Source organism: Burkholderia sp. AU16482, from assembly GCF_002223285.1.
Taxonomy (GTDB): Bacteria; Pseudomonadota; Gammaproteobacteria; order Burkholderiales; family Burkholderiaceae; genus Burkholderia; species Burkholderia semiarida.
This window is the reverse complement of sequence record NZ_NKEY01000003.1, coordinates 113,173-169,408: the sequence shown is the minus strand read 5'-3', so window position 1 is coordinate 169,408 and position 56,236 is coordinate 113,173. Positions and strand designations below refer to the sequence as shown.

Sequence of the window (56,236 nt, the reverse complement as noted above, 5' to 3'; positions counted from 1 at the left end):
CCGGCGCAATGCAAGGCTGGTTTCCGTCCAGAACAACCCGAACAACAAGGAGCTCGTCATGACGTCCGCAACTGCAACCGCAACTCTGGAACGCGCGATCGCGTGGTTCGACATTCCGTCCCTCGATTTCGACCGTGCGATCCGCTTCTACGAAACCGTGCTGCAAACCACGTTGCAGCGCGAGGTCATCGGCGGCGTGCCGATGGCGATGTTCGATCACGAAGCGTCGAGCACGGGCGGCAGCATCGTGTTCGATCCGCAGCAGATGAAGCCGAGCGCGAACGGCGTGCTCGTCTACCTGAACGCCGGCGAATCGGTCGTCGCCGCGCTCGAACGCGCGAAGCGCGCGGGCGGCGTCGTGCAGGGCTCGGTCGTCGAGCTGCCGAACAACTACGGCTACGTCGGCTACCTGATCGACACGGAAGGCAACCGCGTCGGCCTGCACGCGCCGAAATGCCACTGAGCGCAGCGGTCAGCGGGCCGGCGCGGCGCTATCATCGCGAAGTCCCCGTAGCCAGAGGAATCGAGGTGCCGTCATGACCCGCCGTGCCGACCGTCTGTTCCAGATCGCCGAGCTGTTGCGCGGGCGTCGTCTCACGACCGCGCAGCAACTGGCCGACTGGCTGTCGGTGTCGCCGCGCACGGTCTATCGCGACGTGCGCGACCTGCAACTGTCAGGGGTGCCGATCGAAGGCGAAGCCGGCATCGGTTACCGGCTGAACCGCAACGCGAGCCTGCCGCCGCTCACGTTCACGGCCGAGGAGCTGGCGGCGCTCGCCACGGGCGCGCGGATGCTCGAAACCTGGGGCGGTGCGCGCTTCGCGAGCGGCGCGCGCTCGGCGCTCGCGAAGATCGCGTCGGCGATGCCGGCCGACAAGCGCACGGCGCTCGACCGCCTGCCCGTGTTCGCGCCGTCGTTCCACATCGACGAGACGTTTTGCGCGAAGGTCGACGCGATCCACCAGGCGATCGACACGCGCCACATCGTCAGCTTCGCCTATCGCGACCGGCTCGGCGCGCATTCGCAGCGCCGCGTATGGCCGCTCGGGCTCGTCTACTGGGGCGGGCGCTGGACGATCGGCGCGTGGTGCGAGCTGCGCGGCGATTTCCGCACCTTCGACATCGCGCGGATGGGCGACATCACCGTGCACGAGCAGTTTCCGGACATGGAAGGCCGTCGGATCGCCGACTACATGCGGATCGCGGAAGCGCCGATGAAGTGACGCATCGGGCCGCCGCGGGATGGAAAACGGCGCCGGGAAAATCGGCGCCGTCACTTTCGAATCTCTCTCGTTTTCATTCGAATTTCCGTACCGACCGCTTCTTGGAACGTAGCGGTCGGACGGAACCGTTCGTCGCACAATCAACGAAACCGGCGAGATTTTCCATACACGTCCCATTTTCTGAATCGTCAGCACTGCGCACAATCGAGCTTGCTTGTCGATTTTTTCACGGCACGATCCGCCCATGATCCTGAGGATTTGAGGAATCGGCTCGCGCCTCTCAGTCAATTCCGATTGGATTAACAACATGTCGAGACCGTCATTCTCCAGTGGATGGCACGCCTTCATGAGAGTCAAAGTTTCAGTCGATGAAGTCAGGACACGGATTCCGGAAACCGCATCGATATGGGTATTGCGCTGAAAGACCCGCGGCTCGCGCTCGCGATGGCTCTCGCAATCGGCCCCGTCACGGCGTTACCCCAAGCCACGGTCGCGGCCCCCGATGCTCGCCATGCTGTCGAACGGCATTCGCAAAAAACGTTGCTGAAGAACTCGGCACTCAGCGTTTGCCTGGCCGGGATCGCGCACGATACCCGCGATCGTGACGACGCCAATGCCACCGCAAGCGCCTATCTGGAATTCGGCGATCAGCCAATCGAGGCCTACGACGCGCTCCGCGCGCTCACGCAACGGTATGTCGAACGACAATACAGCGGATCGATTCCAGCGTCGTTCAATACGATGAAGTGCATCGACCTCTTCCACAGTCGGGAACTCGACGCGCTTTCCGATCGGCTGACAAAAGCGCGCTAGCGCTGCGCGGCGGGGGCCAATACGTGCGCCCCTGCATTGCACATGTCATGGCATGCGCACGACCGCATTCGCTCCGTCATGAACGCAGCCGGCGCGCTGCCCTGTCGTCACTCGACGGCCTTCACCATGTCCTCGATGACCTTCTTCGCATCGCCGAACACCATCATCGTCTTGTCCATGTAGAACAGGTCGTTGTCGAGGCCCGCGTAGCCGGCCGCCATCGAGCGCTTGTTGACGATCACCGTGCGCGCCTTGTACGCCTCGATGATCGGCATCCCCGCGATCGGCGATTTCGGATCGTTCTTCGCGGCCGGGTTCACGACGTCGTTCGCGCCGAGCACGAGCACCACGTCCACCTGGCCGAATTCGCCGTTGATGTCCTCCATCTCGTGCACGATCTCGTACGGCACCTCCGCTTCCGCGAGCAGCACGTTCATGTGCCCCGGCATCCGCCCGGCGACCGGGTGGATCGCGTACTTCACGTCGATGCCCTTCTCGACCAGCTTGTCGGTCAGCTCCTTCAGCGCGTGCTGCGCACGGGCGACGGCGAGCCCGTAACCCGGCACGATCACGACCGATTCCGCGTTGCCGAGCATGAACGCCGCGTCGTCGGCCGAGCCCGACTTCACCGGCCGCTGCTCCTGCGCGCCACCCGCGCCGCCGGCCGCCGCTTCCCCGCCGAACCCGCCGAGGATCACGTTGAAGAACGAGCGGTTCATCGCATGGCACATGATGTACGACAGGATCGCGCCCGACGAGCCGACCAGCGAACCGGCGATGATCAGCATCGCGTTGTTCAGCGAGAAGCCGATGCCGGCCGCGGCCCAGCCCGAGTACGAGTTCAGCATCGACACGACCACCGGCATGTCCGCGCCGCCGATCGGGATGATGATCAGCACGCCGAGCACGAACGCGATCGCCGTCATGATGATGAACGGCAGCCACGCCTGCGTGATGAAGAACAGGATGCCGAAGCCGAGCATCGCGATCGCGAGCATCAGGTTGATCAGGTGCTGGCCCGCGTACACGACCGGCGCGCCCTGGAACAGCCGGAACTTGTACTTGCCCGACAGCTTGCCGAACGCGATCACCGAACCGGAGAACGTGATCGCGCCGACGAACGTGCCGATGAACAGCTCGACGCGGTTGCCGTACGGGATGAAGCTCGACGACACCGCGTCCTGCGGCACGAGCCCGAACGCTTCCGGCTCCGACACCACCGCATACGCGATGCACACGGCCGCGAGACCGATCAGCGAGTGCATCGCCGCGACGAGTTCCGGCATCTTCGTCATCTCGACGCGCGCGGCGACGAATGCCCCGACGCCGCCGCCGACGATCAGCGCGCCGAGCACGAGCGCGAGGCCGAGCGGCAGGTTCGCGCCGAGCCACGCGGCCTGCTTGACGATCAGCGCGATCGTCGTGAGGATCGCGATGGCCATCCCGACCATCCCGAACAGGTTGCCGCGCCGCGCGCTCTTCGGGTTCGACAGGCCCTTCAGCGCCTGGATGAAGCACACCGACGCGACGAGGTACAGCAGCGTAACGACGTTCATGCTCATCGCGCGCCCTCCTTGCCGCCCTCGACACGCTTGGGCTCCTTCTTGCGGAACATCTCGAGCATGCGCCTCGTCACGAGAAAGCCGCCGAACACGTTGACGGCCGCGAGCGCGACCGCGAGCGTGCCGAAGAACTTGCCGGTCGCGCCGACGATGAGCGCCGCCGCGAGCATCGCGCCGACGATCACGATCGCCGAGATCGCGTTGGTCACGGCCATCAGCGGCGTATGCAGCGCCGGCGTGACGTTCCAGACGACGTGGTAGCCGACGTACACCGCCAGCACGAAGATGATCACGTTGATCACCGTGTGATTGATGACTTCCATGGTCTCCTCCGTTATTTGCGCGTGACTTCGCCGTCGCGGCACAGCAGCGTCGCGGCGACGATGTCGTCGGTCAGGTCGATGTTCAGCGTGCCTTCCTTCGTGACGATCAGCTTCATGAAATCGAGCAGGTTGCGCGCGTACAGCGCCGACGCGTCCGACGCGACCATCGACGCGAGGTTCGTGTAGCCGGCGATCGTCACGCCGTTGTGCACGATCACCTGGTCGGCGACGGTCAGCGGGCAGTTGCCGCCCTTGCGGCCGTCGAATTCCGGGCCGCGGCCGGCCGCGAGATCGACGAGCACCGCGCCGGGCTTCATCGACTGCACGGTCTCCACCGAGATCAACGTCGGCGCCGGGCGCCCCGGAATCAGCGCGGTGGTGATCACGATGTCGGCCTGCTTCGCGCGCTCGTGCACGAGCGCGGCCTGGCGGCCGAGCCACGACGGCGGCATCGGGCGCGCATAGCCGCCGACACCCTGCGCGGCTTCGCGCTCTTCGTCGGTTTCGAACGGGACGTCGAGGAATTTCGCGCCGAGCGACTCGATCTGCTCCTTCACGGCCGGCCGCACGTCGGACGCCTCGATCACGGCGCCGAGCCGCTTCGCGGTCGCGATCGCCTGCAGGCCCGCGACGCCCGCGCCGAGAATCAGCACGCGCGCCGCCTTCACGGTACCCGCGGCCGTCATCAGCATCGGCATGAAGCGCGGATACAGCGACGCGGCCACCAGCACGGCCTTGTAGCCGGCGATGTTCGCCTGCGACGACAGCACGTCGAGACTCTGCGCGCGCGTCGTGCGCGGCGCGGCCTCGAGCGCGAAACCGGTCACGCCGGCCGCGGCGAGCTTCGCCGCCTGCTCGCCATTGAACGGCTCGAGCATGCCGACCAGCACGGTGCCACGCTTGAGCGACGGCAGTTCGGCGTCGGTGGGCGCCTGGACCTTCAGCACGAGGTCGGCGTCGAAAGCGGCCGACTGGTCGGTCAATTCGGCGCCGGCGGCCGCATAGGCTTCGTCGGGATAGCTGGCCGCGGTGCCGGCCCCTTTCGCGATACTGACCCGATGGCCGGCCGCCGCGTATTTCTTCACGGTTTCCGGCGTCGCGGCCACACGCGCCTCGTTGGCCCGCGTTTCAGCAGGCACTCCAATATGCATCGTCAGTTCCTCCAGTCATTGTCAGTATTTCTTTTCTTGCGATCTTTTTACTGCGCAACGAGCCGGACAGGCTGACTTACCGGCTCACGAGCAACGGCGTTCACGCTGCACTTTAACCGAAAGCGATGGCCCCGCCAGCACTTTCCGCACGATCGTGCTCGAATGCGACGTCGGTTTGATCCGCGCCGCCATGTCCCGCCGGGGCCGACGAATCCGAAAGGGTCGGATTCGTCTAACGGAACGGCCGGCAGCCTTCGGGCGCAACCGGTAAAATGCCGAACCATGAAACCCGAAATCTGGACCCCGCATGTGACGGTCGCCGCGCTCGTCGAGCGCGCCGGCCGCTTTCTCGTGATCGAGGAAGAAACCTCGACGGGCCTGCGCATCAACCAGCCGGCCGGTCACCTCGAAGCCGGCGAAACGCTGGCCGACGCGGTGATCCGCGAAACGCTGGAGGAAACCGCGCACCCGTTCACGCCCGACGCACTCGTCGGCGTCTATCTCGCGCACTACGACCGCCCCGGCAGCGCCGGCGCGACCTACCTGCGCTTCACGTTCTGCGGCACGGCCGGCGAACCGGTCGCGGGCCACGTGCTCGACGACGGCATCGTCCGCACGCTGTGGATGACGGCCGACGAGCTGCGCGCCTGCAGCGAGCGCCATCGTTCGCCCGCGGTGATGCGCTGCGTCGACGACTATCTCGCCGGGCGGCGCATTCCGCTCGATTTCGTACACACGCACTCGGTCGCCCCGCGCCCCGAGGCATTCGAACGTCAGGCGGTCGGCAAATGAGCAAGCGCCGTGTAGTGGTGGGCATGTCGGGCGGCGTCGATTCGTCGGTGACCGCGTGGCTGCTGAAGGAACAGGGCTACGACGTGGTCGGCCTGTTCATGAAGAACTGGGAAGACGACGACGACGGCGAGTACTGCTCGACGCGCCAGGACTGGATCGACGTCGTGTCGGTGGCCGACCTGATCGGCATCGACGTCGAAGCCGTCAACTTCGCGGCGGAATACAAGGATCGCGTGTTCGCCGAATTCCTGCGCGAATACTCGGCCGGCCGCACGCCGAACCCCGACGTGCTGTGCAACGCCGAGATCAAGTTCAAGGCGTTCCTCGACCACGCGATGTCGCTCGACGCGGAAATGATCGCGACCGGCCACTATGCGCGCGTGCGCGAACGCGACGGGCGTTTCGAACTGCTGAAGGCGTTCGATCACACGAAGGACCAGTCGTACTTCCTGCACCGGCTGAACCAGGCGCAGCTGTCGAAGACGATGTTCCCGCTCGGCGAGATCCCGAAGACGAAGGTGCGCGAGATCGCCGCGCAGATCGGGTTGCCGAATGCGAAGAAGAAGGATTCGACCGGCATCTGCTTCATCGGCGAGCGGCCGTTCCGCGATTTCCTGAACCGTTATCTTCCGACGAAGCCCGGCCCGATGAAGACGCCCGACGGCAAGGTGGTCGGCGAGCACATCGGCCTCGCGTTCTACACGTTCGGCCAGCGCAAGGGCATCGGGCTCGGCGGCAGCAAGAGCGGCAGCGGCGAGCCGTGGTTCGTCGCCGCGAAGGACATCGCGTCGAACACGCTGTACGTCGTGCAGGGCCACGATCATCCGTGGCTGCTGTCGCGCGAACTCGTCGCCGGCAACGTGAGCTGGGTCGCCGGCGAGCCGCCGGCGGACGGCTTCGCGTGCGGCGCGAAGACGCGCTACCGGCAGGCCGATGCGGCGTGCGTATTCGGTCGAGCCGCGACAGGTCGGGCCGCGCTAGGCCGGGCCGCGATCGACGCCGCGGCAGCCGGCCCGGCAGGCGAGGCGCGCTTCTCGCTCGCGTTCGACGATGCGCAGTGGGCCGTCACGCCCGGCCAGTCGGCCGTGCTGTACGACGGCGAGATCTGTCTGGGCGGCGGCATCATCGAATCCGCGGCGACCGGCCAGCCCGGTCAGGCTGCGGCGGCGGCCCACGCGCCGGCGCTCGCCGAAGCACGCTGACACCCATTCGGTTTAGACTTGCGGCACGCCGCGCCCGGCGGAACACGATTCCGTCGTGGCCGGCGCGCCGCCTTCGCAGCGTACGCATGGCGGTATCTCAAGATTCTTACGGAGTCCCCCATGCTTTCCAGACGCTACCTCGCGATGTGGTGCGCCGTCCTGCTGCTCGTCGCCGCGGCCGCACTCGCGTCGGTCCACCTCCTTTCCTGGCTGTGGATCGTCATCCCCATCGCCCTCGTCGCACTCGGCCTGTACGACCTGAACCAGGATCGCCACGCGATCCTGCGGAACTACCCGCTGTGGGGCCACTTCCGCTTCCTGTTCGAATTCATCCGGCCTGAAATCCGCCAGTACTTCGTCGAGGACGACACCGACGAAAAACCGTTCTCGCGCGCGCAGCGCAGCCTCGTCTACCAGCGCGCGAAGAACGTCGCCGACAACCGCCCGTACGGCACCGAACTGAACGTGAAGGCCGTCGCGCACGAATGGATCAGCCATTCGCTCGCACCGACGAAGCTGCCGAACCACGATTTCCGTATCCGCGTCGGCGCGAATCGCGCGCAGCCGTACGACATTTCGATCTTCAACATCTCGGCGATGAGCTTCGGCTCGCTGTCCGCGAACGCGATCCGCTCGCTGAACCTCGGCGCGAAGAAAGGCGGGTTCGCGCACGACACCGGCGAAGGCTCGCTGTCGAAGTACCACCGCGAGAACGGCGGCGACATCATCTGGGAAATCGCGTCCGGCTACTTCGGCTGCCGCAACGACGACGGCACCTTCAACCCGGACAAGTTCGCGAAGCAGGCCGCCGATCCGCAGGTCAAGATGATCGAGGTGAAGCTGTCGCAAGGCGCGAAGCCCGGCCACGGCGGCGTGCTGCCGGCCGCGAAGATCACGCCGGAAATCGCGGAGACGCGCGGCGTGCCGATGGGCAAGGACTGCATCTCGCCCGCGACGCACTCGGAATTCTCGACGCCGCGCGGGCTGCTCGAATTCGTCGAACGGCTGCGCACGCTGTCGGGCGGCAAGCCGACCGGCTTCAAGCTGTGCATCGGCCATCCGTGGGAATTCTTCGGGATCGCGAAAGCGATGCTCGAGACGGGCATCGTGCCCGACTTCATCGTCGTCGACGGCGCGGAAGGCGGCACGGGCGCGGCGCCGCTCGAATTCACCGACCACGTCGGCGTGCCGCTGCAGGAAGGACTGCTGCTCGTGCACAACACGCTCGTCGGGATCGGCGTGCGCGACCGCGTGAAGATCGGCGCGAGCGGCAAGATCATCACCGCGTTCGACATCGCGCGCACGCTCGCGATCGGCGCGGACTGGGTGAACTCGGCGCGCGGCTTCATGTTCGCGGTCGGCTGCATCCAGGCGCAGCACTGCCATACCGACCGCTGCCCGACCGGCGTCGCGACGCAGGACCCGGTGCGCCAGCGGGCGCTCGTCGTGCCCGACAAGGCCGAGCGCGTGTACAACTTCCACCGCAATACGCTGCATGCGCTGCAGGAACTCGTGCAGGCGGCCGGCCTCGCGCATCCGTCCGAGCTGCGCGCGCACCACATCGTGCAGCGGGTCGCGCCGCACGAAGTGCGGCTGATGTCGCAACTGCTGAAATACCTGAAACCCGGTGCGCTGCTCGACGGCCAGACCTGCGGCTTCTCGCTGTACGACAAGTGGTGGCCGATCGCGCGCAGCGATTCGTTCACGCTCGGCGAAGCCGTGTACGCGTCGATCGAGTAAAGCGCACGGCCACCCCGTTACGACGGCGGCCGGCCCGCGCCGCAAAAGCAAAAGCGCCCCGCGGGGCGCTCTTGCTTTTCTTTCGTCTGGCGAATGCGTGAAGGCCGGGCCGCGGCTCAGTTCTGCGGCAGCGTATCGGCGAATGACGGTCGCTGTTGCAGCTTCACGAAGTGCTTGTCGAGGTTCGGGTGGCGATCGCGCCAGTTGAGCTCGGGCATCCGGAAGTCGAGATAGCCGAGCGCGCAGCCGAGTGCGATGTCGGCGAGCGTGTAATGATTGCCGACGCACCACGTCTTGCCGCCGAGACCCTGCGACATCGCGACGAGCGCGTCGTCGATCTTGCGTTGTTGGCGCGCGATCCAGCTCGCGCTGCGCTGCGCTTCGTCGCGCATCGTGTGTTCGAGACGGATCGCGACGGCCGCGTCGAGCACGCCGTCGCCCAGTGCCTCCCAGCAGCGCACTTCGACGCGCTCGCGGCCCGACGGCGGAATCAGCTTGCCGACCGGCGACAGCGTATCGACGTATTCGCAGATCACGCGGGAATCGAACACCGCGGCGCCATCCTCCATCACGAGGCACGGGACCTTGCCGAGCGGATTCGACGCGTGAATGTTCGTATCCGGCGCCCACACGTTCTCGAGCTCCAGCTTGTAGTCGATCTTCTTTTCGGCAAGCACGATCCGCGCCTTTCGGACGTACGGGCTGCTGAGCGAACCGATTAATTTCATCATCTGCCTTTTTAAGGGAACCGCCGCGAGTATACGTTGTCGCCGATCATAACCGGCCCGCGCGGCCGGGTAGAAAATCGGCCGTCCGGCCTGTGGATGGTTTGCAACAGCCGCCGCGCGCGGCCCGGCCGGCGCGGCTTCCGGCCCCACACTCACGCACCGCGGCGCGCGGCGCTACAATCGCACGAATGAACGCGCCCCTCGATACCGCCATCGCCGTCGACGTCTACCGCCAGCGCCGTGAACGCGTGCTTGCCGCACTGCGTGCCGCGGGCGGCGGCGTCGCCATCGTCCCCACCGCGCCGGAAATGCTGCGCAACCGCGACACGGCCTACCCGTACCGGTTCGACAGCTACTTCCATTACCTGACGGGTTTCACCGAGCCGGATGCCGTGCTCGTGCTGAACGCGGCCGCGCCGCACGGCGCGCCGGAATCGATCCTGTTCTGCCGCGCCAGGAACGTCGATCGCGAAATCTGGGAAGGCTTTCACTACGGGCCCGATGCCGCGCGCGACGCGTTCGGCTTCGACGCGGCCTTCGCGGTCGACGTGATCGACACCGAAATGCCGCGCCTGCTCGCCGATGCGGGCACCGTGCATTACCGGTTCGGCGCATCGGCCGAGTTCGAGCGCCAGCTCGCCGGCTGGATCGACGCGGTGCGCGCGCAGGCACGCACGGGCGTCGCCGCGCCGGACGCGCTGCTCGACCTCACGCCGCTGCTCGACGACATGCGGCTCGTGAAGGACGAACACGAACTCGCGATCATGATGCGCGCCGCGCACATCTCCGCGCTCGCGCACCGCCGCGCGATGCAGGCGTGCCGCCCCGGCATCCGCGAATACGAACTCGAGGCCGAGCTGCTGTACCTGTTCCGCAAGCACGGCGCGCAGGCGCCCGCGTACGGGTCGATCGTCGCGGCCGGCGCGAATGCGTGCGTGCTGCACTACCCGGCCGGCAACGCGGCCGCGCGGGACGGTGACCTGATCCTGATCGACGCCGCCTGCGAACTCGACGGCTATGCATCGGACATCACGCGCACGTTCCCGGCCAACGGCCGCTTCTCGCCCGCGCAGCGCACGCTGTACGACATCGTGCTCGCCGCGCAGCAGGCCGCGATCGACGCGACGCGCGCGGGCGTGCCGTTCGAGGCGCCGCACGATGCGGCCGTACGCGTGCTCGCGCAGGGGCTGCTCGATACCGGCATCATCCCCAAAACGCGCTTCTCGAACGTCGACGACGTGATCGCCGAGCGCGCATACACGCGCTTCTACATGCACCGCACCGGCCACTGGCTCGGGATGGACGTGCACGACTGCGGCGACTATCGCGAGCGGCTCGCCGCGCGCGACGCGAACGGCGCGCTGCCGTGGCGCACGCTGAAGCCGGGCATGACGCTCACCGTCGAGCCCGGCCTGTACGTGCGCGCGGCCGACGACGTGCCGCCCGAGTACTGGAACATCGGCATCCGCATCGAGGACGACGCGATCGTGCGCGAGCACGGCTGCGAGCTGATCACGCGCGGCGTGCCGGTCGCGGCCGACGAGATCGAGGCGCTGATGCGCGCGGACGCATGACCGGCCGCCGACCGTTACCTCCGTTTCACGAATCAAGATGACGACCGCTTCCTCGCCGGCCACGCCGGATTACGACCTCGCCATCGTCGGCGCGGGCCCCGTCGGACTCGCGCTCGCCGGCTGGCTCGCACGCCGCAGCGCGACCCAGCATGCGTCGATCGCGCTGATCGACGCGCGCGAACCTGCCGCGAGCGCGAACGACCCGCGCGCGATCGCCGTATCGCACGGCAGCCGCGTGCTGCTCGACACGCTCGCGTGGCCGGCCGACGCCACGCCGATCGAACATATCCACGTGTCGCAACGCGGCCATTTCGGCCGCACGCTGATCGACCGCGACGAACACGCGCTCGCCGCGCTCGGCTACGTCGTGCGTTACGGCTCGATCGTGCAGGCGCTCGCGGGCGCCGTGCGCGGCACGCGCGTCGACTGGCTCACGTCGACCACCGCACGCACGCCGCGGCAGGACGCCGACGGCGTCACGCTGACGCTCGACGGCCCTCAGGGCGAACGCACGCTGCGCGCGCGCATTGTCATCAATGCCGAAGGCGGGCTGTTTCATGAACGGCACGCCGATACGGGCAAGCATCGCCGCGATTACGGGCAGACCGCGATCGTGGGGACGGTCACGGTATCGGCACCGCGCCCGAACGTCGCGTGGGAGCGCTTCACGCACGAAGGCCCGCTCGCGCTGCTGCCGCTCGGCGGGCCGCGTCAGGCCGACTACTCGCTCGTGTGGTGCTGTACGCCCGACGAGGCCGCACGCCGCGCGGCGCTGCCCGACGACGCGTTCCTGCGCGAGCTCGGCGCGGCATTCGGCGAGCGGATGGGCCGGTTCGTCGCGATCGCGGGGCGGGCGTCGTTCCCGCTCGGGCTGAGCGCGGCGCAAACGCTCGTGAGCGGCCGCATCGCGATCGTCGGCAACGCCGCGCAAACGCTGCATCCGGTCGCGGGCCAGGGGCTCAACCTCGGGCTGCGCGATGCGCATACGCTCGTCGATGCACTCTCCGCGCAAGGCTTCGAAGCGACCGCGCTCGCGACCTTCAACGCGCGCCGCGCGCTCGACCGGCGCCTCACGATCGGCGCGACCGACACGCTGGCGCGCCTGTTTACGATCGACTCGGGCCCGCTTCCGCTGCTGCGCGGCGCGGCGCTCACCGCGCTCGAATTCGTGCCGCCGCTCAAGAAGGCGATCGCTCGCCAGATGATGTTCGGCCAGCGCAACTGACACGCGGCGCACCGTACGGCCCCTCCGGGCACACCAGGCAAACCGGGTCAAATCGGCGGGGCATGGGAATACGGTAAAATGCCCGTTTTCCGCCTTCCCTTCCCCTGCCCGCGCGTGTCGCGGGCGGCGCCATTGCGATGCCCGTTATCGGCCCTCACGTATTGCGTAACAACCTGTTCGTCGCCCCGATGGCCGGGGTGACGGATCGTCCGTTCCGCCAGCTGTGCAAGCGGCTGGGGGCCGGTTACGCGGTGTCCGAGATGGTCGCGTCCAACGCGCAGCTGTGGAAGAGCGCGAAGACGATGCGGCGCGCGAACCACGAAGGCGAGGTCGAGCCGATCGCGGTTCAGATCGCCGGCGCCGATCCGGCGATGATGGCCGAAGCGGCCCGCTACAACGTCGACAACGGCGCGCAGATCATCGACATCAACATGGGCTGCCCGGCAAAGAAGGTCTGCAACGTCGCGGCCGGCTCCGCGCTGCTGCAGAACGAGCCGCTCGTGCAGCGGATCGTCGAGGCCGTCGTCGCGGCGGTCGGCACCGGGCCCGATGCGGTGCCCGTCACGCTGAAGATCCGCACCGGCTGGGACCGCGAGCACAAGAACGCGATCACGGTCGCGCGCCTGGCCGAAGCGGCCGGCATCTCGATGCTCACCGTGCATGGCCGCACGCGCGCCGACCTGTACCGCGGCGACGCCGAGTACGACACCATCGCGGCCGTGAAGGCGGCCGTGCGGATTCCGGTCGTCGCGAACGGCGACATCACGTCGCCCGCCAAGGCGAAGGCCGTGCTCGACGCAACCGGCGCCGACGCGCTGATGATCGGTCGCGCCGCGCAAGGCCGGCCGTGGCTGTTCCGCGAAATCGATCATTTCCTGCAAACCGGCGAGCTGCTGCCCCCGCCGCGGATCGACGAGATCCAGCATGTGATGAACGAACACCTGGAAGACCACTACGCTTTCTATGGCGAATTCACCGGCGTCCGTACTGCGCGCAAGCACATCGGCTGGTACACTCGCGGCCTTTCCGGTGCCAACGGGTTCCGGCACCGAATGAACACGCTCGATTCCACCCGCGAGCAGCTCGCCGCCGTCAATGCATTCTTCGAGGCGCAAAAGGCGCTGTCGGACCACCTCGTCTACGTCGATGACGAAGCGGAAAACAGCCGGGGCGAGCCGGACGACCATAACCAGTTAGCAGCATGAGCAAGCACAACATCGAACAATGTGTCCGCGAGAGCCTGGACGTGTATTTCCGGGATCTAGACGGCTCCAATCCGCACGACGTCTATGAAATGGTGATGTCCTGCGTCGAAAAGCCGATGCTCGAGGTCGTGCTCGTACAGGCCGGCGGCAACCAGTCGCTCGCCGCCGAGTACCTCGGCATCAATCGCAATACGCTGCGCAAGAAGCTGCAGCAGCACGGCCTGCTGTAGGCGGCCGTCCCGTCCCCGTTTCCCTGGCTATTGGTGGTTCCATCATGATCAAGCAAGCGCTCATTTCCGTTTCCGACAAGACCGGCATCGTCGACTTCGCGAAGTCGCTGTCCGACCTCGGCGTCAAGCTGCTGTCGACGGGCGGCACCGCGAAACTCCTCGCCGACGCCGGCCTGCCCGTGACCGAAGTGGCCGATTACACGGGCTTCCCGGAAATGCTCGATGGGCGCGTGAAGACGCTGCACCCGAAGGTGCACGGCGGCATCCTCGCCCGCCGCGACCTGCCCGAGCACATGCAGGCGCTGGAGCAGCACGGCATCCCGACGATCGACCTGCTCGTCGTGAACCTGTATCCGTTCGTCGCGACGATCGCGAAGGACGACTGCACGCTCGCCGACGCGATCGAGAACATCGACATCGGCGGCCCGACGATGCTGCGCTCGGCCGCGAAGAACCACCGCGACGTGACGGTCGTGGTCGACCCGGCCGACTACGCGGTCGTGCTCGATGAAATGAAGGCGAACGGCAACACCGTCGGCTACCCGACCAACTTCCGTCTCGCGACGAAGGTGTTCGCGCACACCGCGCAATACGACGGCGCGATCACGAACTACCTGACCAGCCTGACCGACGAGCTGAAGCACGCATCGCGCAACACGTACCCGGCCACGCTGAACCTGGCGTTCGACAAGGTGCAGGACCTGCGCTACGGCGAGAACCCGCACCAGAGCGCGGCGTTCTACCGCGACCTCGCGGCGCCGGCCGGCGCGCTGGCGAACTACCGCCAGCTGCAGGGCAAGGAACTGTCGTACAACAACATCGCGGATTCGGACGCGGCGTGGGAATGCGTGAAGACGTTCGACGCGCCGGCCTGCGTGATCATCAAGCATGCGAATCCGTGCGGCGTCGCGGTCGGCAACGACTCGGCCGACGCGTACGCGAAGGCATTCCAGACCGACCCGACCTCCGCATTCGGCGGCATCATCGCGTTCAACCGCGAAGTCGACGAAGCGGCCGCGCAAGCGGTCGCGAAGCAGTTCGTCGAAGTGCTGATCGCGCCGTCGTTCTCCGACGCCGCGAAGCAGGTGTTCGCCGCGAAGCAGAACGTGCGCCTGCTCGAAATCGCACTGGGCGACGGCCACAACGCATTCGACCTGAAGCGCGTGGGCGGCGGCCTGCTCGTGCAGTCGCTCGATTCGAAGAACGTGCAGCCGCACGAGCTGCGCGTCGTCACGAAGCGCCACCCGACGCCGAAGGAAATGGACGACCTGCTGTTCGCATGGCGCGTCGCGAAGTACGTGAAGTCGAACGCGATCGTGTTCTGCGGCAACGGCATGACGCTCGGCGTCGGGGCCGGCCAGATGAGCCGCGTCGATTCCGCCCGTATCGCGAGCATCAAGGCGCAGAACGCGGGGCTGACGCTCGCTGGCTCGGCCGTCGCGTCGGATGCGTTCTTCCCGTTCCGCGACGGCCTCGACGTGGTCGTGGCGGCCGGCGCGACCTGCGTGATCCAGCCGGGCGGCTCGATGCGCGACGACGAAGTGATCGCGGCAGCCGACGAGCACAACATCGCGATGATCCTGACGGGCGTGCGCCACTTCCGTCACTGATCGCCGCATGCGGCCCGCGCGGCCGCTGTACCGGAACCCGGCGGCATCACCTCCGCCGGGTTTTTTATTGCGCGGCGCCTTCGCGCGCGACCGCGCGACCGGCTTGCCGCACCATTCGTTGTAGTATCGCTGCATCACGCCACTCTCCTCACTCATGCGAATTCTCGGCATCGACCCCGGCCTGCGCGTCACCGGCTTCGGCGTCATCGACGTCAGCGGCCACCGGCTCGCCTATGTCACGAGCGGCGTGATCCGCACGCCGACGGCCGACCTGGCCACCCGGCTCGGCACGATCTTCCAGGGCATCTCGACGATCGTGCGCGAACACGCGCCCGACCAGGCCGCGATCGAAAAGGTGTTCGTCAACGTGAACCCGCAGTCGACGCTGCTGCTCGGCCAGGCACGCGGCGCCGCGATCTGCGGGCTCGTCGCGGGCGGGCTGCCGGTCGCCGAATACACGGCGCTGCAGCTCAAGCAGGCCGTGGTCGGCTACGGCCGCGCGACCAAGACGCAGATGCAGGACATGGTCACGCGGCTGCTCAACCTGTCCGGCCAGCCGGGCTCGGACGCCGCCGACGCGCTCGGCATGGCGATCTGCCACGCGCACGGCGGCAACACGCTCAGCACGCTGGGCGGGCTCGCGCCGGCGCTCGCGCAGAAAGGGCTGCGCGTGCGGCGCGGCAGGCTGGTCGGCTGACGCTGCCGCGCACCGCGGCCGCGCGCGTCGGCTCGACTGCGCGGGCTGCGTTGGCCGCCTCGATCGTTTCACCCACGCCCGACATGCCCGCGACGCGCGCCGCTTCGGCCTGACGGCCGCGCCCATCGGCATTGCGCCGCGCGTGCGCTACACTCGCGCTTTCTTCCTCGCATCCCGTCCTCCATGATCGGTCGCATCGCCGGCATCCTGCTCGAAAAGAACCCGCCTCATCTGCTCGTCGACTGCAACGGCGTCGGCTATGAAATCGACGTGCCGATGAGCACCTTCTACAACCTGCCGCAAACGGGCGAACGCATCGTGCTGCTCACGCAGCAGATCGTCCGCGAAGACGCGCACCTGCTGTACGGCTTCCTGACGCCGCAGGAACGCACGACCTTCCGCGAGTTGCTGAAGATCACCGGCATCGGCGCGCGCATGGCGCTCGCCGTGCTGTCCGGCATGAGCGTGCAGGAGCTCGCCCAGGCCGTGACGATGCAGGACGCCGCACGCCTCACGCGCCTGCCCGGCATCGGCAAGAAGACGGCCGAGCGCCTGCTGCTCGAGCTGAAGGGCAAGCTCGGCGCCGACCTCGGCGCGCTCGCCGGCGCGGCTTCGCCGTCCGACCACGCGACCGACATCCTCAACGCGCTGCTGGCGCTCGGCTACTCCGAGAAGGAAGGCATTGCCGCGATCAAGAACGTGCCGGCCGGCACCGGCGTGTCCGAAGGCATCAAGCTCGCGCTGAAGGCGTTGTCGAAGGCGTAACACGCGGTCGATCCGGCCGTCGAAGCCAGTGTCGCGCCGCCGCGCGGCGCGCGCCAGTCGGCCGTTCGGCCAGGTGGCCCGGGCTCCGTCGCGCGGTACAATGGCCGCATGATTGAAACCGACAAACTCGCCACCGAGCAGCGGATCATCGCCGCCACGCCCGCCTCGTCGCACGAGGAGGTGTTCGAACGGGCGCTGCGGCCGCGCCAGCTCGACGACTACGTCGGCCAGGAAAAGGTCCGCGGCCAGCTCGAGATCTTCATCGAAGCCGCGAAGCGCCGCTCCGAGCCGCTCGACCACGTGCTGCTGTTCGGGCCACCGGGTCTCGGCAAGACGACGCTCGCCCACATCATCGCGCGCGAGATGGGCGTGAACCTGCGCCAGACGTCGGGGCCCGTGCTCGAGCGCGCGGGCGATCTCGCCGCGTTGCTGACGAACCTCGAGGCGAACGACGTGCTGTTCATCGACGAAATCCACCGGCTGTCGCCGGTCGTCGAGGAAATCCTGTATCCGGCGCTCGAGGATTACCAGATCGACATCATGATCGGCGAAGGCCCGGCCGCGCGCAGCGTGAAGCTCGACCTGCAGCCGTTCACGCTGGTCGGTGCGACCACTCGCGCGGGGATGCTGACCAACCCGCTGCGCGATCGTTTCGGGATCGTCGCGCGCCTCGAGTTCTACGACGCCGATCAACTGTCGCGCATCGTGCGGCGCTCGGCGTCGCTGCTCAATGCGCAGATCGATCCGAACGGCGCGCTGGAAATCGCGAAGCGCTCGCGCGGCACGCCGCGGATCGCCAACCGGCTCCTGCGCCGCGTGCGCGACTTCGCGGAAGTGAAGGCCGACGGCCAGATCACCGCGGCCGTCGCCGATGCCGCACTTGCGATGCTCGACGTCGATCCGGTCGGCTTCGACCTGATGGACCGCAAGCTGCTCGAAGCGATCCTGTACAAGTTCGACGGCGGCCCGGTCGGCATCGACAACCTCGCGGCGGCAATCGGCGAGGAGCGCGACACGATCGAGGACGTGCTCGAACCGTACCTGATCCAGCAGGGCTTCCTGCAGCGCACGCCGCGCGGGCGCGTCGCGACGCTGCTCACGTATCGCCACTTCGGGCTGTCGGTGCCCGAGGCCCGCCGCACCGAACGCGACGAGTGGGATACTCCGGACGGGAAGTAGTCCGTCACCCGAGTCGCACCCGCCATGACGACGCCGCCCAGCCACCACCCCACCGCACCCGCGCCGGGCCCGCGCTGGGCCGAGCCGATCCGCAAGCGGCTCGTGGCCGGCATCACGCACCTGACGGTGGGCGGCGGCGGCCCGTCGATCGATCTCTCTTCACCGCCCGGCGACCCGGGGCTGTTCGGCCCCGACGCCGTCTGCTGGCGCGTGCATGCCGATTTCACGTCGATGATGACAGGCGGCATCGCCGCGCTGCTGCTGCAGGCGCTCCACCCGCTCGCGCTCGCGGGCGTCTGGGATCATTCGTCGTTCCGCACCGATATCCTCGGCCGTCTGCGGCGCACCGCCACGTTCATCACGGGGACGACGTTCGGCAGCCGCGCGGACGCGCTCGCGCTGATCGAGCGCGTGAAGGCGATCCACGCGCACATCTCGGGCAACGCGCCGGACGGCCGGCCGTACCGCGCCGACGATCCCGCGCTGCTGACCTGGGTGCATGTCGCGGAAGTGTCGAGCTTCCTCGCCGCGCATCTGCGTTACGTGAATCCGGCGCTGCCGGGCGAACTGCAGGACCGCTATTACGCGGAGACGGCGCTGATCGCCGAGCTGCTGGGCGCCCAAGCGGTGCCGCGTTCGCGCGCCGAGGTGGCGGCCTATCTCGCACGCATGCTGCCCGAACTCGAAGCCGGGCCGCGCACGTTCGACGTGATGTCCATCCTGCTGAATGTGCCGGTCGCGAAGCCGGCGCTGCGGCCTGCCGCGTCGCTGGTGATGCATGCCGGAATCGACCTGCTGCCGCCGTGGGCGCAGCGCATGCTCGGCGTGTCGGCGTTCGCGCCGGTGCGGCGCGCGCTGGTCCGGCCGGGCATACGCGCGGTCGCGCCCGTGCTGCGCTGGGCGCTCGTCAACGGCGCGTCGAAGCGTGCGCGCCGCCGCGCGACGGCCGCCCCGTCCGACGGCGCCCCGCCTGGCTGACGATCCGTTTCTTCGGATCATTTCAATTTACCGTCAAATACCTGTGGCAAGCTGACACGCTCGCGCACGGTCGCACGTCGGGCTCGTCACGCACGCCCGTGGCCCGCGCGGAGTTCCGCCTACCCGCTACGACACCCGATGCCCGTGATGCCACGCCTGCCGATCCGTTTCGCCCTTGCCGCCAGCCTGTCCGGTGTCCTCGCCCTCGCCGCGTGCGGAGGCGACGATGTCGCCGCCGTCGCACGCACGGACGCGCAACTGCCGTCCGGCAGCACGACGACGCCGGCTCCCACGCCGCCCGCAACCGCCACGCCGCAACCGGGCAAATGGAAAGCCGCCCGCGCCGGCGACCTGCTCGACGTGACGCTAGGCGATCTCCATCCGACGCAGGGCGCGATCGGCTACGACCAGATCTACTACAAGCTCGGCCGCTACGAACTGCAGCCCGACAAGAAGTTCGACGACTTCTGCGCGGACGAGGGCCTCGGCGGCATCGCATCGGGCGGTTACACGACCCGATCGTCGCTGCGCGATCCGGCGAGCTACACGTGCGCGACGACCGACGCGACCGCCCGCGACCGCTCGGTGCTGAACCCCGTCGTGATCGGCCCGAACGGCGATACGCTGTACCTGACCGACGGCCACCACGGCCTGTCGACTTACTACGAGACGCCCGACGGCGGCCCGGCTCTGCACGTGCACGTCGTCGTCAAGGACAACCTCGGCGACTACTCGGGCGACGCGTTCTGGCAGCAGATGCAAAGCCGCGGCTATCTGCGCCTGAAGGACGGCGAAGGCAAGCCGATCGCGACCGCGCAACTGCCGAGCGGCCTCGGCCTGACGCTCGGGATGACGAACGACCGCTACCGGTCGCTCGTCTATTTCACGCGCGACATCGGCTACAGCAAACCCGCGCAAGCAACCGACTACCTCGAGTTCTACTGGGCCGACTGGCTGCGGGCGCAGCCGGGCACGTTCGCGCTGGCGAGCTACGACCTGGCGCGCGGCGGCACGACCGATCCCGATCCGGCGAAGGCCGACACGGGCTACCTGAATGCGGTCTGGAATGCGTCTGCGCGGATGGTCGCGGCCACGGACCCGGTGATCGACGGCAAGACGGGCGCCGACCTCGGGCGCGCCGATGCGATCAACGGCGGGAAGAAATACAGCAAGGGGGAATTCGACAAGCTGCGCCAGCCGATCACGGCCGACAAGCCCGGCAAGATCGCATACGCGCTCGACTACAAGACGCGTCACGGGCTGCCGCAGTAAGCGTCACGCCGGAAGACAGCAAGGCCCCCGGGGAGCCGCCCGGGCCGGACGCGATTGGCTTGCTCAGAGCACCTTGCGGTACCCGTCGTCATCGTCGCTCGCGGCTTCGAGATGCGACACGTCGGCCCACCGCACGACCTGCGCGCGACCATCGACGTAATCGACGACGTTGATGCTGGTGTTGAGCAGTTGATAGTTGCGCGGCGCCGACAGCTCGATCCCGTTCGCGAAGCGATACACGCAATCGAGCACGCCACCATGCGCAACGCATGCGATCCGGCCGCCCGGATGCGCGGCGACGATCGGTTCGAGCGCATGCAGCACGCGGTGATAGAACTCACGCTGCGACTCGCCGCCCTCCGGCGCGAAACCCGGATCACGCGTCTGCCACACCGCATACGCGTCCGGAAACAGCGCCTCGATCTCGGCGCTGTCGTGCCCCTGGAACGCGCCGTACGAGCGCTCGCGCAACCCTTCGCGCAGCAGCAGCGGCAGCCCGAGCGCATCGGCGAATGGTTGGGCGGTCTGTTGCGCGCGCATCAGGTCGCTCGAATACACCGCGTCGATCCGCGCGCCGTCGCGGGCCTCGCGCGCGAGCCGCGCCGCCAGCCGCTGCGCCTGTGCGAGGCCCGTGTCGGCCAGCGGGATGTCGATATGCCCCTGGATGCGCTTGATGCGGTTCCAGGCCGTCTCGCCATGGCGGATGAAAAGAATCTGCGTGGTGGCCATCGCGGCGCGCCTCCGGGAAAGAATCAGGGCCGCACTTGCAGCCAGAACGTCACGGGGCCGTCGTTGACGAGCGACACCTGCATGTCGGCGCCGAACTCGCCCGTCTCGACGACGGGATGGCGCGCCCGCGCGGCCGCGACGAAATAGTCGAACAGCCGCGCGCCTTCGTCGGGCGGCGCGGCCGGCGTGAAGCTCGGACGCAGCCCGCTGTTGGTATCGGCCGCGAGCGTGAACTGCGACACGAGCAGCAGGCCGCCTGCGCGACCTTCGCCGTCGATGTTCGACACCGGCAGGTTCATCTTGCCGGCTGCGTCGCTGAACACGCGGTAGCCGAGCAGCTTCGCGAGCAACTTGTCGGCCGCGGCCTCGGTATCGCCGCGCTCCGCGCAGACCAGCGCGAGCAGGCCCGCGCCGATCTCGCCCGTCGTGCGGCCGCCGACGCGCACGTCGGCGCGCGTCACGCGCTGGATCAGCGCGATCATGCGGTCAGCGTGACGCGTGCGAAGCGGCGCTTGCCGACCTGCACGACGAACTCGCCGGCCTCGACCTTCAGGCCCTTGTCCGACACGGTCGCGCCGTCGATCTTCACGCCGCCCTGCTCGATGTTGCGCAGCGCTTCGCTCGTCGACGGCACGAGGCCGGCCTGCTTCAGCAACTGGCCGATCGCCAGCGGCGCGCCGGCCAGCGTGACCGACGGAATGTCGTCCGGCACGCCGCCCTTCGCGCGATGGTTGAAGTCTTCCAGCGCACGCTCGGCGTCGGCTTGCGAGTGGAACCGCGCGACGATTTCCTGCGCGAGCAGCACCTTGAAATCGCGCGGGTTACGGCCGCCTTCGGCCTCGCGCTTGAAGCCGGCGATCTCGTCGAGGCTGCGGAACGACAGCAGCTCGAAGTAACGCCACATCAGCGTGTCCGAGATGCTCATCAGCTTGCCGAACATGTCGGTCGGCTTCTCGCTGATGCCGACGTAGTTGCCCTTCGACTTCGACATCTTCTCGACGCCGTCGAGGCCTTCGAGCAGCGGCATCGTCAAAATGCACTGCTGTTCCTGGCCGTACTGCTTCTGCAGTTCGCGACCGACCAGCAGGTTGAACTTCTGGTCGGTGCCGCCGAGTTCGAGATCGGCGTTCAGCGCGACCGAATCGTAGCCCTGCATCAGCGGGTACAGGAATTCGTGGATCGAGATCGGCACGCCGCCCTGGAAGCGCTTCGTGAAATCCTCGCGTTCGAGGATCCGCGCGACCGTGTAGCGCGACGCGAGCTTGATCATCCCGTCCGCGCCGAGCGGCATCGACCATTCGCTGTTGTAGCGGATCTCGGTCTTGTCGCGATCGAGCACGAGCGCGGCCTGCTCGAAGTAGGTCTTCGCGTTCGATTCGATCTGCTCGCGCGTGAGCGGCGGGCGCGTCGCGTTGCGGCCCGACGGATCGCCGATCAGCGACGTGAAATCGCCGATCAGGAAGATCACCGTGTGACCGAGGTCCTGCAGCTGCCGCATCTTGTTCAGCACGACCGTATGGCCGATGTGGATGTCCGGTGCGGTCGGGTCGAGGCCGAGCTTGATGCGCAGCGGCGTGCCGGTGGCGGCGCTGCGCGCGAGCTTCTGCGCGAACTCTTCCTCGATCAGCAGCTCGTCGACGCCGCGCTTCGTGACGGCGAGCGCATGCCGGACTTCGTCGGTGATCGGGAAAACGGGCTTGGAACTGGGTTCGGTGCTCATCGGTGCCAGGAAGAATGTCGCAAAAACAGGGATTTTCCCATAACTTGCGCGCGCATCGCTTAACGACGCGTCGCGTTGCGCGGATAATCGGGCGCAAGGCGCGCGGCACCGGCCCGCGCCGCACGATCCAGGAGAATCCAACGTGCCGCAACGACAGCCGCAGCATGCCGATCCGGCAGACGGCATCTACTTCGGGCTGATGTCGGGAACCAGCATGGACGGCGTCGACGGTGTCGCCGTGCGTTTCGAGGCCGGCCGCGCGCCGGTCGTGCTCGCCGAAGCGTTCGTCGGCTTCGCGCAATCGCTGCGCGACGCACTGTTCGCGCTGCAGCAGCCCGGCGACAACGAGATCGACCGCGAATCGCTCGCGGCGAATGCGCTCGTCGCGCGCTATGCGGTGTGCTGCCATGAATTGCAGCGCACGGCCGGGCTGTCGCGCGACGAGATCCGCGCGATCGGCGTGCACGGCCAGACGGTGCGCCACCGCCCCGAGCGCGGCTATACGCGCCAGCTCAACAATCCGGCGCTGCTTGCCGAGCTGACCCAGGTCGACGTGATCGCCGATTTCCGCAGCCGCGATGTGGCGGCCGGCGGCCACGGCGCGCCGCTCGCGCCGGCCTTCCACGCGACGGTGTTCGGCGCGCCGGGCGAAACGCGGGTCGTGTGCAATCTCGGCGGGATCAGCAACATCACGATCCTGCCCGGCGCGGGCGGCGACGTGCGCGGCTTCGACTGCGGCCCCGCGAATGCGCTGATCGACGCATGGGCGACCCGCCATCTGGGCAAGCCGTACGACGACGGCGGAAAGTTCGCCGCACGCGGCGCCATCCACGCGGCGCTGCTCGATGCGCTGCTCGACGAACCGTATTTCACCGCGCCGCCGCCGAAGAGCACCGGGCGCGACCTGTTCAATCCCGCGTGGCTCGATGCGAAGCTCGCCGCGTTCCCGCAGGTGGCGCCGGAGGACGTACAGGCCACGCTCACCGCGCTCACCGCCGTGTCGGTGGCGCGCGAAATCGCGCAGCACGCACCGGGCTGCAAGGCCGTTTTCGTCTGCGGCGGCGGCGCACGCAATCCGGTGCTGCTCGACGCGCTTCGGCACGCGCTAGGCGAGGCCGGCGTGCCGGCCACCGTCGACACGACGGCCGCGCTCGGCGTGCCGCCGCAGCAGGTCGAAGCGCTCGCGTTCGCGTGGCTTGCGTACCGCTTCACCGCGCGCCAGCCCGGCAATCTCGCGACGGTCACCGGCGCGGCCGCCAACCGCGTGCTCGGCGCGCTCTATCCGCGCTGATGCGGTACCCGGCCTGTCGCGGGCGCCGCACGACGAGCGCGCATTAAAAAACGGGGCATGAAGCCCCGTTTTTCATTCCGGCGAACCGGCGCGGATCAGTCGTGCGTTCAGACCGAGAACGACGAACCGCACCCGCAGGTGGTGGTCGCGTTCGGGTTCTTGATCACGAACTGGGCGCCGTTGAGGTCGTCCTTGTAGTCGATCTCGGCGCCGACCAGGTACTGGTAGCTCATCGAGTCGATCAGGAGCTGGACGCCGTTCTTGTCCATCACGGTGTCGTCCTCGTTGACTTCCTCGTCGAACGTGAAGCCATACTGGAAGCCCGAGCAGCCGCCACCCTGCACGAACACGCGCAGCTTCAGGTCGGGATTGCCCTCTTCGTCGATCAATTGCTTGACCTTGTCGGCCGCGGCGTCGGTGAAGACGAACGGCAGCGGCATATCGGTCGTCGTTGCTGCGGATTCGGTAACAGCGTTCATTCGAACTCTCCAAAAAGCTTTAGCCGCTATTGTAGGGCCGATCAGAAGATCGTGCTGATGTCCATGAAATCAATAGGTTCTTGTCGATTTCGTCAAGCGTGCCTGCACGGGCGTGGGTAAACCAGCGGGCATAAAAAAACCGCCAGCGTGAAAGCTGGCGGTTTTTCCGGCGGACGCCGCCCGGGAGCGGCGAGGCCATGAAGCGGAATTAACGCTTCGAGAACTGCTTCGCGCGGCGTGCCTTGCGCAGACCGACCTTCTTACGCTCGACTTCACGTGCATCGCGCGTGACGAAGCCTGCGTTCGACAGCGACGGCTTCAGCGTCGCATCGTAGTCGATCAGTGCACGGGTGATGCCGTGGCGCACTGCGCCTGCCTGACCCGTTTCGCCGCCGCCGTTGACGTTGACCTTGATGTCGAACGTCTGGCCGTGGTTCGTGAGTTCCAGCGGCTGGCGCACGATCATCAGCGACGTTTCGCGCGAGAAGTAGTCAGCGATGGGCTTGCCGTTGACGATGATGTCGCCCTTGCCAGCCTTGATGAAGACACGTGCGACTGCGCTCTTGCGGCGGCCCGTGCCGTAGTTCCAGTTACCGATCATGTGGGCTCCCCTTAGATCTCGAGCGCCTTCGGCTGTTGAGCCGAATGCGGATGCGTCGCTTCTGCGTAGACCTTCAGCTTCTTGATCATCGCGTAGCCGAGCGGGCCCTTCGGCAGCATGCCCTTGACCGCCTTCTCGAGCGCGCGGCCCGGGAAGCGTTCCTGCATCTTGCCGAACGTCGTTTCATAGATACCGCCCGGGTAGCCCGAGTGACGGTAGTACTTCTTGTCCAGCGTCTTGTTGCCCGTGACCTTCAACTTGCTCGCGTTGATGATGATGATGAAATCACCAGTGTCGACGTGCGGGGTGAACTCAGGCTTGTGCTTGCCGCGCAGACGGCGTGCCACTTCGCTGGCAACACGGCCGAGAACCTTATCCGTCGCGTCAATCACGTACCATTCGCGCGTCACCTCATGGGCTTTTGCGGAAAACGTCTTCATGATCGATCCAAAAAAAATGCTTTGCCCGATGTGTTCTTCCTGCTTGTCTGTGTGCGCTTCGTGGCGCGGTGCAGGCTCTCCCTGTTCTTTTTCCGTGGGCATGAATGCGGAAAAGCCCTGAATTATAAAGGAAATACGGCTGCGTGGTCAAAGAGAATCCACGCCCCGTGTTCGCGGCGGCCGAAATGGGCCAAAATTCGATCGTGCCCCGACAAGCCAGGCGAACCGAGCGCCTGAGGCGGCACCCATCGACGCGCGGCACATGACCTTGCCGCGCCAGACCGGCCGAACCCGAAAAACAACAAACCAGCATGATGAAACAACGACTCACGCCCTTCCTCGCGGCCGCCCTGGTGGCCGCGGCGGCGCCCGCCGTCGCCGCCGGCTCCGGCTGCGAAGCCAAGCTCGAGGCGCTCGATGCACGCATCGCCGAAGCCCGAACCGCCCACGCCGAAGACCGCATCGCGCGCCTGCGCGCGGTGCGCGAACGCGTGCGCCACTTCTGCGCACGCGGCCACGGCGACGCATCGGCCGCCCATGCGCCGGCGACCGATGCCGGCTCGCGCGGCACGCCGCCCGACGCGACGTCGCAGCCGGCCGCGCGACAGCCGGCGTGACGATCGCGGCGCGCGCAAACCGTGCGCCGACGTTTGCATGGGACGAAAAAAAGCCCGAACGGCTGGTTCGGGCTTAATCCACCTTAGGAGGAGGGTGGAGGAGACATTCGGAGGTTGCCGCAGCGCGACAACCAATGAGGCTCATTATACGAACGCCCCGCCGATTTCACAAGAAAATTTGCATTGCGAAATCAAATCTCACGATACGAGATATCGGTCGACGCGTTCACAAAAACAAATTTCTTTTTGAAATCAAAGGCATAAGTACGTCAGACATGACCTAAAACTGTCCGCACCTAGAGCAAAACCCCTAAATCCGACAGGGAAATCGCCACGCGTCGCTCCGCTCGCGATGCACGGGCATTGCACGTCGTGCAGCGCATCAGCCGACCGTTGCGCCACGGGCTACAATGCCGGATCGAATCCGAATCAGGCAACGCTGGAGTGCAAGCATGGAATGCAAAGTAAGCTGGATGGGTCAGGACGGCATGGCGTTTTCCGCCGAGACCGGCAGCGGCCATCTCGTCACGATGGACGGCGCGCCCGAAGGCGGCGGCCACAACCTCGCGCCGCGGCCGATGGAAATGGTGCTGCTCGGGACCGGCGGCTGCACGGCCTATGACGTCGTGCTGATCCTGAAGAAGAGCCGCCAGGAAGTGACCGGCTGCTCGGTCACGCTGAAGGCCGAGCGCGCGAGCGAGGATCCGAAGGTGTTCACGAAGGTGCATTTCCACTTCACGGTCACCGGCCGCAACCTGAACCCGGCCACGGTCGAGCGCGCGATCAACCTGTCGCACGACAAGTACTGCTCGGCGTCGATCATGATCGCGAAGACGGCCGAACTCACGCATTCGTTCGACATCGTCGCCGCCTGAGCACAGGGCGCGCGCATGAAAAAAGGGCCGGCGCCCCGTGGGAGCGCCGGCCCTTTCGCATTCGAACGGCAAAGCAGGCCGATAAGCCGGATTCTGTGCACGCTGCGCACCGGAGCGCGCAACGCGTGGCAGTCATTCCTCTAGGCGCGCCATTGCTGACGCGCTCAAGCTTCCTACCCGCAGACGAGACGGGGGCCCCGTCCTGCATCCGAAGATGCGCGCCTGCCTACTTGGAATTGCTCCGGGTGGAGGTTACCGTGCCGGCGAACGTCGCCGTCGCCGCGGTGCGCTCTTACCGCACCGTTTCACCCTTACCTGATCCCGGCTTGCGCCGGGCCATCGGCGGTTTGCTTTCTGTTGCCCTGTTCCGCGTGTCGCCACGGATGGCCGTTAGCCATCACCCTGCCCTGTGGAGTCCGGACTTTCCTCGCCCCCGCGCGCCCGAAGACGTCGAGGCCGCGACTGCCTGGCCTGCTTTGCGACGCGCATTCTAGCACTGCGCGCCGCCGTCGGCAGCGCGCGAGCGGCGGCCGCGGCGAAACACGGCCGGATCGTCGTAGAACGCGGGGTCGGCGTTCGCCGCGCACCAGCCCGGCACGCCGAGCACCGGCAGCGGCGCGAAATCGCGGGGCGTCAGCGCGCGCGTCGCGAGTTCGGCGGCGATTCGCGCGTCGACGTGCGCGATCCGTTGCGCGTCGGGCCATGAAAAATAGTCGGCGCTCACTTCGACGATCCATGCGTGTGCGGTGCAGGACTTGTAAGGCGCGACGAGCTGTTCGAGCAGCGCGTGGCCGACGAGCCGCGCCTCGCAGCGCGTGCCCCACGCATCGCGCGCGGCCACCAGCAGCCGCGCCCAGTCGAAGCCGCGCAGCGCATCGGCGAGCGTGCGCTCGGCGGTGACGAACAGCGCGCCATTCTCGTCGAACAGCGTGAGTGCATCGCGCAACGTGCCGCGTACGGGGCCGACGCCGCCCGCCGCGTCGATCGCGGCGGCCTGGCGGGCGTTCAGCGCGGCCTTGGTGCGCGGGTACGCGAACCAGACGAGCGCATTGAAGAAGTCGTGAAGATTGTGGCGGGTCGGCACGCCGCCGGTGCCCGCGATATGGGTCTCGTACGCGACGCCGGGCGGCAGCCCGGCCTGCGGCACGAAGCGTAGCGGCCTGCCGCGACCGGTGACGCGATCGCCGCCTCGCGACACACCGGCCAACGCGCCGTTCAACGCATCGAGCAGCGCGGCCTCGCCCGCACGGGCGGCCGCCTGCCACACGCGCCCGGGCTCCGCGTACGGCGCGAGCCACGGCGCGGACCAGTCGATCCGCGCGAAATCCGCCGCCGGGCGCCCGGCCGCGGGGCCGGATCCGCGCGGCGGCGCGCCGCTCACACGAGCTTCCAGCCGATCGTCTCGCCGCCGCGCAGCGGCACGACCGGCGTGTCGCCCGCGAAGATCTCGCGCGGCAGCTCCCATGCCTCGCGCCGCAGCGTGACCGTCTCCGCGCTGCGCGGCAGCCCGTAGAAATCGGCGCCGAAGGAGCTCGCGAAGCCTTCCAGCTTGTCGAGCGCGCCGGCCGTGTCGAACGCTTCCGCGTACAGTTCGAGCGCGTGCAGCGCCGTGTAGCAGCCCGCGCAGCCGCACGCGGTTTCCTTCGCGCCGCGCGCGTGCGGCGCGCTGTCGGTGCCGAGGAAGAAGCGCGGGTTGCCCGACGTCGCGGCCTCGACGAGCGCCACGCGATGCGTCTCGCGCTTCAGCACCGGCAGGCAGTAGTAATGCGGGCGAATCCCGCCGACGAACAGCGCGTTGCGGTTGTACAGCAGGTGGTGCGCGGTGATCGTCGCGCCGAGCAGGCCGGGCGCCGCGTCGGCATCGCGCACGTAATCGGCCGCGTCCTTCGTCGTGATGTGCTCGAACACGACCTTCAGGCCCGGGAAATCGCGGCGCAGCGGCGTCATCACGCGGTCGATGAACACCTTCTCGCGGTCGAACAGGTCGATCGACGCATCGGTCACCTCGCCGTGCACGAGCAGCGGCATGCCGGTTTCCTGCATCGCCTCGAGCGTCTTCGCGCATTTCGCGAGATCGGTGACGCCGTGGTCGGAATTCGTCGTGGCGCCTGCCGGGTACAGCTTCACGCCGTGCACGAAGCCGCTTTCGCGCGCGCGGCGGATTTCGTCGGGCGGCGTATTGTCGGTCAGGTACAGCGTCATCAGCGGTTCGAACGTCATCCCGGCCGGCAGCGCGGCGAGGATGCGCTCGCGATAGGCCTGCGCCTGCGCGGTGGTCGTGACGGGCGGCTTCAGGTTCGGCATGACGATGGCGCGGCCGAACTGGCGGGCGGTGTGCGGCAGCACGGCGGCGAGCATGTCGCCGTCTCGCAGGTGCAGGTGCCAGTCGTCGGGACGGGCGAGCGAAAGCGTCGCCGGGGAAGAAGCGTTCGAGGCAGTCATAGGAGGCGTCGTGAGGAACGGGCTTGCCATCGGCGGGGCCGGAACGCGCGTGCGCGGGCCGACTGACGGCAAACCGCAACACGGGGCCTTTGGCCAGCGGAATCCGCTTTTTACCGCTCAGGGCTCGGTGATATGCTAGAAGCCGCATTGTACCGGGGTTCGCCCGGTTCGTTACCCCCGCTTCAGCCTGCCGCCCCACGTAAAATGTGCCAACTCCTTGGAATGAACTGCGCCGCGCCGACGGACGTCACATTCTCCTTCACAGGTTTCGCGGCCCGGGGCGGGCTCACCGATCACCATGCCGACGGCTGGGGCATCGCGTTCTTCGAGGACAAGGCCTGTCGCCTCTTCATCGATCACCAGGCATCGGCCACGTCGCCGATCGCCGAAATGGTGAAACGCTACCCGATCAAGTCCAAGAACACGATCGCGCACATCCGCAAGGCGACGCAAGGGCACATCCTGCTCGAGAACAGCCATCCGTTCATGCGCGAGCTGTGGGGCCGGCACTGGATCTTCGCGCATAACGGCGACCTGCAGGACTACGCGCCGGACATGGACGGCAGCGTCTATCATCCGGTCGGCACGACCGACAGCGAACAGGCGTTCTGCGTGCTGATGCAGGGGTTGCGCGAGGCCTTTCCCGGCGCGCAGCCGCCGCTGCCCGAGCTGTTCGAGCGGGTCGGCGAACTGACGCGCGGCATCACCGATCACGGCGTGTTCAACTTCCTGATGTCGAACGGCCAGGCGCTCTTCGCGCACTGCTCGACGCGGCTGCACTACCTCGTGCGGCGCTGGCCGTTCTCGACCGCGCATCTCGTCGACGAAGACCTGTCGATCGATTTCGCGAAATACACGACGCCCGAGGATCGCGTCGCGGTGATCGCGACGCAGCCGCTCACCGACAACGAGGTCTGGACCGCGTTCGAGCCGGGCGAGCTGATCATGTTCCAGTGCGGCGACGTCGCCGCGCGGATGCGGATTCCGGTGCCCGAGCGCGTGCTCGAGAAGCTGCGCAACCCGTCGCTCGACGCGTCGGCATCGGCGCCGCGCACGGCGGTTCGCGAAGCGCTCGCCACCGCGGCCGACGGCGACGCCGACGACGCGATCGATTTCTGAAACCCGGCGCGGTACCGGCCGCGCCTGCTTTCTGCTCATTTCCTGCCTGCTGTGCGGACTTCATGCCGCGCAACCGGCCACGCCCGCCATCGGCGCAAATCGCCCGCTCCAGCCAATACGGTTTCACTTCGGCCGCCGACCTGCGCAAACGCCCGATGCCGCACGACATTCGCTTGATTTTATTAATTGACGAGCGAAAATAAAATAGCAGAAGGAATCAAATAAATAACCATCAATTAAAAACAGGATCCCGGACCGGCATTTTAGCGTGTCGCCCCGGCGGGAACCGTGCGCTATCCCACCTACTCCGGCAACCGCTCCGGATTTTCACGCACCGGCCCAACCGCCGCCCCCACCATGGCTTTCGGTTCGATTAACCACACAAATCAAAAATACCACGCATTACGGTTCGCATCATTACAGTTTCCGGCTTATCGATAATCGACGGCCACTCGAATCAGTAGACTCCGCCCATCCTCGGTGTCAACGAAACACGATTGGCGCGACACGCAGCCATAGCCGCCGCACGCCCCCTTCGAATCATTTCTCCACCGCGGAATGCGAATTCGCCGAATGGCGGCGAATGCCACGTCAAAAAGAAGAAAGAGGGGTATGTCGTGAATCACTCATTTCGATCGATATGGAGCGAAGCCGCCGGCTGCTGGGTCGCGGTGGCGGAAACGACTCGCGCGCGCGGCAAGCGCTCGGGCGGCGAATCGGGCACGGGCCGTCGCGCGGCGGCACTCGGCGCGTTGCTGACCGCGCTGTCGGTCGGCGCCGCGCATGCATCGACGTGCGGCGGCGGTACGGCCATCGCGAACGGCGGCACCTGCGCGCTCGACAGTTTCAGCCCGACCGTCAACGACAACCTGGCCGGCTCCGCCACCGTGTCCGGCGGCGATACCGTCGGCGTGTCGGGCGCATGGAGCGCCGCCGCGGGCGACCCGGGCTACGCGCTCACGCCGATCGGGAGCACGACCCTCGTGTCGGGCAACCCGAACCAGGCGCTGCTGTCGCTCGGCGGCAAGACGCACAGCGTCAGCACGCCCGACTCGATCACCCGCACCCACACGTCGGTCGCGACCTACGATTCGTCCGCGTTCTCCCCGTCGACGGCCGGCGCGACCGAGGTGCCCGTCTACCACGACGTGAACGGCGATCAGTATGTGAACACGCGCATCGGCACCGTCGCCGCCACCGGCGGTACGCTCAACGTGTCGATCGGCAATGCGGCGAATGCCCCCGATGCGCCGGGCAACGCGATCTCGATGGCCGCGAAGGCGACCGACCTTACCGTCGCGGACGGCACGGGTGCCGCGGCAAGCACCGTGAACTGGAATTCGCGCAACCAGATCCGGTTCACCACCGGCGACTACCTGGCGGACGGCGGCGCGGTCGGCACCCGCCAGCTCGACGTGCCGGCCTACGCGGGCAGCTTCACCGCATTCGACGGCAGCACGTGGCAGGTGACCGACGCCGCGTCGCTCGCCGCGTACAACGATTTTCTCGTGCGCTCGGTGCAAAGCGGCGCGCTCGGCTCGCAGGCCGCCTACGACAGCGCGTTCGGCCAGGCCGTCACGTTCTCGCAGCAAGCCTTCCAGTATCGGAACGACGTGTCCGCGGGCGACAAGAACACGCTGCCGATCGATTTCCTGTCGGTGATGCACGGCACGGGCGCGAACGCGACGCTGCAGATCGGCAAGGACGGCCAGATCGACTTTCGCGGCACCAACACGATCGTGTCGAGCTCGGCCGTCCTCGCGGAAAACGGCGCGCACTTCATCAACGACGGCCGCCTGTCGGGCGACTTCACGCTGGTGCGCCTGCTAAGCGGCGCAAGCGGCGTCAACAACGGCGTGATCTCGTCCGGGTACGCGTCCGGCGACGACTTCGACACGAGCGGCAGCGCGCCGCCGAACAACTTCAACTACAACGCGTACACTGAAGGCGCCGGCGTGTTCGCGAACGGCGCGGGCACGTCGTTCGTCAACAACGGCGTGATGAACGTCGGCGCGTGGACGCTGGACGGCAACCGGCCCGACCTGCAGAACTACGCGGTCGCCGTGACGGACGGCGCAACGGCGTCGAACGCCGGCACGATCAATGTCGGCGTCAACGCGACGACGCTCGACAGCCAGGTGATCGGCGGCCTCGTCGCCGGCGGCCGCTTCACGAACGAAGCCGGCGGCGCGATCTATCTGGGCCGCGCCGCGCAGTACGCGCCCGGCCAGACGGCAAACGACGTCGCGCTCGCCGCGCACGCGTACGGCATCCTGCTCGGCGCGTCGGGCACCGCGAGCAATCTCGGCACGATCGTGATCGGCACGCAGACGCAGAACGGCGCCGCGCTGGCGAGCATCGGCTCGAGCTCCGGCACGCTGACCAACGCGGGCGCGATCGTCGTCAACGGCGCCGCGCCCGGCACGCCGCTCTCCAACGTCGGCATGCTCGCCGTCGACACCGCCGCGACCGTGACCAACACGGGCACGATCACGCTGAATGGCGTGAACGGCATCGGCATCATGGTCGTCGGGACCGGCGCGAACGCGACGGCCGCGACGTCGACCGGCACGATCGACGTCGCCGGCGGCCTCGATCCCGCGTCGGGCACGCGCAACTACGGCGTCTGGGCCGAAGGGCCGCGCGCGAAGGCCACGCTCGACGGAGCGCTGAACCTGACGGGCACCGGCGCGATCGGCGTGCATGCGCGTTCGGGCGCGACGATCGACGTCGGTGCGAACGCCGTGCCGGCCTTCATGTCCGGCACGAACCAGATCGGCTTCTATGCATACGGTGCAGGCTCGAAAATCAACGTCGCCGCGCAGCATCTGGGCGTCGACACCGACGATTCGACGCTGTTCCGCGTCGCGGGCGGCGCGGCCTACACGGGCGCGTCGGCGGCCGGCGCGCTGACGACCGACGTCAACGGCCAGCGGGCGCGCGGCGTACTCGCGACCGACGCCGGCACCACGCTGTCGACCGGCAACGCGGTCTACCACGTCAACGGCGCGAACGGCATCGCGATCGCGGTCGAAGGCGGCGCGAAGGGCACGATCGACGCCGGCGCGACGATCGACCTGAACGCGGCCGGCGCGACCGCGGGCGTGGTGGACGGGCAGGCGCGCGACCTCGCCGGCGCGAATGCCGGCGCGCCGGTCGCGACGACGCTCACCAACCACGCCGCCGTCACGTCGTCGACCGCCGGCGTGACCGGTTTCATCGCGCGGAACCTCGGCACGCTCGAGAATCGCAGCACGATATTGCTGACCGGCGCCGGCTCGACGGGCGTCGTGGCCGGCACGCTCGGCACGGTGAACAACGCGTCGACGATCCGCGTCGCCAACGGCACCGGCGCGCTCGTGCAAGGCGCGTCGGCCACGCTCGCCAACGCAGGCTCGATCGAGGCCGACGACGGCGTCGCGGGCGTGCGCCTGACGGGGGCCGGCGCATCGGTCGCGCTGTCGGGCGCCGGCACCGTCGTCGCGAACCGCAGCGCCGACGGCGTGCTGATCGACTCGACCGTCACGGGCGGCGGCATCGCGGCCGGCGCGACGTCGATCGCGGTCGGCGGATCGGGCAGCGCGATCCGCAACCTCGGTGCGAATGCAACGATCGCGCTGTCCGGCACGCAGATCGCGACGACGGGCAACGGCGCCGCCGGCCTCACGTCGACCGGCGCGGGCGCGCGCATCGCGACCGATGCGGCCACGGTCGTCCGCACGACGGGCGCCGATGCGCGCGGCCTGTTCGTGTCGCGCGCCGATTCCACGCTCGCGGCCAACGGGACGACCGTCGCGACGACCGGCGCGAACGCCCATGCGATCGTCATGGACGGCGGCGCGACGGCCCTGCTGTCGGGTGCGAAAGTCACCGCGTCGGGCAATGCGGCCGACGCCATCGTCGCGCAAGACGGCGGGCGCATCGCCGATACGGGTTCGTCGCTCGCCAGCGCGGCCGGCAACGGCGCAACGGCGAACAGCGGCGGCGTGCTCGCATTGACCGGCACGGCGCTCACGGGCGCGACGGCCGGCGTGCTGACGTCGGACACGCTCGCGAACGGCGCGACCAGCTCGGTGCTCGTCGACGGCGGCAGCGTGACGTCCGTCAGCGGGCCGGCCTTCGCCGCGCACGGCGGCACGGCCGACATCGCGGTGCGCAACGGCACGGTCGTGACGGCCGGCAACGGCACGCTGCTGAACCTCGCGAACGGCAGCAACGTGACGTTCGACGCATCGGCGGTGAACCTCGCGGGCGACATCGTTTCCGACGCGTCGAGCACCGGCGACGTGTTCCTCGCGAACGGCACGACGCTGACCGGGAAGATCGACCCGGTCGCGCTGACCGTCGACGGCACCAGCACGTGGCGCATGACGGGCAGTTCGGTCCTGAGCCGCCTGAACAACGCGGGCCTCGTCGCATTCGCCGCGCCGACCGGCTCGCCGACGCTGACCGGCAGCTACAAGACGCTGACGACGGGCGGCTACGTCGGCAACGGCGGCACGATCGCGCTGAACACGTATCTCGGCGCCGACGCGTCGCCGACCGACCGTCTGATCGTGAACGGCGGCACGGCGAGCGGCACGACCGGCCTGAAGATCGCCAACACGGCCGGCACCGGCGCGCAGACGACCGGCGACGGGATTCCCGTGGTCGTCACGGCCAACGGCGGCACGACCGCCGCGTCCGCGTTCCATCTCGCCGGCCCGGTACAGGCCGGCGCGTACGAATACCGGCTCTATCGCGGCGGGCAAGGCGATGCAAACGGCTGGTACCTGCGTTCGCAGCTCGACCCGACCGACCCCGGTGACCCGATCCACCCGTCCGGCGGCGGCGACGGCGGCACCAACGGAAACGGGAATGGCAACGGCGGCGCGCTCGCGTATCGTCCGGGCGTCTCCGGCTACGCGATGACGCCGCTGCTGAACGCCGACTACGGCTTTTCGACGCTCGGCAGGCTGCACGAGCGCGTCGGCGACGTCTACAACGTCGAGAAGCAGGCGCCGGGCAATCGCGACGGCGTGTGGGGGCGCATCGGCGGCCAGAGCCTGGATGCGAACGCGGGCCGCTTCTCGGCCGACGAGCGCACGTTCTTCGCGCAGTTCGGCAAGGACTGGACCCTCGACCAGGCGCCGGACGGCGCCGGCAGCACGCATGCGGGCGTGACGGCCAGCATCGGCGTGTCGAACGCGAGCTTCAGCGACATGGCGCGCGCCGGCTCGCCCACCCTGTCGACGTCGACGGGCTCGGTCGAGATGCACGCGCAGAGCGTCGGCGGCTACTGGACGCGCTACCTGTCCGACGGCACCTACTTCGACAGCGTCGGCCAGGTCACGCACTACGGCAACCGCTACCGCGACAGCTACGGCAACGAAGCGTCGCAGAACGGCTTCGGCGTCGCGCTGTCGCAGGAAGTCGGCAAACCGTTCGCGATCGGTACGCTGCCGGTCTCGGTCGAGCCGCAGGCGCAGGTCATGGTTCAGTACCTGAAGCTGAACGGGTTCAACGACAACGTGTCGGCCGTATCGGGCACGACGTCGAATGCGCTGCGCGGCCGCGTCGGCGTGCGCATCTTCCGGCCGAACCTCCAGTCGGACGCGGGCGGCGGCGCCGCGACGCCGTACTTCACGGCCGACGTGCTGCACGACTTCCTGTCGCCGGGGCAAACCGTCGTCGGCGGCACGCCGTTCGCGACGCATCTCGGGCGCACCTGGTACGAGCTCGGCGTCGGCGTGACCGCCGGCTTCGGCAAGTCGGGCGAGCTGTACGCGAATGCGAAGATCGCGCGCAACATCGGCGGCGATTACCGGCGCGGCATCGTCGGGCAGGTCGGCTACCGGTACAGCTGGTAACACCCGCCGGCGGACGAAAAAAAACCGCCCGGCGGCTTGCCGGGCGGTTTTCGCATAGGTACGCGCGAAAACGCGCGAACGCTCAGTGCAGGATCTTCGCGAGGAAGTCCTTCGCGCGGTCCGATTTCGGATTCGAGAAGAAATCGTCCTTGCGGTCGTCCTCGACGATCGCGCCCTTGTCCATGAAGATCACGCGATGCGCGACCTTCTTCGCGAAGCCCATCTCGTGCGTGACGACCATCATCGTCATCCCTTCCTGCGCGAGTTCGACCATCACGTCGAGCACTTCGTTGATCATTTCCGGATCGAGCGCGGACGTCGGCTCGTCGAACAGCATCGCGATCGGGTCCATCGACAGCGCGCGCGCGATCGCGACACGCTGCTGCTGGCCGCCCGACAACTGGCCCGGAAACTTGTGCGCATGCGCCTTCAGGCCGACGCGATCGAGCAGCTTCATGCCCTTCTCCGCCGCTTCGTCCTTGCCGCGGCCGAGCACCTTGATCTGCGCGAGCGTCAGGTTCTCGGTGATCGACAGATGCGGGAACAGCTCGAAATGCTGGAACACCATCCCGACCTTCGAGCGCAGCTTCGACAGGTTCGTCTTCTTGTCGCCGACCGACTGGCCGTTCACGAGGATCTCGCCCTGCTGGAACGGCTCCAGGCCGTTCACGGTCTTGATCAGCGTCGACTTGCCGGAGCCCGACGGGCCGCACACGACGACCACTTCGCCTTTCTTGACCTCGGTCGTGCATTCGGTAAGGACCTGAAACTGGCCGTACCACTTCGAAACGTTCTTGATGGAAATCATCTTGTGACCTTTTTCTGGAGACCCTTGACGAGAGCAGACGCCAACGAGCAAATCACGAAATAGCATGCGCCGGCGAACAGGACCATCTCGACGGTCGTGCCGTCGCGATCGCCGATGTTGGCGGCCGTGCGGAAGAAGTCCGCGAGACTGATCACGTACACGAGCGACGTATCCTGGAACAGGACGATCGCCTGCGTGAGCAGCAGCGGCACCATCGCGCGGAACGCCTGCGGCAGGATCACGAGGCGCATCGCCTGCGCGTAGTTCATGCCGAGCGCGAACGCGGCATTCACCTGCCCGCGCGGCACCGCCTGGATGCCGGCGCGGATGATCTCGGAATAATACGCGGCTTCGAACAACGAGAACGCGACCATCGCCGACGCGAGGCGGATGTCGATCGTCGGCGACAGCCCGAGCACGCCCTGCAGCACCTGCGGCACGATCAGGAAGAACCACAGCAGCACCATCACGAGCGGGATCGAGCGGAACACCGTCACGTACGCTTTCGCGAACCACGCGAGCGGCTTCACGCCGGACAGCCGCAGCAGCGCCAGCAGCGTGCCCCAGACGATCCCGACCACGATCGCGATCAGCGTGATCTTGAACGTGACGATCGCGCCCGACCACAGCGTCGGCAGCGCGCCGGGAATACTACTCCAGTCGAACTGATGCATCACTTGCCTCCGATATAGCCGGGCAGCCGCGTACGGCCTTCGATCCAGCGCATGAACGCCATCACGACGAGGTTGATCAGCACGTACGCGAGCGTGACCGCGATGAACGACTCGTAGGTCTGCGCGGTGTAGTCGACGAGCTGGCGTGCCTGCGCGGACAGATCGAGCAGGCCGATCGTCGACGCGACGGCGGAGTTCTTGAAGATGTTCAGGAATTCCGACGTGAGCGGCGGCACGATGATCCGGTACGCCACGGGCAGCAGCACGTAGCGATACGTCTGCCATTGCGTGAAGCCCATCGCGAGGCCGGCCGCGCGCTGGCCCTTCGGCAGCGCGTTGATGCCCGAGCGCACCTGTTCGCATACGCGGGCACCCGTAAACAGGCCGAGACAGACGATCGACGCGGTAAAGAACTGCGTGCCGGGCGGCAACTGCTTGATCCACGTGCCGATCGACGCGGGCAGCAACTCGGGTATCACGAGATACCAGACGAAGAACTGCACGATCAGCGGGATGTTCCGGAAGATCGACACGTACACGGTGCCGATCGCGGCGAGCCATTTGTTCGGCACGGTGCGCAGCACGCCGAACAGCGATCCGACGATCAGCGCGATGACCCAGGCGACGAGCGACACCTCGATCGTCACCCAGAAGCCGGACAGCAGCCAGCCGAAATAGGTCGTCGGCTCGCCGGTCGACACGGGGCTCAGAAAGATGCCCCAGTTCCAGTGGTAAGACATGGGCAAGACTCCAGCAAAAAGAAACGGAAGAAGCATGGCCTCTTCCGTTTCAGTAGCGTCATTTCTGCGTCAACGGCCGCGTGGTCAGTCGAGCGCCTTGTCGTTCGGGTTCGCGTACAGCTTCTTCATCGAATCGGACAGCGGGAAGTTCAGGTTCAGCCCCTTCGGCGGGATCGGGTTCTCGAACCACTTCGCGTAGATCTTCGCGGCTTCGCCCGACTTCTCGACTTGCGAGATCGCGTCGTCGACGACCTTCTTGAAGTCGGCGTCGCCCTTGCGCATCATGCAGCCGTAAGCCTCTTCCGATTGCGGCGTGCCGACGATCACCCACTCGCCCGGCTGCTTCGCCTTCGCGCGCTCGCCCGCGAGCAGCGCGTCATCCATCATGAACGCGACCGCGCGGCCCGATTCCAGCGTGTTGAACGAATCGCCGTGATCCTTCGCGCTGATGATGTTCATGCCGAGCTGCTTGTCGTTGTTCATCTTGCGCAGCAGGCGCTCCGACGTCGTGCCGGCCGTCGTCACGACCGTCTTGCCCTTGAGGTCGGCGAAATCCTTGACGCCCGAATCCTTCTTCGTCATCAGGCGCGTGCCGATCACGAAGATCGTGTCGGAGAATGCGGCCTGCTGCTGGCGCTCGAGGTTGTTGGTCGTCGAGCCGCACTCGATGTCGACCGTGCCGTTCTGCACGAGCGGAATGCGGTTCTGCGACGTGACGGGGATGTTCTTCACCTGCAGGTTCGGCAGGTTCAGCTTCTTCTTCACCGCGTCCACGATCTTCATCTGGAATTCGCGCGAATAGCCGACCACCTGCTGGTTCTGATCGTAATAGGAGAACGGAATCGACGATTCGCGGTGGCCCAGCGCGATCACGCCGGTGTCCTTGATCTTCTTCAGCGTGCCCGTCTCCTGAGCATGCGCGCCGCTTGCGAACGCGCAAAGCGCCGCGACCATCAGGACTGCCTTGTGGTATTTCATTTTGGTCATCTCCTTGGCTAAAACCCGCGCCAGTGTATCAAAGTAATATTTTTGAAAGTACTGGTTGTTAACCGCACTACGAATCGCCCTGCGAGAAGCCGTCCTCCCGGCTTCGGGCGCCCCGAATGCGCGCGCGGGCGATGCCGGATTCGGCATCGCCCGCGAGGGTTCATTTCCGCAATCGGGTGGATTGCATCATGAATCGATCATGGTCGTTGATCAGGGACGCCCGGTCAGGGACGCCCGGTTAGGGACACCCGGTCAGGGACGCCCGATCAGGGGTAGAGGCCGCGCATTTCGCGCGCCATCAGGATGCGCTTGCACGCGACGATGAACGCCGCCGTACGCACCGTCACCTTGTGCTCTTCCGCGACCGCCCACACGCCGGCGAACGCTTCGCGCATCACGCGCTCGAGGCGATGGTTGATCTCGTCTTCCGTCCAGAAGAAGCTCGAGAAATCCTGCACCCACTCGAAGTACGACACCGTCACGCCGCCCGCGTTCGCGATCACGTCGGGGATCACGAGCACGCCGTTCGCGCTCAGGATGTCGTCGGCCGCCGTCGTCGTCGGGCCGTTCGCGCCTTCGACGATGATCTTCGTGCGGATCTTCGCCGCGTTCTTCTCGGTGATCTGGTTCTCCAGCGCCGCCGGGATCAGGATGTCGGTCTCGACCGTCCAGAACTCGTCGTTCGGCATCGGCTCCGCGCCTTCGAAGCCCGCGACGCCGCCCGTGCGGGCGACGTGGTCGAGCAGCTTGTTCGAATCGAGGCCGGCCGGCTGGTAGATCGTGCCCGTGTGATCCTGCACCGCGATCACCTTCGCGCCCGCTTCCTGGAACAGCTTCGCCGCGATGCCGCCGACGTTGCCGAAGCCCTGCACCGCGATGCGCGCGCCTTCGATCTCGAGGCCCTTCTTCTTCGCCGCTTCCGAGCCGACGACGAACACGCCGCGGCCCGTCGCTTCCTTGCGGCCGAGCGAACCGCCGAGCGCGATCGGCTTGCCGGTCACGACGCCGGTCGACGTCTGGCCCTGGTTCATCGAGTACGTGTCCATCATCCACGCCATCACCTGTTCGTTGGTGTTGACGTCCGGCGCCGGAATGTCGGTGTTCGGGCCGATGATGATGCCGATTTCGCTGGTGTAGCGGCGCGTCACGCGCTCGAGCTCACCGCGCGACAGCTTGCGCGGGTCGACGCGGATGCCGCCCTTCGCGCCGCCGTACGGCACGTTCACGGCCGCGTTCTTCACCGACATCCATGCCGACAGCGCCATCACTTCCGACAGCGTCACGTCCTGGTGGTAGCGCACGCCGCCCTTGCCGGGGCCGCGCGACACGTTGTGCTGCACGCGATAGCCCTCGAAGTGCGCGACGGTGCCGTTGTCGAGCTCGATGGGGCAGTCGACGACCAGGATGCGCTTCGGACGCTTCAGCGTTTCGAGCCAGCGCGACAGCGAACCGAGGTACGGCGCGACGCGATCGACCTGCTGAAGGTAGTTGCCCCACGGGCCGAGATCGTCGGCGTGCAGGTAGGACGGGATGGACTGCTGTTGCGAAGACATGGAAGCTCCAACGTTCAACGGATTGCGCCCATTGTCGAAAAAGCCGTTTTTTTTATCCAATGCCGTTTGTTTATTCGATTATGCGTTTCTTGCATGATCGCGATTTTCCGCAAATCCGCGGTCGATCTGCGCAAGAACGCCGGCGATCGGCCGGGCATCGCGTTCGGGGAAAACCGGATCGGCCAGGCACGGGCGGGGCTGCGGACGGCCGTCCGACAGGCGCCGCAAGGCCGCCGTCAGCCGGGCCGCCGGGCGGCCGGCCGGATTAACCGTCGGCGGTTAATCGTCGGTCAACCGGCGGTGTCGCCGGCAGTCTCGCGCAGTTCGTCGCGCACGACGTCCCACAGCGCACGCACGAGCTTCTGCCGCGGATCGTCGCCCTGCAGCGCGAGCTTGTCGCAGTACAGCCGGATCTCCATCGTCAGCGTGAACGGATGCGCGCCGCCGCGCGCCGACCGGTCGAGGCGGATCAGCCGGCCGCCCGCGACCGCATCGTCGGCCGCGCTGTGCGGCAGGAACGCGACGCCGTGGCCGGCGAGCGCCATCGCCTTCAGCCCTTCGGCCATGTCGGTTTCGTACACGCGATCGAGAAACAGCCGGGTGGGCGCGTTCGCGATGATGACTTCGGTCATCCGGCCGAGATACGCGTTCGGCGTATACGACAGGTACGGCACGCGCGCGTCGGCCGCGCCCGGCAGCGTATGGCGCGGCCGGCCCGCGCGGCCGGGCGCGGAAAACGGGCTGATCGGCTCGCTGCCGAGGACCAGCATGTCGTAGCGGGCCGGGTCGAGCGCGACCGGGTGACTCGGGTGGTGGTAGCCCATCACGAGGTCGCAGCCGCCCTCGACGAGCGACAGCACCGCGTCGTGCACGTTCAGCGCGCGCAGCCGCGTGTGGACCTGGCCCATCTTCGCCTCGATCCGCTCGAGCCAGCGCGGGAAATACGTGAGCGACAGCGTGTGCGGCACCGCGAACTCGATCGTCGGCACCGGCGCGCCGACGTGGCCGCGCAGCAGCGTCCTTGCCTCGTGCGCCTGCGACAGCATCGTCAGCGCCTGCTCGTAGAAGATCTGCCCGGCCTGCGTGAGCCGCGTCGGATACACCGAACGATCGATCAGCTCGGTCGCGAGCCACGCCTCGAGCGCCTGGATGCGCCGCGAAAACGCCGGCTGCGACACGTGCCGCAGCTCGGCGGACCGGCTAAAGCTGCGCGTTTCCGCGAGCGAGACGAAGTCTTCGAGCCATTTCAGTTCCATGCAGGCGGGCGCGGCGGGCGGCGGTCGGGAAGAAGCCTGCATTCTACCGGCGGGCGGGCCCGGCCGGCGGCTTGGGCGGCGGCCCGGCGCGCCTGCGCGGGCGCGCGCCGGCACGCCATTCGCGCGCCGCCCGGGCATCGCTCGCCCGCGGCGGCCACAGCTGGACCGATTCGGTCGGGAGCGACGCGCGCCGATGGTAAAATGCCGGATTCTCCTCCCCTCGTTCGCCCCGGCCCCAAAAGGCCCTGCCCGATCATGTCCGACACTCGTCCCGATACGCTTTTCGCCCTCACCGCGCTCTCGCCCATCGACGGCCGCTACGCCAGCAAGACCGAGGCGCTGCGCGACTGGCTCTCCGAAGCCGCCTTCATGCGCCACCGCGTCACCGTCGAGGTGCACTGGCTGATCGCGCTGTCGCGCGCCGGCTTCGCCGAAGTCCCGCGCTTCTCGGAAGCCTCCGAGCAATTCCTGCTGCAGCTCGCCGAGCGCTTCACCGCGCACGACGCCGCGCGCATCAAGGAAATCGAGCGCGTGACGAACCACGACGTGAAGGCCGTCGAATACTGGCTGAAGGAATCGGTGAAGGGCCAGGCCGAACTCGAGAAGGCGAGCGAGTTCATCCACTTCGCGTGCACGTCCGAGGACATCAACAACACGTCGCACGGGATGATGCTCGCCGGCGCGCGCGAACACGTGATCCTGCCGGCGCTGCGCACGGTCCACCAGCGCCTCGTCGCGCTCGCGCACGCGCATGCCGACCAGCCGATGCTGTCGCGCACGCACGGCCAGCCGGCCAGCCCGACGACGCTCGGCAAGGAACTCGCGAACGTCGCCGCGCGCCTCGCCCGCGCGATCGCGCGCATCGAGAAGATCGAGATCCTCGGCAAGATGAACGGCGCGGTCGGCAACTTCAACGCGCACCTGTCCGCGTATCCGGAATTCGACTGGGAAGCGTTCTCGCGCGACGTGATCGAAAACCGCCTGAAGCTCACGTTCAACCCGTACACGATCCAGATCGAGCCGCACGACTACATGGCCGAGCTGTTCGACGCGGTCGCACGCGCGAACACGATCCTGCTCGACCTCGACCGCGACGTGTGGGGCTACATCTCGGTCGGCTACTTCAAGCAGAAGACGAAGGCCGGCGAAATCGGCTCGTCGACGATGCCGCACAAGGTCAACCCGATCGACTTCGAGAACTCGGAAGGCAACCTCGGCCTCGCGAACGCGACGCTGCGCCACCTCGCCGACAAGCTGCCGGTGTCGCGCTGGCAGCGCGACCTGACCGACTCGACGGTGCTGCGCAACATGGGCGTCGCGCTCGGCTATTCGCTGCTCGCGTACGACTCGCTGATCCGCGGCCTCGACAAGCTCGAAGTGAACCCGCAGCGCCTGAACGAAGATCTCGACAACTGCTGGGAAGTGCTCGCCGAGCCGGTGCAGACGGTGATGCGCCGCTACGGCATCGAGAACCCGTACGAGCAACTGAAGGAACTGACGCGCGGCAAGGGCATCACGCGCGAAGCGCTGCAGGAATTCGTCGGCACGCTCGCGATCCCGCAGGACGCGAAGGATCGCCTGCTGGCGATGACGCCGGCGTCGTACATCGGCAAGGCCGTCGAACTCGCGAAGCGGATCGCGTAAGCGCCGCGTCGCCGGACGAAAAAAAGCCCGATGCGAAGCGATTCGCATCGGGCTTTTTGTTGCCTGCCGCAGTCGGTCAGAACGAGATCATCCGCCCCGGGTTCAGCGCGCTCATCACGCTCATCGCCGCCTTCGCGGCCGGGATCGCGATCGGCGACAGCTGCCGGCCGAGCGGAATCGCGCGATGGTCGATGCCCGTGAGCATCGAGAAATCGTCGTTGCGGCCGACGAAATCGTCGCAGATCGCCTTGCCGATTCGCACCGTCTGCGCGACGCCGTGGCCGCTCCAGCCCTGTACCATGTACATCGGCACGCGGCCGTCGGTCTTGCGGCTGTCGGTGGCGCCGTTCAGCGTGAAGTCGCTGACGCCGCTCCAGCAGTAGTCGAGCGCGAAGCCGCCGTCGTGCTGCGGAAACACCGTGTTCAGCCGCGTCAGCAAGTACGCGTTCACGTCCGACTGCGCCCAGCAGCTGCCGGTGCCCTGCCCGCCGAACAGCAGGCGATTGCCGCGCACCGGCCGGTAGTAGTCGATCTGGAACTGCGTGTCGTACACCGGCATGCCTGCCGGCATCAGCGTCGCGACGTCGACGTCGAGCGGCGCCGTCACGCTCACGTACGTGAAGAACGGCACCGTGGTCGCCGCGCCGTCGTCGAGCAGGCGGAACGTCGTGTTGTGCAGCGCGAGCACGACGCCGCGGCGCGCGGTGATCGTGCCGCCCGGCGTCGTCGCGACGACGCCCGCGGGCGTCTCGTCCAGCTCCAGCACCTCGGTGCCCTCGAACAGCGCGCCGCCGTTCAGCCGGAAGCCGTGCACGAGGCCGCGCACGAGCGCGAGCGGATGGATCTGCCCGCCGATCGCGTCGATCGCCGCGCCGTGATACAGCCCCGAGCGCACGTATTCGTCGTGCAGCTGATGGCGGCCGACGAGCGTCACGCCCGCATCGCCCAGATGGCGGCGCGCATCGGCGCCGTCGAGCAGCGCGCTCATGTGGCCGGGGTGAACCGCCGCGGTGACGTGGCCGCGCTTGCGGTCGAGATCGAGCGCGTAACGCGCGCCGATCCCGTCGATCAGGTCCATCGACTCGGCCGACGCGAAACGCCACAACCGCTTCGCATCGTCGTGCGACAGGTTCTCGATCATGTCGGCCGCTTCCCAGCGCGCGAGGCCGGGCGTCAATTGGCCGCCGTTGCGGCCCGACGCGGCCGAGCCGACGTGATGCTTGTCGACGAGGATCGTGTCGACGCCCGCTTCCGCGAGATGCAGCGCGGCCGATGCGCCGAGCAGCCCCGCGCCGATCACGAGCACGTCGCAGACGGCGTCTTGCGCGAGCGGCGCGCTGTTTTCATGGCGCGACAGCGACGCCTCGTACCAGTTCGCCGGGCGCTCGCCGTCGTAGCGGACCGGATCGCACCAGTTCCAGTTGTCTTTCTCGATATTCAGTTGCGTTTGCTCGAAACGCGATTCGCCCTGGATCAGGGGCTTGTGATTGGAAGTCATGATTGCACTTGCATGGTCTTGGCCGCCTGTCGAAGCGCCCCGTTGCTTCGGGGCTTCGCGGGTGGGGCAGCCGGTTCCACTTGGGTGTCAACGAGATAAGGGCGCGATGGCCCGTGTTGACGGCAGACACGCTCGCGTCTGCCTGAATCCCGGACTGTGCGAAAGCACGTATTGAGAGGTGCCGGGACACCCAATTTCTACACCGCAGAAATAATTCTACAGTGTAGAATAAGCTTTCGTCAAGTTTACAGCCGGCGCGATGCCGCGCCTGCCAGCCTGCCTCGATGAAAGACACACCCACCCAGGGGCCGCGCGGCCTCGACAAGGACGCGATCGTCGCGGCCGCGCTCGCGCTGCTCGAAGACGTCGGCGAGGCCGCGTTCAGCGTGCGCAAGCTCGCGCAATCGGTCGGCTGCGACCCGATGAGCGTGCTGTATCACTTCAAGTCGAAGGACGGCCTGAGCCGCGCGATCGCGAATGCGCTGTCGCGCTCGCTCGTGCCGGTCGATCCGTCGCAGCCGTGGCGCGAACGGCTGCGCGACCTCGCGCGCCAGTACCGCGCGCTCGCGCTGCGCTACCCGGCCGCCTTCGCGCTGCTGCAGCGGCACATGAGCACGGGGCCGGCCGATCTCGCGCACATCGAGGCCGTGCATCGCGCGCTGACTGACGCCGGCATCCCGCGCGCGGCGCTGCCGTCGGTATGCGTCGGCTGGTACGCGGCCGTGATCGGCCTCGCCGCCGCCGAAGCGGGTGGCCTCACGCGCGCCGCGAACGACGTCGAGCTCGCGGAAATGCACGCGCTGTCCGACACCGCGCATCCGCTTGTCAAGTCGGCCGCCCCGCTCTATGCGCAGCTCGATCCGGCCGTCGTGCACGACACGATGCTCGACGTGCTGCTCGACGGCATCGCGCAACGCGCGCGCGCGGCCTGACATCGGCATACGCGCCGCCAACGAAAAAGGCGCCCGAATGAAGGCGCCTTTTCCATGACGATGGCCGCGAACCGCGCTCAGTGCTGATGCGCGAGGCCGATCTTCAGCATGACCTGATCGACGATCTGTTCGGGCGTCAGCTCGATGCTGACCTCGATCGCTTCATCCGGGCCCGGCTCCTCGAGCGTATCGAGCTGGCTCTTCAGCAGCGACGGATCGAAGAAATGGCCGGTGCGGCTCTTCAGGCGCTCTTGCAACACCTCGAACGAACCCTTCAGATACACGAACCGCACGTCGGTGTCGGTGCCGCGCAGCACGTCGCGGTACGACCGTTTCAGCGACGAGCACGTGAACACGGCCGTCTCGCCGGCGCGCTGCTTTTCCTCGATGGCCGCGCGAATCGTGCGCAGCCACGGCCAGCGGTCTTCATCGGTCAGCGGAATGCCGTGGTGCATCTTTTCCTTGTTCGCCGCGCTGTGAAATGCGTCGCCGTCGGTATAGCTGCACGACAGGCGTTCCGCCAGCATTTCGCCGATTCGCGACTTGCCCGCGCCCGACACGCCCATTGCGATCAGAATCATTGACTACCCCTTGTTACAGAACCAGGCTCAGCAGCAGCGTAAAGCTCAGACCGAGCACCGAGATGATGGTTTCAAGCAGCGACCAGGTCTTGAACGTCTGCCCGACCGTCATCCCGAAATATTCCTTGATCAGCCAGAAGCCGCCGTCGTTCACGTGCGAGAAGATCAGCGAGCCCGAGCCCGTCGCGAGCACGAGCAGTTCCGGACGAACCGCCGCGCCCGACGCCGCCGCGATCGGTGCGACGATGCCGCAGGCCGTCGTCATCGCGACCGTCGCCGAGCCCGTGGCCAGACGCATCAGCGCCGCGACGAACCAGCCGAGCAGCAGCGGGGACAGGTGCGCGTGCTTCGCGGTCTCGACGATCTGCTGCGAGATCCCGCTGTCGCGCAGGACGCCGCCGAAGCCGCCGCCCGCGCCGACGATCAGCGTGATGCCGGCGATCGGCGCCAGGCACTCGCCGCAGAATTTCTGGATCTGGTCGCGGTTGAAGCCCTGCTTCGCGCCGAAGGTCCAGAAGCTCACGAGCACGGCGATCAGCAGCGCGACGTCCGAGTTGCCCGCAAAGCGCAGCAGGTTGTTCGGCAGCGACTTCGGCGTGAACACCAGGTCGGCCCAGCTGCCGACGAGCATCAGCACGACGGGCAGCAGGATCGTGAACAGCGTGATGCCGAAGCTCGGCAGTTCGCGCTTGCCGCCATCCGCGCGCGAATCGACGAATTGCGCGGCGAGCGGGTTGTTTTCCGGCAGCTTCACGAACTTCGAGATCACCAGCGCGAACAGCGGACCGGCGATGATCGCGGTCGGCACGCCGACGATCAGGCCGAACGCGATCGTCTTGCCGATATCGGCGCCGTATTGCTGGACGGCCAGCAGCGCGGCCGGGTGCGGCGGGATCAGCCCGTGCACGACCGACAGGCCGGCCACCATCGGGAGGCCGACGACGAGCAGCGACTTGCCGGTGCGCTTCGCGACGTTGAACGCGATCGGGATCAGCAGCACGAAGCCGACTTCGAAGAACACCGGCAGGCCGACGATGATCGCGACGAACATCATCGCCCAGTGGATGTTCTTTTCACCGAACCAGTCGATCAGCGTGGTCGCGATCCGTTCGGCGCCGCCCGATTCGGCCATCATCTTGCCGAGCATCGTGCCGAGGCCGACGACGATCGCGATGTGGCCGAGCGTGCCGCCGGTGCCCGTCTCGAACGACTTGACGATCTTGTCCATCGGCATGCCGACGACGAGGCCGAGGCCGAGCGAAACGATGATCAGCACCAGGAACGGGTAGATCTTGTAGCGCGCGATCATCAGGATCAGCGCGGCAATCGCGATCAGCGTGAATACGAGCAGCATGCTGCCTTGGACGGCCGCCATGTGGCACTCCTCCTAGAATTGTTCGAACCGGGCGCGTTGCGAGTATGCCCGGCTATGCAGGTCTCCGAAACACGGGGGTACCCCCCCGTCAGGACGCTGAATTTTACTTATCTTTGCGATCCGCGGATAGAACCGGTTCCATCAGCAAAAACCCTCGGTAAAACAAGCACTAACGCTTGTTTTCCGAGGGCTGAATCGTCGTTTGATACAAGTATTAGCGCGGCAACTGGCTCGCCGCTTGCGCGAGGCGCGTGACTTCGGCCCAGTCCTGCGCGGCGAGTGCGGCCTTCGGCGTGAGCCACGAGCCGCCGACGCACACGACGTTCGGCAGTTTCAGGAAGTTCGGCGCGGTGTCGACCGTGATGCCGCCCGTCGGGCAGAACTTCAGCGCCGGGAACGGGCCGTGGAACGCCTGCAGCATCGGCACGCCGCCCGCCTGCTGCGCGGGGAAGAACTTCACGATGTCGTAGCCGAATTCGAGCGCCTGGATGATGTCGCTCGGCGTCATCACGCCCGGCAGCAGCGGCAGGCCCGCGTCGAGCGACGCGAGGTGCAGGTCCTTCGTCAGGCCCGGCGACACGCCGAACGTGGCGCCCGCGCGCTTCGCCTGCGCGCAGTGCTCGGGCTTCGTGATCGTGCCGACGCCGACGACGATGTCGTCCGCGAGCTGACTTGCGCGCTGGATCGCCTCCAGGCCGGCCGGCGTGCGCAGCGTGATCTCGAGCACCTTCACGCCACCCGCGTGCAATGCACGCGACACGTTTTCGCCCTGCTCGACCGAGTCGAATGCGAGCACCGGAATGACCGGGCCCAGCTTCACGATTTCAGCAATCGTCTTCATTGAATTGGCTCCTTGAAATTCATGCGGCGACGCCGACGGCCGTTTCGCCGACCAGCGTCCCGAAAACCGATGCGCCCTGCTCGGCCGGCGCCGCGGCCGCGCGGAACACGCCGAACAGTTCGCGCCCGAAGCCGACTTCGTTCTCGGCCTGGTGCTGCGGCTGCGCGACCGGGCGCGCGAGCCATTCGGCGTCGTCGACCTCGATGTCGAGCACGCCGGCTTCCGCGTCGATCACGAGCATGTCGCCCGTCTTCACCTTGCCGATCGGGCCGGCCAGCAGCGCTTCCGGCGACACGTGGATCACGGCCGGCACCTTGCCCGACGCGCCCGACATGCGGCCGTCGGTCACCAGCGCGACGTGAAAGCCCTGATCCTGCAGCACGCCGAGCAGCGGCGTCAAACGGTGCAGCTCGGGCATGCCGTTCGCGCGCGCGCCCTGAAAGCGCACCACCGCGACGAAATCGCGCTTCAGCTCGCCGCGATCGAACGCTTCCTGCACGGCTTCCTGCGAGTCGAACACGATCGCGGGCGCCGTCACCTTGCGGTGCTCCGGCGCGACCGCCGAAATCTTGATCACGCCGCGGCCGAGCCGGCCCTGCATCAGGCGCAGGCCGCCGTCCGGCTGGAACGGGTCGCGAATGCCGCGCAGCACCTTCGTATCGTGGCTCTCGGCCGTGCCGTCGACCCACGTCAGCTTGCCGTCGATCAGCTTCGGCTCCTTCGTGTAGTGCGACAGGCCCTTGCCCGCGACCGTCGTCACGTCCTCGTGCAGCAGCCCGCCTTCGAGCAGGTTGCGCACCAGGAACGCGACACCGCCCGCCGCGTGGAAATGGTTCACGTCGGCCTTGCCGTTCGGGTAGATCTTCGCGAGCAGCGGCACGGCGGCCGACAGTTCGTCGAAATCGTTCCAGTCGATCAGGATGCCGGCCGCGCGCGCGATCGCGACCAGGTGCAGCGTGTGGTTGGTCGAGCCGCCCGTCGCGAGCAGCGCGACGATCCCGTTGACGATCGCCTTCTCGTCGATCACATGGCCGATCGGCGTGTACTGGCCGCGCTCGACGGTCAGGTCGAGCACGCGGCGCGCGGCCTCGGCCGTCAGCGCGTCGCGCAGCGGCGTGTGCGGATGGATGAACGCCGAGCCCGGCAGGTGCAGGCCCATCAGCTCCATCAGCATCTGGTTGCTGTTCGCGGTGCCGTAGAACGTGCAGGTGCCGTGGCCGTGATAGGCGGCCGATTCGGCTTCGAGCAGCGCGTCGCGGCCGACCTGGCCGGTCGCGAATTGCTGGCGGATCTTCGCCTTGTCGTCGTTGGACAGCCCGCTCGTCATCGGGCCGGCCGGCACGAAGATGGTCGGCAGGTGGCCGAACTGCAGCGCGCCGATCAAGAGGCCCGGCACGATCTTGTCGCAGATGCCGAGGCAGAGCGCCGCATCGAACATGTTGTGCGTGAGCGCGATCGCCGTGCCCATCGCGATCGCCTCGCGCGAGAACAGCGACAGCTCCATGCCCGGGTTGCCCTGCGTGACGCCGTCGCACATCGCCGGCACGCCGCCGGCGAACTGCGCGACGCCGCCGTTCTCGCGCGCGGCCGCCTTGATGATGTCGGGGAAATTCTTGTACGGCGCGTGCGCGGACAACATCTCGTTGTACGAGGACACGATACCGATGTTCGGTTCGCGAATCGCCTTGATCTGGAACTTGTCGTTGCCCTCGAGGCCTGCGAAGCCGTGCGCGAGGTTCGCGCACGACAGCGCGCCGCGGGCCGGGAACTTGCCTTGCGCGCCGTCGATGCGCTGCAGATAGGCGGAACGGGTCGATTGGCTGCGGGCGATCACGCGTTCGGTGACCTTCGCCAGGGTGGGGTGCAGCGACGTCATGCTGGGCGCTCCTGTATGCCGGCCGACACCGGCGGTTGGAATCGTGGGGACGGTCGCGCTTCGTCGACCGAACGACGCAAGTCTAGTAGAAAAACTACATGCACGCAATGTGGATCGACGCGTGTGCAACCCTTGTTCCCGCCACCAGCAAGGCTTTAATCAGTGAAAACCCTAATTCGGCTCGCCAGACCCGCATGGCAACGCTCACAATTCCGCTAGTATTTTCATGTAGATTTTCTACAATTCGATTGCGATACACTCGCTCATCCGAACCCGATTTCCACGTGCCGTCCCATGCTGCCCCGCATTGAAGCGATCCGCGCCGAGTTGCGCCCGTCCGAGCGCAAGCTCGCCGACTACATTCTCGCCGCGCCGCGCGAGGTGCTCGACCTCGCGATGACCGAGCTGTCGGCCCGCGCGGGCGTCAGCCAGCCGACGATCGCGCGCTTCTGCCAGGCGCTCGGCTGCAGCGGCTTTCGCGAATTCAAGATCCGGCTCGCGCAGAGCGTCGCGCCCGGCGTGTCGTCGGTATATCGCGACGTCGAGCCCGACGAGCCGGCGCCCGGCATCATCGGCAAGGTGTTCGACCGCACGATCGGCGCGCTGATCGAAGTGCGCAACAGCCTGTCCGCGGGCAGCGTCGCCGACGCGATCGCGCTGCTGTCGAACGCGTCGCGCATCGAGTTTTACGGCGCCGGCGGCTCAGGCATCGCCGCGCAGGACATCCAGCACAAGTTCTTCCGGCTCGGCGTGCCGAGCGTCGCGTATTCGGATCCGCACACGTTCTCGATGTCGTCGGCGCTGCTCGGGCCGCACGACGTCGTCGTCGCGATCTCGAACACCGGCCGCACGCGCGATATCGTCGACGCGGCGCGCTCCGCGCTCGCGTGCGGCGCGAAAGTCGTCGCGATCACGCAGAGCCATTCGCCGCTCGCGAAGCTCGCGACGGTCAGCCTCGCGTCGAACGTCGCCGAGGAAACGGACGTGTTCTCGCCGATGACGTCGCGGATGTCGCATCTCGCGATCGGCGACATCCTCGCGGTCGGCGTCGCGCTGTCGCGCGGGCCGGCGCTGATGGAGCGCGTCGGCCGCGCGAAGGAAGCGATCACGCGGCGCCGGATCGACGATCCGGTGAAGGATTGAGCCGGAGCGGGACGCCGCGCGTAAACGAACAACGGCGCCCCGAGGGGCGCCGTTGCGCATCGATCGCCGGCTGCGCGTTGCGGCGAACTCAGAACGGCTTGATCACCACCAGCGCGACCGCCGCCAGCATGCCGAGCACCGGCAGCTCGTTGAACACGCGATACCACTTGTCGGTGCGACGGTTCTCGCCGCGCTCGAACACCCGCAGCAGGTGCCCGCAATATGCATGATAGACGATCAGCAGCAGCACGACCGTCACCTTCGCATGGATCCAGCCCTGCCCCTGCCCGATGCCGATCACGAGCCAGAGCCACAACCCGCAGGCCAGTGCCGGCACCGCGATCATCGTCATGAAGCGGAACAGCTTGCGCGCCATCAGCAGCAGGCGCCGCACCGCGGCCGGATCGGTCTCCATGGCCAGGTTCACGTAGATGCGCGGCAGGTAGAACAGCCCCGCGAACCACGCCGCGATCAGAACGATATGGAACGTCTTGACCCAGAGCATTGCCATCGGTTGTGCGCCTCGCGGTTGACTTACTGACGGCCTTCGCCGTGCCCGAGCACGACGTACTTCAGCGACGTGAGCCCTTCCAGGCCGACCGGGCCGCGTGCGTGCAGCTTGTCGTTCGAGATGCCGATTTCCGCGCCGAGGCCGAATTCGAAACCGTCCGCGAAGCGCGTCGACGCGTTGACCATCACGCTCGCCGAATCGACTTCACGCAGGAAGCGCATCGCGCGGTCGTGATCCTCGGTGACGATCGCATCGGTGTGATGCGAGCCGTAATGGTTGATGTGCTCGATCGCGGCGTCGAGGCCGTCGACAACCTTGATCGCAAGCACCGGCGCGAGATATTCGGTGTGCCAGTCTTCTTCCGTCGCGTCGACGAGCGGCCCGACGCCCGCATCGGCGAGCACCGCGCGCGCGGCTGCATCGACGCGCAGTTCGACCTGCTTGTCGCGATACAGCCGGCCGAGCGGCGGCAGCAGCTTCGCGGCGATATCGCTCGCGACGAGCAGCGTCTCCATCGTGTTGCAGGTGCCGTAGCGGTGCGTCTTCGCGTTGTCGCAGACGGTCAGCGCCTTCGCGAGATCGGCGCGGTCGTCGACGTACACGTGGCAGATGCCGTCCAGATGCTTGATCATCGGCACGCGCGCCTCGTTGATCAACCGTTCGATCAGGCTCTTGCCGCCGCGCGGCACGATCACGTCGACGTACTCGGTCATCGTGATCAGCGTGCCGACCGCCGCGCGATCGGCCGTCGCGACGACCTGCACCGCATCCTGCGGCAGGCCAGCCGCCTCGAGCCCTTCGCCGATGAGCTTCGCGAGCGCCGCATTCGATTCGAGCGCTTCGGAACCGCCGCGCAGGATCGTCGCGTTGCCGGACTTCAGGCACAGCGCGGCCGCGTCGATCGTCACGTTCGGGCGCGACTCGTAGATGATGCCGATCACGCCGAGCGGCACGCGCATCTGGCCGACCTGGATCCCGCTCGGCCGGAACTTGAGGTTGCCGATCTCGCCGATCGGATCGGCCAGCGACGCGACCTGGCGCAGCCCTTCGACCATCGTGTTCAGCGCCTTGTCCGACAGCGTCAGGCGGTCGACGAACGCCGCATCGAGCCCCTTTTCGCGGGCGCGGGCGACGTCGCGCGCATTCGCGTCCTTCAGCGCCTGCGCGTCGCGTTCGATCCCGCGGGCCACGGCGTCGAGCGCCGCGTTCTTCGCGGCCGTGCTGGCGCGCGCCATCGCGCGGGAAGCGTGCCGGGCGCGACGGCCCAGGTCGGTCATGTACTGATCGATATCCATCGTGTGACTCGAGAAGCGAGCCGCGCGGAGCGGCATGAATTCGTGGGGAAGCGTGGGCGGCCATCCGTGCGCGGTGGCGGCCGCCAGACGGCGCCGCGCAGCGGCGCCCGGTCATCAAAACATTGTAAGCGGGTTGCGCAGCGCGCGCTGAAGGCCCGAACGGGACTTAGCGTCGCACGCGACCCGCGGTCGGCGGTCGCTCGCCGCGCTCGCCCGCGACCGTCATCGCAAGCTGGAACAGCCCGTCCCATGGGTCGGGCGGCGGTTCGTCCTGCGTACGGCGGCCCGGCGCGACGGCCGTCAGCCCCTTGACCTGCCGGTCGAGCTTCGCGGCGAACGCGAGCGCCTTTTCGAGCACCGCTTCCGACACGCGGTTCAGCGCGGGCGCGATCAACCGCTCGCGCGGCCCCCACACGCGGTTCTCGCGCAGCAGCGTCGCGAGCGGCTTGCCGGCCGTCGTGCCGCGCTTGATCCGCAGCAGCGTGCGCAATTCCTCGACGACGGCCCACATCACGAGCACGATCGCCTCGCCCTCGCCCTTCAGGCCGTCGATCATCCGCGCGAGCCGCGCGGCATCGCCGGCGAGCATCGCCTCGTTCAGCTTGAACACGTCGTAGCGCGCGACGTTCAGCACCGCGTCGTGCACCTGCTCGAACGACAGCGCACCCTGCGGATACAGCAGCCCGAGCTTCTGGATTTCCTGGTGCGCGGCGAGCAGGTTGCCCTCGACGCGCTCCGCGATGAACTGCAGCGCGCGGCGCCCGTCGTCGCCGGATGCGACGCGCTGGCCCTGCATCGACAGGCGCTGCCCGATCCAGTTCGGCAGTTGCGCGCGATCGACCGGATCGATCTTCAGCGCGACGCCGCCGTTCTGCAGCGCGGTAAACCATGCGGATTTCTGCGTGGCCGCGTCGAGACGCGGCAACGTGACGAGCATCAGCGCGTCGGGGTTCGGCGTGGCCGCGAGCGTCTTCAGCGCGTCGGCGCCTTCCTTGCCGGGCTTGCCCGACGGAATGCGCAGCTCGATCAGCTGGCGCTCGCCGAACAGCGACATCGCCTGGGTCGCGCCGAGCAGCACGCTCCAGTCGAAGCCGCGTTCGACCGTATGCACCGAACGCTCGGTAAAACCGGCCGCGCGCGCGGCCGCACGAATGCGGTCGCACGCTTCCTGCGCGAGCAGCGGCTCGTCGCCGTAGACGGTGTAGAGCCCGGCCAGCCCCTTCGCGAGGTGCGGCTCCAGCGCATCAAGTCGCAATTGCATCGCTGCGTGCGCCCGCGATCAGAGCGGCGGCGGCGGCAGCGGCGCGCGCGGCGCCACGCCCGGCACCACGTCCTCCGGCGCCGGCGTCAGCGAATGGACGATCGCGAGACGCCGCATCAACTGGTCGACTGCGTCGTTCTGCATGTCGCCGTACAGGATGTCGGCTTCCTGCGCCTTCGCGTTCGTGTACTGGTCGCTGTAGGTCATCGCGCGATTCAGCGCGATCGCGCTCGGCGGGATCAGCACGGTGCCGTCCTTGCTCGTCAGCGTGTAGTTCAGCGTGTAGAACAGCGCGTATTCCTGCGCGGAGCCGTACTTGTTGAGCGTCAGCGTGTTCTGGCCACGCGACTCCCACATGCGCAGCACGGCGTCGGCATCGTCCGCCGACTTGACGATCTTCGTGTCGCTGCCGGCCTGGACGAGGCGCGTGAGCCGCGCCTCGACGGGCGCCGGCGCACCGGCCACGAACAGGTGCTTGAACGCGTAGTCCTGCTGGCCGCGCAACTGGAAGCCGCATGCCGACAGCGCGACCGCGCTGCCGACGAGCATCAAAAACGATCTGCGGATCACCTTCGCTCCTTCTGTGTGCACCCGACGGCCCGCGGCCGTCAGACGACGATGTTCACGAGGCGGCCCGGCACGACGACGATCTTCTTCGCCGGCTTGCCGTCGCTGAATTTCGCGAATGCCTCGTCGGCCACCGCCGCCGCTTCGATCGCGTCGCGGCTCGCGTCCTTCGCGACCTTCAGCGCGCCGCGCACCTTGCCGTTCACCTGCAGCACGAGTTCGATCTCGGCCTGCTCGAGCGCGGCCTCGTCGACCTTCGGCCA

General features: G+C 67.4%; 52 protein-coding genes and 1 other RNA gene (1 of these 53 cut by a window edge). 24 read left to right on the top strand and 29 right to left on the bottom strand.

Translation table 11 applies throughout. From position 1 onward, the window contains the following. Positions 1-58: 58 nt before the first annotated feature. The 3 genes from CFB35_RS03140 (at position 59) to CFB35_RS03130 (ending at position 2,036) form a co-directional block, all read left to right on the top strand. Positions 59-463, top strand: a complete 405-nt coding sequence (locus CFB35_RS03140; RefSeq protein ID WP_059581142.1) for a VOC family protein — start codon at positions 59-61, stop codon at positions 461-463. A gap of 73 nt (positions 464-536) precedes the next feature. After that, positions 537-1,223 (top strand): YafY family protein, encoded by a 687-nt coding sequence (locus CFB35_RS03135; protein WP_059581139.1) that lies wholly within the window; start codon positions 537-539, stop codon positions 1,221-1,223. 405 nt (positions 1,224-1,628) lie between these two features. Next, on the top strand, positions 1,629-2,036 hold the full coding sequence (locus CFB35_RS03130; protein ID WP_089464547.1) for a T6SS amidase immunity protein Tai4 family protein: 408 nt from the start codon (positions 1,629-1,631) through the stop codon (positions 2,034-2,036). A gap of 107 nt (positions 2,037-2,143) precedes the next feature. On the opposite strand, the gene CFB35_RS03125 is transcribed toward CFB35_RS03130, so the two are convergent. Genes CFB35_RS03125 through CFB35_RS03115 form a run of 3 tightly spaced genes read right to left on the bottom strand, consistent with a single transcriptional unit; the run spans position 2,144 to position 5,072 of the window. After that, complete coding sequence (locus CFB35_RS03125; protein WP_059581136.1) at positions 2,144-3,598, bottom strand: NAD(P)(+) transhydrogenase (Re/Si-specific) subunit beta; 1,455 nt, start codon at positions 3,596-3,598, stop codon at positions 2,144-2,146. After that, positions 3,595-3,921 carry an NAD(P) transhydrogenase subunit alpha gene (locus tag CFB35_RS03120; RefSeq protein ID WP_059581133.1) on the bottom strand — a complete coding sequence of 109 codons (327 nt, stop codon included), beginning with the start codon at positions 3,919-3,921 and terminating at the stop codon, positions 3,595-3,597. Before CFB35_RS03120 ends, CFB35_RS03125 begins: the two co-directional genes overlap by 4 nt. 11 nt (positions 3,922-3,932) lie before the next feature. Continuing rightward, positions 3,933-5,072, bottom strand: coding sequence for a Re/Si-specific NAD(P)(+) transhydrogenase subunit alpha (locus CFB35_RS03115; RefSeq protein WP_059581130.1), 1,140 nt, complete (start codon positions 5,070-5,072; stop codon positions 3,933-3,935). Positions 5,073-5,354: 282 nt separating this feature from the next. On the opposite strand from CFB35_RS03115, the gene CFB35_RS03110 reads away from it, so the two are divergent. The 3 genes from CFB35_RS03110 to CFB35_RS03100 all read left to right on the top strand — a co-directional run bounded on the left by CFB35_RS03110 (position 5,355) and on the right by CFB35_RS03100 (position 8,806). Then, on the top strand, positions 5,355-5,864 hold the full coding sequence (locus CFB35_RS03110) for an NUDIX hydrolase (protein WP_059501004.1): 510 nt from the start codon (positions 5,355-5,357) through the stop codon (positions 5,862-5,864). After that, the gene (gene mnmA / locus CFB35_RS03105; RefSeq protein ID WP_059581128.1) at positions 5,861-7,066 is read left to right on the top strand and encodes a tRNA 2-thiouridine(34) synthase MnmA; all 1,206 of its coding nucleotides are present in this window, start codon (positions 5,861-5,863) and stop codon (positions 7,064-7,066) included. Before CFB35_RS03110 ends, mnmA begins: the two co-directional genes overlap by 4 nt. A 120-nt stretch (positions 7,067-7,186) precedes the next feature. Then, complete coding sequence (locus CFB35_RS03100) at positions 7,187-8,806, top strand: FMN-binding glutamate synthase family protein (RefSeq protein ID WP_059581124.1); 1,620 nt, start codon at positions 7,187-7,189, stop codon at positions 8,804-8,806. Positions 8,807-8,922: 116 nt separating this feature from the next. Here the strand turns inward: CFB35_RS03100 and CFB35_RS03095 are convergent, their stop codons facing one another. Continuing rightward, on the bottom strand, positions 8,923-9,534 hold the full coding sequence (locus tag CFB35_RS03095) for a glutathione S-transferase family protein (protein ID WP_059581211.1): 612 nt from the start codon (positions 9,532-9,534) through the stop codon (positions 8,923-8,925). A gap of 188 nt (positions 9,535-9,722) precedes the next feature. On the opposite strand from CFB35_RS03095, the gene CFB35_RS03090 reads away from it, so the two are divergent. The 10 genes from CFB35_RS03090 to CFB35_RS03045 all read left to right on the top strand — a co-directional run bounded on the left by CFB35_RS03090 (position 9,723) and on the right by CFB35_RS03045 (position 20,269). Continuing rightward, complete coding sequence (locus CFB35_RS03090; protein WP_089464546.1) at positions 9,723-11,108, top strand: aminopeptidase P N-terminal domain-containing protein; 1,386 nt, start codon at positions 9,723-9,725, stop codon at positions 11,106-11,108. Between the two features lie 37 nt (positions 11,109-11,145). Further along, entirely contained in the window at positions 11,146-12,333 is a 1,188-nt protein-coding gene (locus CFB35_RS03085) for a UbiH/UbiF/VisC/COQ6 family ubiquinone biosynthesis hydroxylase (protein WP_089464545.1), read from the top strand. A 137-nt stretch (positions 12,334-12,470) separates the two neighbouring features. Next, the gene (gene dusB, locus CFB35_RS03080; RefSeq protein WP_089464544.1) at positions 12,471-13,538 is read left to right on the top strand and encodes a tRNA dihydrouridine synthase DusB; all 1,068 of its coding nucleotides are present in this window, start codon (positions 12,471-12,473) and stop codon (positions 13,536-13,538) included. Further along, entirely contained in the window at positions 13,535-13,768 is a 234-nt protein-coding gene (locus CFB35_RS03075) for a Fis family transcriptional regulator (RefSeq protein WP_006476892.1), read from the top strand. Before dusB ends, CFB35_RS03075 begins: the two co-directional genes overlap by 4 nt. A 44-nt stretch (positions 13,769-13,812) precedes the next feature. Next, positions 13,813-15,378: a bifunctional phosphoribosylaminoimidazolecarboxamide formyltransferase/IMP cyclohydrolase gene (purH, locus tag CFB35_RS03070; RefSeq protein WP_089464543.1), complete on the top strand. Its 1,566-nt coding sequence runs from the start codon at positions 13,813-13,815 to the stop codon at positions 15,376-15,378. A 154-nt stretch (positions 15,379-15,532) separates the two neighbouring features. Then, on the top strand, positions 15,533-16,075 hold the full coding sequence (gene ruvC, locus CFB35_RS03065; RefSeq protein ID WP_059638140.1) for a crossover junction endodeoxyribonuclease RuvC: 543 nt from the start codon (positions 15,533-15,535) through the stop codon (positions 16,073-16,075). Positions 16,076-16,258: 183 nt separating this feature from the next. Continuing rightward, the gene (ruvA, locus tag CFB35_RS03060) at positions 16,259-16,840 is read left to right on the top strand and encodes a Holliday junction branch migration protein RuvA (RefSeq protein ID WP_059581106.1); all 582 of its coding nucleotides are present in this window, start codon (positions 16,259-16,261) and stop codon (positions 16,838-16,840) included. A gap of 108 nt (positions 16,841-16,948) precedes the next feature. After that, positions 16,949-18,019 (top strand): Holliday junction branch migration DNA helicase RuvB, encoded by a 1,071-nt coding sequence (ruvB, locus tag CFB35_RS03055; protein ID WP_059581103.1) that lies wholly within the window; start codon positions 16,949-16,951, stop codon positions 18,017-18,019. A 24-nt stretch (positions 18,020-18,043) separates the two neighbouring features. Then, a complete protein-coding gene (locus CFB35_RS03050; RefSeq protein ID WP_059638138.1) occupies positions 18,044-18,997 on the top strand; it encodes an oxygenase MpaB family protein in 954 nt (317 codons plus the stop codon). Between the two features lie 147 nt (positions 18,998-19,144). Continuing rightward, a complete protein-coding gene (locus tag CFB35_RS03045; protein ID WP_059581209.1) occupies positions 19,145-20,269 on the top strand; it encodes a ParB/Srx family N-terminal domain-containing protein in 1,125 nt (374 codons plus the stop codon). A 63-nt stretch (positions 20,270-20,332) separates the two neighbouring features. On the opposite strand, the gene CFB35_RS03040 is transcribed toward CFB35_RS03045, so the two are convergent. The 3 genes from CFB35_RS03040 to tyrS are packed head-to-tail and all read right to left on the bottom strand — an operon-like array spanning position 20,333 to position 22,718. Continuing rightward, complete coding sequence (locus CFB35_RS03040) at positions 20,333-20,998, bottom strand: histidine phosphatase family protein (RefSeq protein WP_089464542.1); 666 nt, start codon at positions 20,996-20,998, stop codon at positions 20,333-20,335. 23 nt (positions 20,999-21,021) lie between these two features. Next, positions 21,022-21,480, bottom strand: a complete 459-nt coding sequence (gene dtd / locus CFB35_RS03035; RefSeq protein ID WP_006483442.1) for a D-aminoacyl-tRNA deacylase — start codon at positions 21,478-21,480, stop codon at positions 21,022-21,024. Next, a complete protein-coding gene (gene tyrS, locus CFB35_RS03030) occupies positions 21,477-22,718 on the bottom strand; it encodes a tyrosine--tRNA ligase (protein ID WP_059581097.1) in 1,242 nt (413 codons plus the stop codon). The genes dtd and tyrS overlap by 4 nt, the downstream gene beginning before the upstream one ends. Before the next feature lie 142 nt (positions 22,719-22,860). On the opposite strand from tyrS, the gene CFB35_RS03025 reads away from it, so the two are divergent. After that, complete coding sequence (locus tag CFB35_RS03025) at positions 22,861-24,009, top strand: anhydro-N-acetylmuramic acid kinase (RefSeq protein WP_089464541.1); 1,149 nt, start codon at positions 22,861-22,863, stop codon at positions 24,007-24,009. Positions 24,010-24,116: 107 nt separating this feature from the next. Here CFB35_RS03025 and erpA read toward each other — a convergent pair whose 3' ends face one another. The 3 genes from erpA to rplM all read right to left on the bottom strand — a co-directional run bounded on the left by erpA (position 24,117) and on the right by rplM (position 25,529). Further along, complete coding sequence (gene erpA / locus CFB35_RS03020) at positions 24,117-24,488, bottom strand: iron-sulfur cluster insertion protein ErpA (RefSeq protein WP_034187117.1); 372 nt, start codon at positions 24,486-24,488, stop codon at positions 24,117-24,119. 208 nt (positions 24,489-24,696) lie between these two features. After that, complete coding sequence (gene rpsI / locus CFB35_RS03015) at positions 24,697-25,089, bottom strand: 30S ribosomal protein S9 (protein ID WP_011883283.1); 393 nt, start codon at positions 25,087-25,089, stop codon at positions 24,697-24,699. An 11-nt stretch (positions 25,090-25,100) separates the two neighbouring features. Beyond that, positions 25,101-25,529, bottom strand: coding sequence for a 50S ribosomal protein L13 (gene rplM, locus CFB35_RS03010; protein ID WP_009687896.1), 429 nt, complete (start codon positions 25,527-25,529; stop codon positions 25,101-25,103). A 311-nt stretch (positions 25,530-25,840) separates the two neighbouring features. On the opposite strand from rplM, the gene CFB35_RS03005 reads away from it, so the two are divergent. Beyond that, positions 25,841-26,146 (top strand): DUF1090 family protein, encoded by a 306-nt coding sequence (locus CFB35_RS03005; RefSeq protein WP_059581090.1) that lies wholly within the window; start codon positions 25,841-25,843, stop codon positions 26,144-26,146. A gap of 410 nt (positions 26,147-26,556) precedes the next feature. Further along, entirely contained in the window at positions 26,557-27,021 is a 465-nt protein-coding gene (locus CFB35_RS02995; protein WP_012492957.1) for an OsmC family protein, read from the top strand. 66 nt (positions 27,022-27,087) lie between these two features. On the opposite strand, the gene rnpB is transcribed toward CFB35_RS02995, so the two are convergent. The 3 genes from rnpB to pyrC all read right to left on the bottom strand — a co-directional run bounded on the left by rnpB (position 27,088) and on the right by pyrC (position 29,463). Next, positions 27,088-27,499, bottom strand: an RNA gene (gene rnpB, locus CFB35_RS02990) — RNase P RNA component class A. A gap of 12 nt (positions 27,500-27,511) precedes the next feature. Continuing rightward, positions 27,512-28,402 (bottom strand): DUF3025 domain-containing protein, encoded by an 891-nt coding sequence (locus CFB35_RS02985; RefSeq protein ID WP_089464540.1) that lies wholly within the window; start codon positions 28,400-28,402, stop codon positions 27,512-27,514. Continuing rightward, the gene (gene pyrC, locus CFB35_RS02980; protein WP_089464539.1) at positions 28,399-29,463 is read right to left on the bottom strand and encodes a dihydroorotase; all 1,065 of its coding nucleotides are present in this window, start codon (positions 29,461-29,463) and stop codon (positions 28,399-28,401) included. Before pyrC ends, CFB35_RS02985 begins: the two co-directional genes overlap by 4 nt. Before the next feature lie 204 nt (positions 29,464-29,667). Between pyrC and CFB35_RS02975 the strand changes: the two genes are divergently transcribed. After that, on the top strand, positions 29,668-30,582 hold the full coding sequence (locus tag CFB35_RS02975; RefSeq protein ID WP_179231711.1) for a class II glutamine amidotransferase: 915 nt from the start codon (positions 29,668-29,670) through the stop codon (positions 30,580-30,582). A gap of 617 nt (positions 30,583-31,199) precedes the next feature. Continuing rightward, entirely contained in the window at positions 31,200-36,431 is a 5,232-nt protein-coding gene (locus CFB35_RS02970) for an autotransporter outer membrane beta-barrel domain-containing protein (RefSeq protein WP_089464538.1), read from the top strand. A gap of 82 nt (positions 36,432-36,513) precedes the next feature. Here CFB35_RS02970 and CFB35_RS02965 read toward each other — a convergent pair whose 3' ends face one another. The 6 genes from CFB35_RS02965 to CFB35_RS02940 all read right to left on the bottom strand — a co-directional run bounded on the left by CFB35_RS02965 (position 36,514) and on the right by CFB35_RS02940 (position 42,449). Next, entirely contained in the window at positions 36,514-37,239 is a 726-nt protein-coding gene (locus tag CFB35_RS02965) for an amino acid ABC transporter ATP-binding protein (protein WP_089464537.1), read from the bottom strand. After that, entirely contained in the window at positions 37,236-37,913 is a 678-nt protein-coding gene (gene gltK / locus CFB35_RS02960) for a glutamate/aspartate ABC transporter permease GltK (protein WP_059581074.1), read from the bottom strand. The genes CFB35_RS02965 and gltK overlap by 4 nt, the downstream gene beginning before the upstream one ends. Then, the gene (locus CFB35_RS02955) at positions 37,913-38,653 is read right to left on the bottom strand and encodes an amino acid ABC transporter permease (RefSeq protein ID WP_059581071.1); all 741 of its coding nucleotides are present in this window, start codon (positions 38,651-38,653) and stop codon (positions 37,913-37,915) included. Before CFB35_RS02955 ends, gltK begins: the two co-directional genes overlap by 1 nt. Positions 38,654-38,737: 84 nt before the next feature. Then, complete coding sequence (locus CFB35_RS02950) at positions 38,738-39,631, bottom strand: glutamate/aspartate ABC transporter substrate-binding protein (RefSeq protein WP_059581206.1); 894 nt, start codon at positions 39,629-39,631, stop codon at positions 38,738-38,740. Positions 39,632-39,906: 275 nt separating this feature from the next. Further along, the gene (locus CFB35_RS02945; RefSeq protein ID WP_059581070.1) at positions 39,907-41,193 is read right to left on the bottom strand and encodes a Glu/Leu/Phe/Val dehydrogenase; all 1,287 of its coding nucleotides are present in this window, start codon (positions 41,191-41,193) and stop codon (positions 39,907-39,909) included. 290 nt (positions 41,194-41,483) lie between these two features. After that, complete coding sequence (locus CFB35_RS02940) at positions 41,484-42,449, bottom strand: LysR substrate-binding domain-containing protein (protein WP_059581067.1); 966 nt, start codon at positions 42,447-42,449, stop codon at positions 41,484-41,486. 255 nt (positions 42,450-42,704) lie between these two features. Between CFB35_RS02940 and purB the strand changes: the two genes are divergently transcribed. Further along, entirely contained in the window at positions 42,705-44,093 is a 1,389-nt protein-coding gene (gene purB, locus CFB35_RS02935) for an adenylosuccinate lyase (protein WP_089464535.1), read from the top strand. Between the two features lie 76 nt (positions 44,094-44,169). Here purB and CFB35_RS02930 read toward each other — a convergent pair whose 3' ends face one another. Next, the gene (locus CFB35_RS02930) at positions 44,170-45,591 is read right to left on the bottom strand and encodes an FAD-binding oxidoreductase (RefSeq protein WP_059581063.1); all 1,422 of its coding nucleotides are present in this window, start codon (positions 45,589-45,591) and stop codon (positions 44,170-44,172) included. A gap of 284 nt (positions 45,592-45,875) precedes the next feature. Between CFB35_RS02930 and CFB35_RS02925 the strand changes: the two genes are divergently transcribed. Beyond that, positions 45,876-46,523 (top strand): TetR/AcrR family transcriptional regulator, encoded by a 648-nt coding sequence (locus CFB35_RS02925; RefSeq protein ID WP_059581060.1) that lies wholly within the window; start codon positions 45,876-45,878, stop codon positions 46,521-46,523. 77 nt (positions 46,524-46,600) lie between these two features. On the opposite strand, the gene CFB35_RS02920 is transcribed toward CFB35_RS02925, so the two are convergent. From CFB35_RS02920 to edd, 4 genes are all read right to left on the bottom strand, one after another. After that, complete coding sequence (locus tag CFB35_RS02920; protein WP_059581058.1) at positions 46,601-47,104, bottom strand: gluconokinase; 504 nt, start codon at positions 47,102-47,104, stop codon at positions 46,601-46,603. A gap of 13 nt (positions 47,105-47,117) precedes the next feature. Next, positions 47,118-48,479: a GntP family permease gene (locus CFB35_RS02915; RefSeq protein ID WP_059581055.1), complete on the bottom strand. Its 1,362-nt coding sequence runs from the start codon at positions 48,477-48,479 to the stop codon at positions 47,118-47,120. A 214-nt stretch (positions 48,480-48,693) separates the two neighbouring features. After that, on the bottom strand, positions 48,694-49,320 hold the full coding sequence (gene eda, locus CFB35_RS02905; RefSeq protein ID WP_059581053.1) for a bifunctional 4-hydroxy-2-oxoglutarate aldolase/2-dehydro-3-deoxy-phosphogluconate aldolase: 627 nt from the start codon (positions 49,318-49,320) through the stop codon (positions 48,694-48,696). A 19-nt stretch (positions 49,321-49,339) separates the two neighbouring features. Next, positions 49,340-51,196, bottom strand: coding sequence for a phosphogluconate dehydratase (gene edd, locus CFB35_RS02900; protein ID WP_059581051.1), 1,857 nt, complete (start codon positions 51,194-51,196; stop codon positions 49,340-49,342). 294 nt (positions 51,197-51,490) lie between these two features. Between edd and CFB35_RS02895 the strand changes: the two genes are divergently transcribed. Next, on the top strand, positions 51,491-52,339 hold the full coding sequence (locus CFB35_RS02895; protein WP_059581048.1) for a MurR/RpiR family transcriptional regulator: 849 nt from the start codon (positions 51,491-51,493) through the stop codon (positions 52,337-52,339). A gap of 88 nt (positions 52,340-52,427) precedes the next feature. Here the strand turns inward: CFB35_RS02895 and CFB35_RS02890 are convergent, their stop codons facing one another. From CFB35_RS02890 to leuS, 5 genes are all read right to left on the bottom strand, one after another. Further along, the gene (locus CFB35_RS02890) at positions 52,428-52,850 is read right to left on the bottom strand and encodes a CopD family protein (protein ID WP_089464534.1); all 423 of its coding nucleotides are present in this window, start codon (positions 52,848-52,850) and stop codon (positions 52,428-52,430) included. Between the two features lie 23 nt (positions 52,851-52,873). After that, positions 52,874-54,145: a glutamate-5-semialdehyde dehydrogenase gene (locus CFB35_RS02885; RefSeq protein ID WP_089464533.1), complete on the bottom strand. Its 1,272-nt coding sequence runs from the start codon at positions 54,143-54,145 to the stop codon at positions 52,874-52,876. Between the two features lie 166 nt (positions 54,146-54,311). After that, positions 54,312-55,406 (bottom strand): DNA polymerase III subunit delta, encoded by a 1,095-nt coding sequence (gene holA / locus CFB35_RS02880; protein ID WP_059581043.1) that lies wholly within the window; start codon positions 55,404-55,406, stop codon positions 54,312-54,314. 18 nt (positions 55,407-55,424) lie between these two features. Then, entirely contained in the window at positions 55,425-55,976 is a 552-nt protein-coding gene (lptE, locus tag CFB35_RS02875; protein WP_006483412.1) for an LPS assembly lipoprotein LptE, read from the bottom strand. Between the two features lie 38 nt (positions 55,977-56,014). Continuing rightward, on the bottom strand, positions 56,015-56,236 hold the 3' end of the coding sequence (gene leuS / locus CFB35_RS02870) for a leucine--tRNA ligase (RefSeq protein ID WP_089464532.1). It continues 2,373 nt past the right edge of the window; only the last 222 of its 2,595 coding nucleotides appear in the window; its start codon lies off the right edge, out of view; the stop codon is at positions 56,015-56,017.

What these genes read in the sequence shown, in the direction of transcription:
- CFB35_RS03140 (WP_059581142.1), top strand. Translation starts at nt 59, where the DNA reads ATGACGTCCGCAACTGCAACCGCAACTCTGGAACGCGCGATCGCGTGG.
- CFB35_RS03135 (WP_059581139.1), top strand. Translation starts at nt 537, where the DNA reads ATGACCCGCCGTGCCGACCGTCTGTTCCAGATCGCCGAGCTGTTGCGC.
- CFB35_RS03130 (WP_089464547.1), top strand. Translation starts at nt 1,629, where the DNA reads ATGGGTATTGCGCTGAAAGACCCGCGGCTCGCGCTCGCGATGGCTCTC.
- CFB35_RS03125 (WP_059581136.1), bottom strand. Translation starts at nt 3,598, where the DNA reads ATGAGCATGAACGTCGTTACGCTGCTGTACCTCGTCGCGTCGGTGTGC.
- CFB35_RS03120 (WP_059581133.1), bottom strand. Translation starts at nt 3,921, where the DNA reads ATGGAAGTCATCAATCACACGGTGATCAACGTGATCATCTTCGTGCTG.
- CFB35_RS03115 (WP_059581130.1), bottom strand. Translation starts at nt 5,072, where the DNA reads ATGCATATTGGAGTGCCTGCTGAAACGCGGGCCAACGAGGCGCGTGTG.
- CFB35_RS03110 (WP_059501004.1), top strand. Translation starts at nt 5,355, where the DNA reads ATGAAACCCGAAATCTGGACCCCGCATGTGACGGTCGCCGCGCTCGTC.
- mnmA (WP_059581128.1), top strand. Translation starts at nt 5,861, where the DNA reads ATGAGCAAGCGCCGTGTAGTGGTGGGCATGTCGGGCGGCGTCGATTCG.
- CFB35_RS03100 (WP_059581124.1), top strand. Translation starts at nt 7,187, where the DNA reads ATGCTTTCCAGACGCTACCTCGCGATGTGGTGCGCCGTCCTGCTGCTC.
- CFB35_RS03095 (WP_059581211.1), bottom strand. Translation starts at nt 9,534, where the DNA reads ATGAAATTAATCGGTTCGCTCAGCAGCCCGTACGTCCGAAAGGCGCGG.
- CFB35_RS03090 (WP_089464546.1), top strand. Translation starts at nt 9,723, where the DNA reads ATGAACGCGCCCCTCGATACCGCCATCGCCGTCGACGTCTACCGCCAG.
- CFB35_RS03085 (WP_089464545.1), top strand. Translation starts at nt 11,146, where the DNA reads ATGACGACCGCTTCCTCGCCGGCCACGCCGGATTACGACCTCGCCATC.
- dusB (WP_089464544.1), top strand. Translation starts at nt 12,471, where the DNA reads ATGCCCGTTATCGGCCCTCACGTATTGCGTAACAACCTGTTCGTCGCC.
- CFB35_RS03075 (WP_006476892.1), top strand. Translation starts at nt 13,535, where the DNA reads ATGAGCAAGCACAACATCGAACAATGTGTCCGCGAGAGCCTGGACGTG.
- purH (WP_089464543.1), top strand. Translation starts at nt 13,813, where the DNA reads ATGATCAAGCAAGCGCTCATTTCCGTTTCCGACAAGACCGGCATCGTC.
- ruvC (WP_059638140.1), top strand. Translation starts at nt 15,533, where the DNA reads ATGCGAATTCTCGGCATCGACCCCGGCCTGCGCGTCACCGGCTTCGGC.
- ruvA (WP_059581106.1), top strand. Translation starts at nt 16,259, where the DNA reads ATGATCGGTCGCATCGCCGGCATCCTGCTCGAAAAGAACCCGCCTCAT.
- ruvB (WP_059581103.1), top strand. Translation starts at nt 16,949, where the DNA reads ATGATTGAAACCGACAAACTCGCCACCGAGCAGCGGATCATCGCCGCC.
- CFB35_RS03050 (WP_059638138.1), top strand. Translation starts at nt 18,044, where the DNA reads ATGACGACGCCGCCCAGCCACCACCCCACCGCACCCGCGCCGGGCCCG.
- CFB35_RS03045 (WP_059581209.1), top strand. Translation starts at nt 19,145, where the DNA reads ATGCCACGCCTGCCGATCCGTTTCGCCCTTGCCGCCAGCCTGTCCGGT.
- CFB35_RS03040 (WP_089464542.1), bottom strand. Translation starts at nt 20,998, where the DNA reads ATGGCCACCACGCAGATTCTTTTCATCCGCCATGGCGAGACGGCCTGG.
- dtd (WP_006483442.1), bottom strand. Translation starts at nt 21,480, where the DNA reads ATGATCGCGCTGATCCAGCGCGTGACGCGCGCCGACGTGCGCGTCGGC.
- tyrS (WP_059581097.1), bottom strand. Translation starts at nt 22,718, where the DNA reads ATGAGCACCGAACCCAGTTCCAAGCCCGTTTTCCCGATCACCGACGAA.
- erpA (WP_034187117.1), bottom strand. Translation starts at nt 24,488, where the DNA reads ATGAACGCTGTTACCGAATCCGCAGCAACGACGACCGATATGCCGCTG.
- rpsI (WP_011883283.1), bottom strand. Translation starts at nt 25,089, where the DNA reads ATGATCGGTAACTGGAACTACGGCACGGGCCGCCGCAAGAGCGCAGTC.
- rplM (WP_009687896.1), bottom strand. Translation starts at nt 25,529, where the DNA reads ATGAAGACGTTTTCCGCAAAAGCCCATGAGGTGACGCGCGAATGGTAC.
- CFB35_RS03005 (WP_059581090.1), top strand. Translation starts at nt 25,841, where the DNA reads ATGATGAAACAACGACTCACGCCCTTCCTCGCGGCCGCCCTGGTGGCC.
- CFB35_RS02995 (WP_012492957.1), top strand. Translation starts at nt 26,557, where the DNA reads ATGCCGGATCGAATCCGAATCAGGCAACGCTGGAGTGCAAGCATGGAA.
- pyrC (WP_089464539.1), bottom strand. Translation starts at nt 29,463, where the DNA reads ATGACTGCCTCGAACGCTTCTTCCCCGGCGACGCTTTCGCTCGCCCGT.
- CFB35_RS02975 (WP_179231711.1), top strand. Translation starts at nt 29,668, where the DNA reads ATGTGCCAACTCCTTGGAATGAACTGCGCCGCGCCGACGGACGTCACA.
- CFB35_RS02965 (WP_089464537.1), bottom strand. Translation starts at nt 37,239, where the DNA reads ATGATTTCCATCAAGAACGTTTCGAAGTGGTACGGCCAGTTTCAGGTC.
- gltK (WP_059581074.1), bottom strand. Translation starts at nt 37,913, where the DNA reads ATGCATCAGTTCGACTGGAGTAGTATTCCCGGCGCGCTGCCGACGCTG.
- CFB35_RS02955 (WP_059581071.1), bottom strand. Translation starts at nt 38,653, where the DNA reads ATGTCTTACCACTGGAACTGGGGCATCTTTCTGAGCCCCGTGTCGACC.
- CFB35_RS02950 (WP_059581206.1), bottom strand. Translation starts at nt 39,631, where the DNA reads ATGAAATACCACAAGGCAGTCCTGATGGTCGCGGCGCTTTGCGCGTTC.
- CFB35_RS02945 (WP_059581070.1), bottom strand. Translation starts at nt 41,193, where the DNA reads ATGTCTTCGCAACAGCAGTCCATCCCGTCCTACCTGCACGCCGACGAT.
- CFB35_RS02940 (WP_059581067.1), bottom strand. Translation starts at nt 42,449, where the DNA reads ATGGAACTGAAATGGCTCGAAGACTTCGTCTCGCTCGCGGAAACGCGC.
- purB (WP_089464535.1), top strand. Translation starts at nt 42,705, where the DNA reads ATGTCCGACACTCGTCCCGATACGCTTTTCGCCCTCACCGCGCTCTCG.
- CFB35_RS02930 (WP_059581063.1), bottom strand. Translation starts at nt 45,591, where the DNA reads ATGACTTCCAATCACAAGCCCCTGATCCAGGGCGAATCGCGTTTCGAG.
- CFB35_RS02925 (WP_059581060.1), top strand. Translation starts at nt 45,876, where the DNA reads ATGAAAGACACACCCACCCAGGGGCCGCGCGGCCTCGACAAGGACGCG.
- CFB35_RS02920 (WP_059581058.1), bottom strand. Translation starts at nt 47,104, where the DNA reads ATGATTCTGATCGCAATGGGCGTGTCGGGCGCGGGCAAGTCGCGAATC.
- CFB35_RS02915 (WP_059581055.1), bottom strand. Translation starts at nt 48,479, where the DNA reads ATGGCGGCCGTCCAAGGCAGCATGCTGCTCGTATTCACGCTGATCGCG.
- eda (WP_059581053.1), bottom strand. Translation starts at nt 49,320, where the DNA reads ATGAAGACGATTGCTGAAATCGTGAAGCTGGGCCCGGTCATTCCGGTG.
- edd (WP_059581051.1), bottom strand. Translation starts at nt 51,196, where the DNA reads ATGACGTCGCTGCACCCCACCCTGGCGAAGGTCACCGAACGCGTGATC.
- CFB35_RS02895 (WP_059581048.1), top strand. Translation starts at nt 51,491, where the DNA reads ATGCTGCCCCGCATTGAAGCGATCCGCGCCGAGTTGCGCCCGTCCGAG.
- CFB35_RS02890 (WP_089464534.1), bottom strand. Translation starts at nt 52,850, where the DNA reads ATGGCAATGCTCTGGGTCAAGACGTTCCATATCGTTCTGATCGCGGCG.
- CFB35_RS02885 (WP_089464533.1), bottom strand. Translation starts at nt 54,145, where the DNA reads ATGGATATCGATCAGTACATGACCGACCTGGGCCGTCGCGCCCGGCAC.
- holA (WP_059581043.1), bottom strand. Translation starts at nt 55,406, where the DNA reads ATGCAATTGCGACTTGATGCGCTGGAGCCGCACCTCGCGAAGGGGCTG.